Here is a 45,177-nt window from a genome sequence, read left to right as displayed (position 1 = left end):
TGCGAAATCCTTGAGACGGGTAATGACTCTTTCCGCTTCAAACAACGGAAAAAGGCCGTGAAAAAAGCTTGAGCAACTGGAAACTTTTGGACGCTGTTACCTGGAAACTTTTCAACGCTGTTTGACACAAAAGGAGCATGCCTTGAAACAACGGTCGAAGGTTTTTTGTGTGGCCGCGTGTTGTGTTCTGGTGTTAACCCCGTGGGGAAAAATTCCAGAAATGATTTCTTCAGATGTGAGTGGGTACTACATCAGCGATGGCGGATTGAGTACCGGTTATAAAGTGCTTAAGGTCGACAGCTCCGGTTACGGAAAAATGTACTCGTACGATGCGATGCGCCACGGAATCCTTAACACCTACCCTTTCAAATATTCGTCCACTTTTCTGAGTGTCACCCTCGACTTTAGGGATGGAAGCCAGACAGTGCTTTCCGAAGGTTGGTTGGGGCTGGAAGGTCGTCTCCATTGCTCGAGAGGGAGCTGCGGGGGGTTAGGAACTGTCAGCCGCGTCGGCGAAAGCGAGACGGATCTTCCTGAAGAATTTCAACACGCGCTATCAAAACACAATTATTGATACGTCAATAATTGTGCATTGATAATCTGTAGCGCGCTGATATCATCAAGACCGCGGCGCTTCAGGGTAGTAGAAGGGTAAAATCCATAACTCTGCTGCTGGTGATGGGGGGGAAGACCTGCGGGCTGCCCTCCTGCTCCATTTCTGATGCGTGGTCTATGTCCTTAATTTTCGAAGCTGATCTACGACGATATCTAGCTGCTGGCCTGGTGCATGACATCTCGGTCCTTAACACCCGCGACGGGTGGTCGCTGCGTATTCAATTGGGTTCCGAATGTGTGTCATTGCGCCGGCAGCGCGGCGGCGAGCGGACCTTCAAGAGTCTCGACAAGCTGGTGGTCTTTCTTACCGAGCTGGGGCTTGAGCAATTAGTTGTCCAGCTGAGGAATCCAAACGTTCAGCCTGAAAGGCTTCTGTCACGCAATGAGACCGTAGAGGATGACCGCTAAGGTCAATTTCCCAGGAGATAGTCAGATGTTGAAAAAAGTTGGTTGCCTCATCGGGCTGTGTGTCGGTCTGAGTGGTTGTGGCAATCCATTTGAGGGTAGCTATCGAGCCATGCAAGGCATCATAGGACCACTGGTAGCGATCGATATTAAAGGCAGTAAAGCCGTAGTAGTGAAGGTCGATCCTTTTCGGAAAAAGATCTTGAGTGAACAAACCTGGGAGGCAAAAAGCAAAGGCGAAAAGCTGCTTTTGACTGACCTCAAAGGCAAGACATTTGCTTTCAATCGATCAGTTGATGAGAAAGGGCTGGATTGTCTGAATTGTGGCTTCGGCACAGGCATGCCTGATTCTTGGCAGCAATTCGATCCAAACAAGTAAAATTCAAATCCAAGGATAGGTCATGGCGTTGAGAACCTTTTTTTTAGCTTTTGCATTCTTCCCTGCTATCACTTTTGCTGGAAGCATGCCCTTCGAAGCGGCTGATCGATTGGAGCGAAAGGGCTGATCTTGCTCCAATGACCCATTGGCGGGGTGTGAGCATATTTTCTATAGCTGCACCTCGACATGTGGAGGAAGTCGCTCAGGCACGATTGTGGAAGGTTGCTTTGATGATGTAGCAGCTTGTATCAACTGCAACGGATACGACATAGCTGAGGTGCATCTGTACCCGAGACAGGTCCGCGAAAGCGGCTTTTATTCCGGAATGACTTCTGGCTCGGATTTATTTGCCTGGTATGGTAAAACGCCATCCTGAGCTAGGAGCGGGCATAGCAAGTGGGTATAGACGTAGAAAACAAGGTTGTTTCGTACACTGATGAGCATCAGTTTTTGGTGGACACATCCACAGAAAAAAACCCATTTGTGCAGTCCATTAAGGGCACGGAGGTCATTTCTGTATTCCGTCGGCGTAAGAGCGACAGTCATCAAGGTGATGGTAACCCGCTGATTTTCGCGCTGAAAAGAATGCGTAAATATCAGATATCGACTGAAACTATCACTGAATTCATGCCGAATTTACGCATTATTTTGAACCTTATGACGGCTCATCGAACCTATGACCTTATCATCGCGTTGCCCTCAAGCCATCCGATCGCGAGCGGCTTGGCTAGGCGGGTGGGGCGCGCTTTACCGACAGTCCCGATCTCCTACGAATTCTTCGTGAAGTGCAGCAACGCTGAGGTTGCACAAGCGCTGCGAGATAAGAAATCAAATGGGGAGATCCGCAAACAACATTTGCGCGACATAACCTCATTGATACACACGCTGAGTGTGTCTGAAGGCGAACCATTTAAGCTCAAAGAGGTGGATAATCACCTTCGAGGCTATACGTTCCCGTTCAAAATAAACGAAAATCTCGACGTTAAAGGGATGTCGGTGTTGGTGGTGGACGATTTGCTATCGTCTGGAACCTCAATTCTGACTGCCAAGCGCTTGCTGGTCGCATCGGGAGCAGATAAGGTTTCCGCCCTGTGTCTCCTGAGCTCTTTGGATAGCGGTCGGCCGTGGGATACTGTAATTGGCGAGCAGAAATAGCATGATTCATACCCCATTACTTGACATAGCCGTAAGGAAATGATCAAATTTGAGGCGTAGGAAAGACCACTTGTATGCCCGGTGGTCGATAAATATGAAGCAGGTTTACCTGCGGGCCCGAGCGAGCACCCTCAAGCGAGGTCCGGTTTTAAGAACCATAAATCGCTACGTTAGGCATCGGCTAACAATGCACCATGAAAGGGGACCCTGGAAACAGGGGCCCCTTTCGTCTTTTTGCGCCACCAGAATGCTCGTTTTGTCGGCGTGCATCAGGTAAAACTATCCCGTCATAGCTGGTCTAGCTTCGTTGTATAGCCTTGGCTCAGCAGTTCACGTCGGCGCTCTCTAGACTCCCGTTTTAGGCGTTGCCCACGTTACGAGCCGGGCTTGTACGGCACATCGAGCCGGGTCAAAAAAGCCGACCCGTCTCGCCCCTTCGGGCTTCAATTCCTAACGTCTGCGGCCTTCGGCCTGCGCGCGGTCCTAGTGATGACGGTCTCAGGTGGCCATTCGCGGCCATAGTTACCTGTGACGGGAATAAATTTTCCCCTCACAAGAGGAACACCGTCTGATCACCGGCACTGCAGAATAATGAGCGGTAGGCCGAGGCGTGGGCTCAGTCATTGCATCCACTGGACAATCAACTTGGCCAGCACGTCTTGCATGTCCACTTTGCGACGCACACAAAGCGCCTTGAAATCATCGTGCAACGCCTCAGGAATATTTGCATTCACGCGTTTGACCGGTCCCTTTCCCAGCTGCGGTTCGTTGAGCTGGAGCCAGAGCGCACATTCCGTGCGATTGTTAAATGCCGCCACCGGCGTTCGATAGCGCTCGGTCACCTCAACCAGCTGGACGGTTTCGCCGATCTGGTCGAGCACATAGCGCTTGCCCTGCCGATAGCCCAGCAACTGCGCCTGTTGGGTCAGTTCGTCAATGTCGTACAGCTCAGTATCCACGGCCTGGTCGTGGATAAACTCATCCAAGGCCTCCTGGATGGCATTCAAGGTTTCGTGGTCAAGATCCAGGCTGGAGCGGTCGAGCAATCCACCGTCAGCCAGTCTATGCCCATAGAGTTCACCGTCCACGGTGAACTCTGCGACGACAAAGCGCAGGCCGTCCTCGGAATCGTGTTTAACGCTGTGGATGATGATGATGTTCATGGGGATCTCCTGTTATTTTAATGATCATGTAATCATATGATTCCATGATCATGAAAACAAGAAAGGTTTCGAGTAACGAGCGTTGACGTCAAATCGCGCTCACAAAAAAGCCCGCCAATCGGCGGGCTTTTTTGTGCATCAGGCAGATGCATTAGCTTTTCTTTGTTTTCTGAAAACCCGGCCGAATTCAAAAAACCGGACAGTCAAACAGGGGCCGCCCGTCGACTTTCAACGCGAAATCCGCCCCGGACCGCGTGTCGTGACAGCACCGTTCAAGCATCATCCCTACCCCCAGCGAGACCTCCATGACTCATCAACAACGCGACTATGACTGCCCACTCTCCGGTGCCCGCGTCATCCTCAGCAAGCAAGTGTTCCGCCTCTCCGGCCTGGGCAGCCCCCAGGGTGATCTTCAGCGCGAGTTCAGCTGTTCCGCCGAGAATGGCTGTGCGCAGCGCAACGACCCCAACTGCCGCCTGCGCCGACTGCAAGCCAAGGCCGACCGGCTGAGCCACTGCGAATAACGGGGCATTCGTTCAATCGCCCCCTACAAACAGGCCCACCTCGGTGAGCTTTTTTGTGGCTGCTGGATACCAGTCGGTGGGGGGGCTGGCCTACCATTCCCTTAGTGAGGGGTTTTAGGCGTACCCACCCAGCTCTCGCGGGATGCGACGGCGATCTTCCTCACTGGCTTCACCTCTATCCTGGTACTCGTAGTTTGTCCGCGGCTGGGTCGCCGCTCCCCAGGGAGTGAAAAATTTGATCTGCATGACGCGTTCGATCACCTCGATGAGGTTCCCATTGTCAGTAATAAAAAACGTATTCATCTGCATTTCTCTCGTTTTGGATTTCCCCTATTGTCCCACCGGTTTTGAGGGTGATTTTCATGGGGTTTGCATGGTTGAGACGGACGAACAGGACGACGAAAAATGCGCGCTGGGATTCATGAAGACGCTCTGCAGGTGATGATCGAGGGCGGCGCGGTGCGCGAAGCGCTGCGCACCTGGGCGAGTCTGATAGCGGTGGGCCGCTTTGCCGAAGCCCAGGGCATCAAAGGGTTTGCCGTCGAGCTGTGACGCGTCACGCCAGCAAATTTCGGGCAAAAAAAAGCCGCCTTAGGAGGGCGGCTTTTTCGTCGAAAGCCCAGTTAGTGGCCGAGCTTTCGTACTCACAGGGAGCATTCACGTACCGACAGGGTACAAGGTGGCACTTGCAGTGGCAATAATTAACGATTGGCGGTTTTTGGGGCGCACGATAAACACAAGATGTAGGGATTGGTGCGACCCTTTTGGTAAAAAAGTTCTTTTTTGATGGTTTTTTTGTGCAGTCGAGCAAATAGGCCCATTTTTCGAAAAAAATCTTTCCCCCGCCAAAGCCCCGTAGTGCCTCGCTCTGGCCGAAAAAGTGCTCTTTTATACACAGCCAATGAGCCGATACGCCGCACCACGTTGGAAATAAATTCGTTACCATGCAGGCACTCGTACGGTGTTAGCAAATGCCGTGCGGCGGCCTTACTGACACGGGCTAGTTGTAGCGGCCTGCATTTAAAAACGTCCCGACCTGCAATCAATACGATTTTCGACCGGAATTAACTGCGACTGACCGGCCCGGCAAACCAGCATTAACTGCGAATGAGCCTGCATTGATCCGCGCCGACCTGCATTCCATCGTCGCCAGCCTGCATTATTTGCAAATGACAGGACTCAGATAGGCAAGCCCGCTGCCAGCATCTTGTCACGTAACTCAACCGCCCGCGCCGGGTCTAGCGCATTACTGAACAGAGCCTTGATTTCGGTGGGTTTGGCATCGAATTGCTCCACTAGATCCTTGATGCGGTAGCCGTGACGAGTGAGGGTTGGCTCCAGATCATCCAGTTGGCGCGACAGCACCGATTGCACGAGTTCCGCCGAAACGGGTTTCTCGCCGGTCAGGTAGCCGGCTTCCAGTGCCAGGCTGAGGTGCAGTTGGATTTGCAGTGGCGTGCGCAGTTTAGTGGCGAGTAGGTCGATCGCGTCTTCGGTCAGAATCGACTCGGGTTCGACCTTCCCCGCAGTGCAGGTTTCCAGCAGCCACTGAATGTATTCCCGCTGACTGCCAGCAATGCCATCGAGCGAGAAGATGTCGGTGCGGTAGCCGATTTCCTCCATCGTCGGTCGGCGCAGGTCGTTACGCAGCTTGGGATGCCCGGCCAACACGATCGACAGCCGCCCGTCACCGTCCTCCACCAGCTCCATCAGACGCTTAAGACCGGTCAGGGTATGGCCGTTGAGGTCATGGGCCTCATCGACGAACAGGGCGACCGGGCGCTTGTTCTTCCTCACCAACTCGCGTAGGTCACGCTCACGCTTTTCGCCCTGGGTGGGGATGCGTACCTGCTTCTCGGTGGAGAGGTCATAGAAGAGCGCTGCGATGAAAGTGGCCAGCTTGATGCTGTGCTTTTCAATGGCGAGAGACTTGGAGACCGTGATCTTCTTTTCCTCTTCCATCGCTTGTTGAAGCCGGCGCAGCATTACGGTCTTGCCGCTGCCGATGACGCCGCACAGTGCAATCAGCCGTCCTTCGAAGATCGCCCCCTTGATGTCCTTGATCAACTGCTGATGGTGGGCGGTTTCAAAATAGCCGGCCTGGTTCAGTGGCAACGCCAGTCCGTAGTGCTGCATTACTTCAGCCCGCATGTTCTTCTCCTGTTTTCTTATGGCGGAAGTAGCCCCGCACGCGCTCCAAGACAATGCGGCGTGTCAGGGTTTCGCTCAGCACCTGATGGATGAAGGCTTGATCGTCGGGAGAGAGCTTAGCCAACGGCTGCGCTAGGTCATCGGCAATGGCGAGCTTGGCGGCGATGGCATTGGGAAACCGGTATTCGTGCGCCTCGGCATCGAAGGGTTGGCGTGGCAGTGCCGTCGGAATAATAGAGGGTGTGAGTCGCACATCGTCGCCAGCCAATGCGGCGATAGGCAGGCCAAGCTGGCCGGCTAGCAAGCGGATGCGATCAGAGCGCTCATCCGCCTTGCCGCGTTTGAAGGCGCGGTAACGATGTAGGGGAATTGGCCCGGAGACGGGGTAGTAAGGTCCGAAGCGCTCCCCCTCGAACTCGGCATAGAGTTCGTCATCGAACAAGCCCCAGAGCAACACCACGGTTTCGCCCGCCATGTCGGGCTCCACCTCGTAGGCCGTGCCGTCGATGGTGACGCGGGCATCGACGCCGACCTTGCGTCGTTCCGGCTCGCGGGCAAAGCGGCAAAACTGTTCCCAGGTGCACATTTCGCGCAGGCCCTCGACGGGCAGGTTGGCCAGCCAGTCCTCAATCCGCGAATGCGGTTCGGAGCGATGATCCTGCACGTTGTAGGTGCGCACCAGATAACGCAGCAGCCACTCATTGGCCTGCGCTTCGGTTTCCGGTTTGTGGAAGTGATACAGCGTCTCGTGGGCTTCCTTCACCGTGCGGAAGGGGCGCTCCACTTTGCCTTTCGAGCGAGCCGTGGTGCGGGTGCCATCCTTGCCGGCCGGGATGTGTGTCTGCCATTCGATGTCCAGCGCCTGCATGACGTTCTGGAATACTCGGCGTTTGGCCACCGGGCCGTTGTCCAGGTAGATCATCTTCGGGCGGCCTTGGAAGGGAAAAGTCGGGTCCGCCTTCAGCGTCATGGCGTTGAACAGGAAGCGCAGCGCTGACTCCGCGTCCTCGCCATATACACAGTGGTACTCCTGATAGGCCACTCCGCTGCGGTCATCCACCACGCTGAACAGCATCAGCGTCGGCATGCCCCTAGCCGGATCGATCCAGTCCGGCTTATCGATGTGCTTGAGGTCGGAGGGCGACAGGTCGAACTGCCAGCAGTCATTGCTGTGCGCAGCCTGAAAGCGGGTGGCCGGTGGTTGCCGCAACAGCCGCGACTGGTCCAGGTGCCAGCGGCTTAGGTACTCGTTCACCGTGCTGCGGGTCAGAACCCCTTTGGGCGCCTTGACCAAGCCTTGCTCGGTTTCCACCCCATAGCCCTCCAGCAGCTCGATGGCACGGCGGGTAGATAGGTGCCGCCCTTGTTTGTTGGTGGTGCGCAGTTTCAGCGCGGCAATTAGCTCGCAGTAGCGCTCCAGCTCGGCCTGCTGCAATACCCGCGGCTTACCATGGTCGGCGCGGTGAGCCGCGTGGGGTTTATGGATGAGGTTCAGCGCCCGGTATACGGTGCTTGGGGACACGCCGTACAACTCGGCTATCGCGGCCACCTGAGTAATCCGTTCCGGGCTTTTCTTGGGCAGACGGTCGAGCCGCTGCCGCAACTGCATCAGCGAATCGGTCGGGATGGCTTTACGCCGCCCGCTGGGCATCACGCTCGGCCTCGGTGAGATAGTTGTAGAGCGTCGAGCGGCCGATGCCCATCATCCGACAGATTTCCGCCACGGTATGTTTCCGCTCATGGTAGAGGCGCAGGGCAAGCTCCTGCTTGGCCGGGTCGAGCCGTTTCTTGCGTCCGCCCTTGCGGCCTCGCGCCCGTGCAGCGGATAAGCCGGCTTGGGTGCGCTCGCGGATTAGGTTGCGTTCGAACTCGGCCAAGGCACCGAACAGGTGAAACACCAGGCGGCCACCAATCGAGGCGGTGTCGATGTTTTCCTGCAAGCTGCGCAAGCCGACGCCGGCGGCGTCCAATTGCTCAACCAGCCGGATCAGATCCTTCAGCGAGCGGCCGAGGCGATCCAGGCGCCAAATCACCACGGTGTCGTCACGGCGTAGCGTGGCCAGCAAAGCGGTCAAGCCAACCCGCTCAGCCTTGGCACCGCTGGCGGTATCCTCGAACACCCGCTCGCAGCCGATCTTCGCCAGAGCATCGCGTTGCAGATCGAGGAGTTGGTCGTCGGTCGAGACGCGGGCATATCCAATCAACATGGCGTTGTCCAACTATTCAGCGATAGTTCAGTGTAGTCGGATACTGAAAGATGGAGACTGTAGTTGGATGCCAACGATGCGGGTTTGCGTGGGAATTGCTGTCACTTTCAGAAGGCGACAGCACGAAATATCAAAAGTCGACCGCACGGTCTTTTCTGACGTTGGAGTCGCCTCAGAAAACGGAAAATAAAGCACGCTAAGGCGTAGTTCCCTCGGGCTACACCGCGTCCGCACTGCGCGGTTCTTTCTTCCCTTGCAGTGACGCAATCAGCGGGCAGGAAACGTTCCCCTTCCGCGCATGGCAGGCGCACACCAAATCAGACAGCACGGCCTCCATGCGCGCCAGGTCAGCCATCCTCTCGCGCACGTCCTTGAGCTTGTGCTCGGCCAGGCTGCTGGCTTCCTCACAATGGGTGCCATCCTCCAGCCGCAGCAGCTCGGCGATCTCATCCAGGCTGAAGCCCAACCGCTGGGCTGATTTCACGAAGCGCACCCGCGTTACATCCGTCTCGCCATAGCGGCGAATGCTGCCGTAAGGCTTGTCCGGTTCCGGGAGCAAGCCCTTGCGCTGATAGAACCGGATGGTCTCCACATTGACCCCGGCCGTCCTGGCGAAAACGCCAATGGTCAGGTTCTCCAAATTGTTTTCCATATCGCTTGACTCCGTACATAACTACGGAAGTAAGCTTAAGCTATCCAATTCAGATTCGAAAGGACAAACGTATGTCTGAACCTCAAAACGGGCGCGGCGCGCTCTTCACTGGCGGGCTGGCCGCCATCCTCGCCTCGGCTTGCTGCCTCGGGCCGCTGGTTCTGATCGCCTTGGGGTTCAGCGGCGCTTGGATCGGCAACTTGACGGTGTTGGAACCCTATCGCCCCATCTTTATCGGCGTGGCGCTGGTGGCGTTGTTCTTCGCCTGGCGGCGCATCTACCGGCCGTCAGCCGCCTGCAAACCGGGTGAGGTTTGCGCGATTCCCCAAGTGCGAGCTACTTACAAGCTCATTTTCTGGGGCGTGGCCGTGCTGGTTTTGGTCGCGCTCGGATTTCCCTACGTCGTGCCATTTTTCTATTGATCACAGGAGTTCACCATGAAAAAGCTGCTTTCCGCCCTTGCCCTCGCTGCCGTTGTTGCCCCCGTGTGGGCCGCCACCCAGACCGTTACGCTGTCCGTACCGGGCATGACCTGCTCGGCCTGTCCGATCACTGTCAAGAAGGCGATTTCCAAGGTCGATGGCGTCAGTAAAGTTGACGTGACCTTCGAGACGCGCGAAGCGGTGGTCACCTTCGATGATGCCAAGACCAGCGTGCAGAAACTGACCAAGGCTACCGAGGATGCGGGCTACCCATCATCAGTCAAGAACTGATCATGAAAGACCCGAAGACACTGCTGCGGGTCAGCATCATTGGCACAACCCTCGTGGCGCTGTGTTGCTTCACCCCTGTTCTGGTCATTTTGCTCGGTGTGGTCGGCTTGTCCGCGCTGACCGGCTATCTGGACTATGTGCTGCTGCCTGCGCTGGCGATTTTCATCGGCTTGACCATCTACGCCATCCAACGAAAACGCCAAGCCGATGCCTGCTGCACCCCGAAATTCAATGGAGTAAAAAAATGACCGAAATCACCGTGAATGGCATGACCTGCACATCCTGCGCCACCCATGTCAAAGATGCTTTGGAAAAGATTCCCGGCGTGAATGCCGCTGTGGTGTCCTATCCAGAAAGCCGCGCGCAAGTCATGGCAGACACCGCCGTGAGCCACAACCAACTGCTGGCCGCCATCGCCGCATTGGGTTATCAAGGCTCGATCCGGGTTGGTGATTTCAAAGATGAACCAAAAATCCGTGATGCACTTGAGGGCGCCGGTTTGCATATCGCCATCATTGGCAGCGGCGGGGCCGCGATGGCGGCGGCGCTGAAGGCCGTCGAGCAAGGCGCGACGGTCACGCTGATCGAACGCGGCACCATCGGCGGCACCTGCGTCAATATCGGCTGTGTGCCGTCCAAGATCATGATCCGCGCTGCCCATATTGCCCATCTGCGCCGGGAAAGTCCGTTCGACGGCGGTATTGCGGCAACTGTGCCTGCGATTGACCGCAGCAAACTGCTGGCCCAGCAGCAGGCCCGTGTCGATGAACTGCGGCACGCCAAATACGAAGGCATCCTGGACGGCAATCCAGCCATCACCGTTTTGCACGGTGAAGCGCGTTTCAAGGACGACCAGAGCCTGGTCGTCCGTTTGAACGAGGGTGGCGAGCGCGAGGTAACGTTCGACCGCTGCCTGGTCGCCACCGGTGCCAGTCCGGCCGTGCCGCCGATTCCGGGCCTGAAAGAGTCACCCTACTGGACTTCCACCGAAGCGCTTGTCAGCGACACCATTCCCGCACGCCTGGCCGTGATCGGTTCGTCGGTGGTGGCGTTGGAACTGGCGCAAGCCTTTGCCCGGCTCGGCAGCCAGGTCACGATCCTGGCACGCAGCACCTTGTTCTTCCGGGAAGACCCGGCCATCGGCGAGGCCGTGACAGCCGCTTTCCGCGCCGAGGGCATCGAGGTGCTGGAGCACACGCAAGCCAGCCAGGTCGCCCATGTGAACGGCGAATTCGTGCTGACCACCGGACACGGTGAATTGCGCGCTGACAAGTTGCTGGTTGCCACCGGTCGGGCACCGAATACGCGCAGCCTCGCGCTGGACGCGGCGGGGGTCACTGTCAATGCGCAAGGGGCCATCGTTATCGACCAAGGCATGCGCACGAGCAACCCGAACATCTACGCGGCCGGCGACTGCACCGACCAGCCGCAGTTCGTCTACGTGGCAGCGGCCGCCGGCACCCGTGCCGCGATCAACATGACCGGCGGCGACGCAGCCCTCAATCTGACCGCGATGCCGGCAGTGGTGTTCACCGACCCGCAAGTCGCCACCGTGGGCTACAGCGAGGCGGAAGCGCACCACGATGGCATCGAGACCGACAGTCGCACGCTGACACTCGACAACGTTCCGCGAGCGCTTGCCAACTTCGACACACGCGGCTTCATCAAGCTGGTCATCGAGGAAGGTAGCGGACGGCTCATCGGCGTGCAGGCGGTGGCCCCGGAAGCGGGCGAACTGATCCAGACGGCGGTGCTCGCCATCCGCAACCGCATGACGGTGCAGGAACTGGCCGACCAGTTGTTCCCCTACCTGACAATGGTCGAGGGGTTGAAGCTTGCGGCGCAGACCTTCAACAAGGACGTGAAGCAGCTTTCCTGCTGCGCTGGATAAAAAAAGGAGGTTTTCAATGAGCGCCTACACCGTGTCCCGGCTGGCCCTTGATGCCGGGGTGAGCGTGCATATCGTGCGCGACTACCTGCTGCGCGGATTGCTGCGTCCGGTGGCGTGCACCCCGGGCGGCTATGGCCTGTTCGATGATGCCGCCTTGCAACGGCTGTGCTTCGTGCGGGCGGCCTTCGAGGCGGGCATCGGCCTGGACGCGCTGGCGCGGCTGTGCCGGGCGCTGGATGCTGCGGACGGCGATGAAGCGGCCGCGCAGCTTGCCGTTCTGCGCCAGTTCGTCGAGCGTCGGCGCGAAGCGTTGGCCGATCTGGAGGTGCAGTTGGCCACCATGCCGACCGAGCCGGCACAGCACGCGGAGAGTCTGCCATGAACAGCCCCGAGCGCTTGCCGTCCGAGACGCACAAACCGATCACCGGCTACCTGTGGGGCGCGCTGGCCGTGCTCACCTGTCCCTGCCATTTGCCGATTCTCGCCATTGTGCTGGCCGGCACGACGGCCGGCGCGTTCATCGGAGAGTACTGGGGTATCGCAGCCCTCACGCTGACCGGTTTGTTCGTCCTGTCTGTGACACGACTGCTGCGGGCCTTCAAAGATCGATCATGAGCGCTTCCCATTGAGACAAACCACGCTGTCGCTACGTTGCCTCATGCCGGCATCAAATTCGGCTGAGTAGCTTCTCGCCATCTGGACGTAGCTCACCCTTGGGTGAAACATGCCGATACAGGGTCTGCCGCGTGACGCCAAGTTCCTGGCACAGGTCGCCGACCTTGGTCTCTGGCTGACCCATTGCCGCCATCGCCAGCCGCAGCTTGGCGGCGGTCATCTTGAACGGCCGGCCGCCTTTCCGCCCGCGCGCGCGGGCCGAGGCTAGGCCGGCAATCGTGCGCTCCGCGATCAACTCGCGCTCGAACTCGGCCAGGGCGGCGAAGATGCCAAAGACCAGCTTGCCGGCGGCGGTCGTGGTGTCGATGGCCGCGCCGTGCCCGGTTAATACCTTCAAGCCGATGCCGCGCCCAGTCAGGTCGTGCACGGTGTTGATGAGATGTCGCAGGTCGCGTCCGAGCCGATCCAGTTTCCACACGACCAGTGTGTCGCCAGTTCGCAACGCCTTCAGGCAGCTCGTCAAGCCGGGCCGATCCTCGCGCATGCCGGATGCCTGGTCCTCGTAAAGATGTACTGGATCGACCCCGGCGGCAATCAGCGCGTCGCGCTGCAAATCGGTAGCCTGGGAGCCGTCCGCCTTCGATACCCGCATGTAGCCTATCAGCATGTCGTACCTGTCACATATACGTTCGATTATGTGACAGTGTGAGCCAGAAAGTTCTCGCCGTCAAAAACTGTCACTTAACCCGTCATTTAGTCTAAGACCTGCAAACGGCCATTCAGGCTCGTAATGTGACAAAAACTCCGGCGGGATGCCCTCCTTGGTGAACGTGGCGCGCAAACGTTCCAGGGATTCGGGGTCGCGTCGCCCGTAGGACGCCAGTGTGAACAGCAAGCGGGCCGTCTCCGGGTTGTGTCGCGCTTCAATGATGGCCTCATCGATGGCCTGGGCTGCTCGTTGCCAGTGGTTGATGGGTTCCGGCTTCGGCACCTTCGCCGGCAGGCCGTTGGTGAAACCAGTGTGCGGCTCCGTCTGAAACAGCGCGGCCTGTTCCCCGCGCGGGATCAGCGCCTTTGACTCGATCAGCGTGATGGCGGTGGCCGCCGCCTCCAGCATCTGCCACTGCACCGCCGGGGCCAGAATCTCGTAGGGACGCCACAGACTCTGCCCGGCGCGCAGCGGATGGCCGCAGCGCTCCCAGACATGGCGGATGCTCGCCGAGCAACTGCCGCAGTGCGAGAGCAGCGTGTTCAGCTCATCAAGCAGGGTGCGCAGCAGCCGGAACCACAAGCCGGCGTGGACACGCCGACGCGGCAGCTCCACAAAACCCGTCGTCAGCGCCTGCCAGGTGCGCCGGTCCATGCAGGCGATTGCGTCATCGGCAGGGCGCGGCGCAGCATCGGCGATTTCCCACTGAAGATACCGGCCGGGCATGCCCCAGTAGGACTCCAGCCAGCAGCCATGCTGCGGGCAGCTCAGCATCAAGGGGAGCTGCCAGACGAGTAGCACAGCTTGATTCGTTGGATCGTTCAGACACTGCGGACACGCCCGGCGAATCGTCTGGCTCGGTAGCCAGGCACGCCAGCGAGTGATGGACCGCACCTTGCGGGTGCGCTTGGGCAGGAGCACCGCGCATTGGAATGTATAGGTTTCCAAGGCTGCTGGTACCGAATCGTCGAGACTGTCGAGCAGCCACGGCACCCAGCCTGCAAGACTCATGCTGCGCAACCGCTCCAGCTCGACGCCACTGCGCTGGCAGAGCGCCGTCAGCAACGACAAGGATGGTGCGGTATCCAGGTCATCAAGTTGGCTGTGACCAAGATCGTGGGCCAGCAGCTCGTGCACGTCCATCTGGTAGCAGGCGGCGACCCGGTTGAGCCATGAGGACAGGGCTTCGCCTTCCTTGGGTGCCGGATGCAGCGGCCAGCGCGGCGCGGACTTCACATCAGTTCCCGCTCGAACTGTCGCCGCCGCTCACTGGGGCCGATGTAGTCGGCCATGCTGAGCGTGCGGTGGTTGATCGCTTCCTCGCCACTCTCCACGGCGGCGACGGCCGCCGCCACCAGCAGATGTGCAAGCTCGCCGATGGTGCCTTCGCTCCGGGTGAGCAGGTAGCGGGCCATGTCCAGCGTGGCAATCGGGGATGGCCGCCGTAGCGGGAGTGACGCCGCGAAGCTGGCCAGCAGCGAGCAGCAGTCCTCATTGGCCTCCCACGGCGGCAGCAGCATCGGCTCGAAGCGGTTTTCCAACTGATCGTCCGAACGGATGGCCAGGTACGCCTCGCGCGTGCCGACCCCGACCAGGGGGATACGCAGCTCGTTGCCGAGGAAGCGCAGCAGGTTGAGGAACTCGCGCCGGTTAACGCTGTTGCCAGCCAGTACATTGTGCAGTTCGTCGATCACCAGCATGCGCACGCCGACCTTGCGCAGCAGGGCCAGCGCCAGTTGCTCCATTTCCGGCAGCCGTGGGCGCGGGCGCAGCGGCGCGCCCATCGCAGCCAGCAGCGCGACATAGAAGCGGATCACCGATGGCTCTGACGGCATCTGCACGACCAGCACCGGGATATGTTCTTGGTCAGCGTCGGTGCCGACCGGGTGCGCCCGCCGGAATTTCTCGACGATCATCGACTTGCCGTTGTTGGTGGGGCCGACCAGCAGCAGGTTTGGCATGCGTTGCTTGTTCGGCCACGCATACAGAGTTTCCAGCCGGTTCAGCGCCTCGACCGCGCGCGGGTAGCCGATCCAGCGGTCGGCGCGAATGCGCTGGATGCGCTCGTCTGCCGGCAGCCTGGCCAAACCCTGTGCCGCTGGCAGCAGGTGGGACAGGTCAATGACGGGATATTCGTCCACGGCTACCACTCCTCGATCTGATCGAACGGTTTGGCCGGCGGCAGGTTGTCTGCCTGCGGGTCAGCCATGTCCACATCCGGCGGTATGGGCTTGGCCGGTGGCTCCGACGTCTTGAGGTGCTGGCGGCGATCAGCGTCGCGCCGCGCCTTGCGCGTGGCCTTCTGGGCGGTGGTCACGATCTCGCGCATCTGCCCGATCATGCGGAACAGCGCCGACTCGTCCACCTGCTCGCGCCCGAGCTGACGCAATTTGGCCAGCGCCTGGCGTTGTTCCCAGAGGGTGACGGCCGGATGGGACAAGGTGCGGTAGTGGATCTCCAGATAGTGCTGACCTTCCGGTTCCAGTACCCAGATGCGGCTGATGTCGCGCGGATCGCGCCGGATCAGGAAGGCGGGCAAGCGCTCGCGCCGGGCAATCCACGGCTTGAGGGCGTCGGCGTAGTAGTGGATGTGGTCGATGACAAAGCCGGTGCGGGTCAGGGTGCGGCGGATCACCGGCAGGAAATCGACCAAAAACGCGGTGGGGCGGGTAACGACGGCCGGGACGCCAACGCGCTCCACGGCCTCGGCCCAGCGCGCGGCCGGCGGCTGGAGCAGGCCGTTGTGCACGGAGCCGTGATAGGTGCCTACCGCCAACGCGAGCCAGCGCTCCAGCTCGCGCAGCGTCAGGGTGGCCATCTTCTCGGAATCGTACTCGCCGCGCTGGCCGGGATTGGAGAAGGTCGTCCCCGGTAATTCGTCGTGGATCATCTGCATCGCCGTGCCGATGATCCGTTCCACGATGCCGCCGTAGTGCGGCTGGCCTGGTGGGCGATAGTCCAGCCGGATGCCATGCTGTTCGCAGCCACGGCGCAGCGCTTCGCTTTTGAACTCGGCCGCGTTGTCCAGATAGAGCAGCCTGGGCTTGCCGCTCATCGGCCAGTCCATTTCCACATTCAGCCCTTCCAGCCAGGGCCGCTTGTCGCAGGCGGCATGCGCGAGGCATAGGCCGACCGAGACGGCGGACGGCGCTTCCAGCGTGACCACCATGCCGAGTACGCAGCGCGTGAACACGTCGATGGCGAGGGTCAAATATGGGCGGCCAATCGGTTGCCGGTCGCGCTCGTCGACCACGATCAGGTCGATGACGGTGTGGTCGATCTGCACCTGTTCCAGCGGCATGGTGACTTCGGGCGGAATGCCACCCGCGCCTTGCAAGGGACGGGCAGCGTCCTGCCCGCCCCGGCTGCGGGCTATTTTCGCCGGGTGTAGTCCGGCAATCCGCTGGGCCACGGTGTTGCGCGCCGGCACCGGCAGCTTCTGGGTTTTGCACGCCTGCGCGACTTCGCGGTGGAACGCCGCCAGGCTGCGTTTCTGCTTGGTCAGGAAGCGCTTTTGCAGCAGCTCGCGGATGATGCGCTCGACCGGTTCCGGCAAGCGCCCCTTGCCTTTGCCGCCGCCGGATCGGCCGGGCGTCAGGTCTGTTACCAGGCCAGTACCCTGCCGGGCGCGACGGATCAGGACATATACCTGTCGCCGGGACAGGCCCAGCGCTTGGGCTGCCTCATCGGCGGCTTCATGCCCGACCACCTCAAGCGCTGCCAGTGGCCCGATGATTTCCGTCCGGTGCCGGGCTTGCGCCCATGCCTCGTCGGGCAGGGTGGCCACGCCTTGCGCGGCAATCGGTGGAGTGTCTGATGTCATGCCCAAACCTCGCTTTGGTGCACACGAGTATTGAGCATAGTCGAGATTGGTGCAGACGACTCCTGATATTGGGCTGTCAGGAGCCGTATGCACACCAGGCGTTACATCCAGTCAGATGGTGCGGTCGTCTTCTGAAAACGACAGTTGCCTGCCGAGAGGCTGGCGTCCACCAAACCCTGGTTTGTTGGACGGATTGTGGTGGTGATGTTCAGTTGCAGAAAGCGTGAGCCCATCGCGATGGAATGCAAGCCGGCGCGGGTGAATGCAAGTTCACTCGCAGCGAATGTGAGCCCGAGCGCATCGTCAGTCGCAGTTAATCTGAGCTGGAAATGGAGATGATTGCGAGTCCGGCCGTTTTCAAATGCAAGCCGTTACACGTAGGCTTCGACCGGGTTAACCTGGTGCTGGCCGCAAGCCGAGAAAAACGGATTGCGAATGACCTGGCCCGCGTGTTTGAACGTCAACTCTTTCATACCACCTCCAGCAAAAGCGGCGGGATATGGCCCCGCCGCTTGATCAGGTCACAGGGTGAACGGTGCGGCGGCGTAGCCGTCGAGCTGGGCGATTGCTTGTGCGCGCATTGCGCGAATTTCATATGCGGCGGTGTTGTAGTAGTAACCGCCAAATTCGCTTGTGTGGGACTCGTAAAACTCGATCAGCTTGAGTGCCTGCAAGGGTGTCGGAAGAACTTGGCCAGCCACCAAAATGCAAGGCGGCTCATCGATGCCGGGTTCGTCCATGTTTACCTCGTTGTACGCGTCCACATTCATGGATTTGAGGCAATCCGCGATGCGCTGTGCCTCTACCCGCTGTTCGGGCGCGTGCCAGTTCTCGCCTAATGCGAATGCGACTAGGGCGGTGATGTGCGTGTCGCTGACGATGGTTACGCTCATGATGTATTTCCTTCGCAGAACCCCGGCGCGGTTGCCGCCGCTGATGCCGGGGTTATTGGGTTTATCGCGGGTTACATTCGAAACAAGTGCAGGCCATGCCTTCTTGCTTGAGCTGGGCACCCCGGGCATATGCCTCGGAGTAGGCCGTGTAACTGACGCGATTTTCGGTATAGATCCGCAAGGCGGTCTTTGTGTCGCCGTGGTATCCGGCGAGCTTGATTAGTGCAATTGCATCTTTGCGGGTCATGTTCATGGCCTTTGCAGGTGGGAGCGGCGAACCGCTCCCGGTCTGGTTAGGCGGTCGCTACTTGCGCCGCGAGGAGATTCGGCGCAGCTGCGCGAACGATGGCAACAGCATCGGCGTGAGACATGGTGTATTCAGCCGAGAAACGGAAATAGTGGCGACCGAGGCGAACATAGATCCGGGTGACTCGCCCGTTAGTGCGCTCGCTCATTTTGAATGATGAGGCGTCGCAGTCATGAACCCAGCCCATGGGAGGGAGCATGTTGAGCGCGTCGTCGTAGGCTTCTGCATCAATCAGGATGGGTGCCTCTTTGCTGAGCGCTTCGATCTTGGCGACAGCTTCATCACTGGTGATGATTTCCATGCCCGGATAACGGCCGGCGAGCTTTTCAAGGTTGGCCCCGCATTGGTCAACCCATTCGCCCGAGGCGGATTTTTCGGCGTAGGCCCAGACCCAGTGTTGGCCCGGTTGGTAGAAAACGTGCTCGGTGGTAGTAGTCATGATGTTGCCTCTTTCGCAGATGGCCCCGGAGCGGTTGCCGCCGCGTATTCCGGGGTGTCGAGGCAGTATTGCTTCGACATGGTTATTATCTCAAACCACGTCTTTACCGTCAACTGTTTGTAAAATCTAATTTTACAATATACTAATATCCATTAGGCAACTTTGGGTAGGCTTTCCATATCCTGACCATGAAGGGACGATCCCAGTGATTGCATCCTGAATGCTGCATGGCTTCGGGTTCTGCTACCCCTTTAGCGATTAAGTCCTGGGCAACCTGTATGTGCCTGGTGAGGCGTTTGCCGTCCAGACTTACAAGCAGCCCTATTAGCACTGTGATAATTGGGATAGCAAACCAGATGATCTTCAACGACATAATGCCTACTCCATTCCCCTACTTTCTCGCATGCGAGAAACCAAATTTAGAACATCCCTTAGCGTAAAGCCCCGCTTTAGCGGGGCCTTACCGTTTACTCCTGATCCCTTCTTACTTCGTCCATGCATTCACTTTCAGCCTGCTCAGCCTCTGCGATTGTCTCATCATCGATCTTGATCCGGCGAACCCACAGCGCTTGCTGAAACGCGAATTTGTCAGCGCCTTCGAGCTTATCCAGTTCATTGCGAAGGCCGCGAAGCAAGATGGCCTCGTACAACTCAAAGTAACAGCCACAGCAACGGCTAGCCTGCTTCTGGTGAGCGTCGATGACTGCTGCGGGATCGTAGTCGGATGCTGGAGCATCACCGTTAGGGCGACCGTTCCAAAAGGCGAAAAGGTCATGATGGGAAAGGAAGTTTTCAACGCTGGTGATCTGAGCTGCATTAGACATGGTGTATCTCCTTCGCAGATTTACTGGAGCGGTTGCCGCCGCTTTGCCCAGTGTCGAGGCTGACTGCTTCGACGGGGTTAGTGTCTCATTTGCCTAGCCGCGTATCAACTATTTGTAAAATCCAATTATACAAATAGTTTTTGCCAAGGTGTGATTTATACGCTACAATGCACCTATGAAAACGATCAAACAAACCGCGACGTTTCGCACTTGGGAAAGCAAGCTCAAAGACCGGACCGCAAAGGCCGCGATTGCCGCTCGGATCATCCGGGTAGCAAACGGACTGATGGGGGATGTTTCCCCAGTTGGTCAAGGCGTTAGCGAGTTGCGTATTCACTATGGGCCGGGGTATCGGGTGTATTTTCAGCAGCGCGGCGATGAGCTGGTAATTTTGCTGTGCGGAGGCGATAAGGCCACGCAATCCCGCGATATTGAGACGGCTAAAATCCTTGCAAAAGATTGGAGCGACAATGAATGAAAGAGCCACTTTATGACTACGACCCAGCGGCGGCGCTGGTTGATCCTGAAACCATTGCCGTGTTCATGGCTGACGCCTTTGAAACTGGTGACGCGGGCCACATCGCTAAAGCGCTCGGCATAGTTGCCAGAGCCAAGGGCATGACCGAAATTGCCAAGGAATCCGGCCTGTCCCGCGAGATGCTTTATCGGTCATTCAGCGAGAAAGGGAACCCCACGCTGAAAACCATGTTGGCCGTGATGCGCGCCGTTGGTGTGGATATGACAGCCCGTCAGCACGCCCCTTCCTGATCAGGTTTTGAGCCGGTGTGCTTGACGCCGCTGGCTTTCTGATCTGCTCCGAGTGCTGAGCGTTAGAGCGGGAAATAAACGCCCCTGACAGCGCTCGCGCAGCGAGCCTCAAAACCCTTCGCCCTGGAGCGCGCTGCCGGTGGTGGATCTGCTCGTCGGCTTCGGTTGGTCGCGGTAAGCCCGTTCTATCCAGAGACGGGCCGCGTGCAAGGTGACGTGGAATACCGCAGGGCAGTTTCACCGCCCGAGGATATGCCGCGAAAGCACCTTGCACGCAAGGCACGGCGGCGGATAGAACATCGGGGCGTGCGCGACCAAACGATGACGGCGGGCCACCTGGTAACTCGCGGATGGGTGGGGGCAAACCGTCCTGCAGGACGGTGCGCAGGTCGCTTGCGACCGGAGGCAAGCGGAGCGCGCAGCCCGTTTACGGGCGAAGGCGTGAGGATGGAAGCCCGAAGGGCCAAGCCCCGGCGCGCTCTTGGCCGGGGCTTGGTTCACGACAGCCGCTGAGGCGCAGCCGAGCACGCCAAGGGATCATTAAAGGGGCAGCCATTTAGTGAGCCATGCGTGATTCAACGGGCTGCAAGACCGCACTGCAACACAGCCTGATTTCCCTTCCAAAGCAACAACCGCCGTATGACCTTCAAGAATGTAGGCAGGACCGCTGACGCTATGGCGTTCCGGATCTGCATCAGGAAAGGGAACGTAAATGACCAGATCACCTGGTTTGACGTGACCGTTCCAAAGCCTGATTTCCCGTTGGGCCAAACGGTTTTGGCTTAAGCCCCATTTCCTATAATCCGCAGTTTCTTGGCAGGCCGGGCATTTCCATATGTAGGTGATCGACTCATCATCATCCGGTGTTTCCAGTAGATTTAAATCAGCCTCATTCGACGCAGCAAAGCAAACCGGGCAAATGGCTGTGCCCGACTGGGGGAAGATCCCAGCTTGTAGGCGCAACTCTTCATCGACAGCGGCACTCAGGTTTTTTGAAAACTCTTTAAGGCGCTTTAGCTCAGGCGTGCTGATGTAACTGAGATTCATCCAGATGCCAACCGGTGGTCGCTCAAGATCGTCAAGTAGATCTTCTAAGATTTCCTCGGCGTTTATTTCCGGATCCGGGGTATTGATCAGCGGTTCCATTGCGAGCCCTGCCCATGTGTAGTTAGTCGGAAGTAATCTTACTTCGATTTTGGCTGGTCATAAGGTGCAGCCATCTGGCGCACCTTCTCTGCCAGCTCGGGCGGGAGCCAGACCATAACCGGTACAAGTTCCTCCGCGTCGTGTTGTTGCAAGATTCCGCGGACGCGCTTCACTGCTGCATAAACGAGCTGTCGTGAATCGCCAGTCTTCTTGGCCAAGTCCGAGGGGCGAACCCCGTCGACCAAAACCGCACGGGCCAGCTCGACGGTTCCGATGTTCAAGCCGCGAAAGGCGTCCTTGAACTCGTCCCACTGTTCGGCGGTGTATTTTGGTTGCTGCATTCAAGCTCTCCTAGATGGGGGTGGGTGCGCGTCTTGTAGTCGCTTTCCTTTCTTGATGTCGTCCCACTCGTACGTTTCAGAACGGGGGTTATTCACTTGATTATTGGGCATTGCCCCACTCCCGGCATGATCAAATCGTAGTAGCGCCTGTGCGGCTCTGTGAGAGCCTTTCTACGATGACCTGGTGCGGAAGGTTGGCCAAACCAAGGAACGTCCAATACCGACCATCCCAGTGCGCAAAAATACGGGTCACGTTCCCGACTTCGCAGCACTCAAGTTTGAATGAATCACACTGCTCGTCGGCTGCGAAGTCGGACACCGCAAGGTGACTGAATGCGTAATCGTATCGGGTAGCGGTTGTTTCAGTTGGCCGGGTTCCGTGGGTGGCCTCTTGATCGAGCAAAAATGCTTCCTCGTTGCCAAGTACCGCGCCGGGGTGGCTGATCTGTAGTTCAGGCAGCATCAGCAACCGGCAGCGGGTGGCCCATTTGCCGGGGGCAATTTCCCGGGCGTAGTCAATGATCGAGGTTTGGCCGGGTACATAGAAAACTTTAGACATGGCTGAATCTCCTACCGCAACAGGTTCCGGGCGCTATAAGCGCCCGGTGTTGGTGGTTACGCTGCTTGCTGGCCAGCGCGCAGCGCCTCGGCCATGGCCCACAGGGCGCGATTGAGTTTCACGTCCTGATCAATGCCGTTCACTTGACGGGTAGTGGTGCGGCGGCCTTGTTTGTTACGGCCACGCAATCCGCCTCGTATGGTGTTTTCCTGAATGCGGTTGAAGGTCGTCCAGAGGTCGTCGGAACGATCCTCGGAACGGCGAGCTGAAAGCAGTTGGCTGGCTGTGACCGGGGCGGGGCCTTCGCGTACATCGTAGCGATAGGCAAGCGCGCCTTGAGCTAAGGCCAGTTGCTCGAACTCGCGCAGCTTCGTTTGCTTCATGATGTCGCGCTGTTCTTCGATGGCGTCAAACTGGTTCAGCACTTCATAAGCGCCTTCGATGACTTCGCCTACGATGTCAGCGCTGCCCATGTGGCGCACTTTCTGATCCATGGTCGCATCGCCCAGGACAAGACCATTGGCGCACACAAAGCGAAAGCAACCGGCCATCATTTGATAACTGCTAGTGCCATCATGGCTGTTCAGCAGAATGATTTCGTTAGCCTCTTTGCTCATGATCTGGTCAGCATGGCGCAGGCGAATCATGTGCTTTGTGTGGTCGCGCTTTTCTTCATTGCGTACGCGGGTTTGGCAAGCCATGAAAGGCAGGAAACCTTCGCGGCGCAGGCTTTCCAGCACGTCAACGGTAGGGATGTACAGATAACGATCGGAGCGGCTTTGGTGGGCTTCGTTAGCGAAGATCGACGGCGCAACGCGGGCGATTTCGTCGTTAGTCAGAGGTACGTCGCTGCGGATCATTTGCGGGTTACGGAAATTGCTGGATAGACGCATTTTGAAACTCCTTCGCAGATTTCCCCGAGGCGGTTGCCGCCGCCTGTTTCGGGGTGTCTTAGCGGTATTGCTTCGACGTGGTTAGTATCTCAAATCCCGCCCAAGTCGTCAATCTTTTGTAAAATCTAATTTGTCTAAATGGCTAATTAATAATGCTTTCTCGCACGCGAGAATTCCGCTTTTTCCTTGACACCGAGTCCGTGCTGATCTGCTCCGAGTGCTGAGCGTTAGAGCGGGAAATAAACGCCTTTGACAGCGCTCGCGCAGCGAGCCTCAAAACCCTTCGCCCTGGAGCGCGCTGCCGGTGGTGGATCTGCTCGTCGGCTTCGGTTGGTCGCGGTAAGCCCGTTCTATCCAGAGACGGGCCGCGTGCATGGTGTCGTGGAATACCGCAGGGCAGTTTCACCGCCCGAGGATATGCCGCGAAAGCACCTTGCAGGCAAGGCAGGGCGGCGGATAGAACATCGGGGCGTGCGCTACCAAACGATGACGGCGGGCCACCTGGTAACTCGCGGATGGGCGGGCAAACCGTCCTGCAGGACGGTGCGCAGGTCGCTCGCGACCGGAGGCAAGCGGAGCGCGCAGCCCGTTTACGGGCGAAGGCGTGAGGATGGAAGCCCGAAGGGCCAAGACCCGTCGCGCTCTTGGCCGGGGCTTGGTTCACGACAGCCGCTGAGGCGTAGCCGAGCACGCCCGGTCATTGGCCAGCCAGAACACTACATCTTGTGTTGAAAGAGTGCGCCGGCAGCTGAGTTCCGCACTACATCTTGTGTTCGAGCGTTTATGTCAAAACCGTGCACCTAAGATCCCCTCTGGTAGTGCCAATCATCCTCCGAACATCGATCACAAAGCGCACCCCCTTCGAGTACAGCAATATCAGGCAAGGGATTTTTGCACCTGGCACATTTTGGCCAAACTGTTTGACGACCGCACCAGTAGCACAAGCCATCGGCCATCAAGTACATCCTCACGTTACATATCTGGCATTCGCAAACCGGCTCTCCATGCTCATCAAAGGGGTCTTCGTGGATTAACGAGAAATCGTATTCCAACAGGTCCAACAGGGAACCCCGCTGATAGCAGGCAAAACACTCGTACTGAAAGTCACTCGAATCAATCGGAACGCCGTTTTCTACGTCGTCACGTGCGGGCTGTAAGAGAGGTGATGCGCAGGCCGGGCACTTGCAGGTATGAAGAAATTCCAATGCTTGGACCGGATACCCAATCCGTTCCCATTCGGCTTTGATCGCATTTTCAGCGTCGCGAAAAAGCTCATGGGTGTCGAGCATTGTTGTCCAGGTGTCGCCTAGAAGGGCCGCTGGATGCTCACCCAGCTCCTGAGGTATGAACCTGCTCAGCATCGGAAAAAGTGCGGCTATTGAGGATTGGATAGCGCTCGTGGAGTCAGTCGGGTGCAAATGCTCAAGTGCATTACGGCAATTGCTTAGCGCCTGAATGACAGTCCAGTCATGGTAGATATTGAGACTTTTTAGGCGCGCCTCAATTTGAGCAGTATTAATCGTGTTGTTGGTGCTCGGTGGTGAAGGCACCCAAGCTATTGAGCCGCTGTCTGTAATTTCTGGAAGAATAGGCCCTGGGACGTAGATCAATTCTCTTGCTTGCTCCGGAGTGGTCGCAAGCGAAGCGATTTTGTACTTAAAAAGCAGCAGCACTCCGGAATATAGGTTCCGAACCGCTGAAATAGCTCGGGCCTCCTTGCCCGGCACATCACGGCTCATGATGAAGTCTTCAACACCAAGCTGAATTGAGCTGACAGCATTTTTGCGAATCTCCTCAATTACAAGGACCGGCTTGGCTTTCTTCACTTGGATTCGCTTTACCATTTTTTGCCTTCCTGCTTATTGGGGAGCCCGCAGAATTCGGAAAAAATCGTACGCTAAGGTTTTCCGGGCATTCGCAACGGTCGGAACTTCCCGTCCTCCAGCCTGCGGCTCTGCCGCCAGACGTAATCGCCGGTCAGGTTAATGTGCTCCCAGCCCAGCGGCGACAGGTATTGCAGCAGTTCGCCGTCCACCGGCTTGCCCGTGTCGCACATCGCATGGGTGGCGCGCTCTAGGTACACCGTGTTCCACAGCACGATGGCCGCCGTCACCAGGTTGAGGCCGCTGGCCCGGTAGCGCTGCTGCTCGAAGCTGCGATCCCTGATTTCCCCAAGGCGGTTGAAGAACACCGCCCTGGCCAGCGAGTTGCGCGCCTCGCCCTTGTTCAGCCCGGCATGCACCCGGCGGCGCAGCTCAACACTTTGCAGCCAGTCCAGAATGAACAGCGTGCGTTCGATCCGGCCCAGCTCGCGCAGGGCCACGGCCAGGCCGTTCTGGCGCGGGTAGCTGCCGAGCTTGCGCAGCATCAACGAGGCGGTGACCGTGCCCTGCTTGATCGAGCTGGCCAGGCGAAGGATGTCGTCCCAATGGGCGCGGACGTGCTTGATGTTCAGGCTGCCGCCGATCAGCGGGCGCAGCGTCGGGTAGGTCTGCGCGCCCTGCGGCACATACAGCTTGGTTTCGCCGAGGTCGCGGATGCGCGGCGCGAAGCGGAAGCCCAGCAGGTGCATCAGCGCGAAGACGTGATCGGTGAAGCCGGCCGTGTCAGTGTAGTGCTCCTCGATCCGCAGGTCGGACTCGTGGTACAGCAGACCGTCGAGCACATAGGTGGAATCTCGCACGCCGACATTCACCACGCGGGTGCTGAACGGCGCGTACTGGTCGGAGATATGAGTGTAGAACAGCCGTCCCGGCTCGCTGCCGTACTTCGGGTTGACGTGCCCGGAGCTCTCGCCACGGCCGCCAGCGCGGAAGCGCTGGCCATCGGAGGATGAGGTGGTGCCGTCGCCCCAGTGGGCGGCGAAGGCATGGCGGTACTGGTGGTTGACCAACTCGGCCAGGGCTGCCGAATAGGTTTCGTCGCGGATATGCCAGGCTTGTAGCCAGGACAGCTTGGCGTAGGTCAGGCCGGGGCTCGACTCGGCCATCTTGGTCAGCCCGAGGTTGATCGCATCGCCGAGGATCGCGGACAGCAGCAACGTCCGGTCTTTGGCCTCGGCACCGTCCTTCAGGTGGGTGAAGTGGCGGCTGAATCCCGTCCAGTCGTCCACGTCCATCAGCAGTTCGGTGATCTTGATGCGCGGCAGCAGCTGGCTGGTCTGGTCGATCAGCGCCTGCGCCCGATCCGGCACCGCCGCATCCAGTGGGGTGATCTTGAGCCCGGACTCGGTGAGGATGGCGTCGGGCAGCTCGTTGTCCTTGGCCAGCTGGGTGACGGTGGCCAACTGTTCGTCCAGCAGCTGCAAGCGCTCTTCCAGGTACTGGTCGCTGTTCGGGTTGATCGCCAGGGGCAGGGCCTGCGCACGCTTGAGCGCGGCGAACTTATCTGCTGGCAGCAGGTAGTCGTCGAAGTCGCGGAACTGCCGAGAACCTTTGACCCAGATGTCGCCAGAACGCAGGGCGTTCTTCAGCTCGGACAGGGCGCAGATTTCGTAGAAGCGCCGGTCGAGGCCTTCCGGGGTGATCACCAGTGGCTTCCAGCGCGGCTTGATGAAGGCGGTGGGGGCATCGGCCGGGACCTTGCGCAGGTTGTCGGCGTTCATCTCGCGCAGCGTCTGCACGGCTGCTAGCACGCCCTGCGCGGCCGGGGCGGCGCGCAGCTCCAGTACCTCCAGCAGGGCCGGTGTGTAGCGGCGCAGGGTGGCGAAGTTCTCGCCGACCAGGTGCAGGTGGTCGAAACCCTCGGGCCGGGCCAGCAGCTCGGCCTCGCTGACGCTCTCGGTGAACTCGTCCCAGGGAATCACCTCCTCGATGGCAGCATAGGGATCGCTGCCGCTTTCCTTGGCCTCCAGCAGAGCCTGGCCGATCTTGGAGTACAGGCGCACCTTGTCGTTGATCGCCTTTCCCTGCTTCTGGAACTGCTGCTGATGCTTGTGCTTCGCGCTGCTGAACAGCTTGACCAGGATGCGGTCGTGCAGATCCACCAGCTCATCAATCACGGTTGCAGTGCTCTCCAGTACCACGGCGGCCAGGGTCGCGTAGCGCCGCTGCGGCTCGAACTTGCCGAGGTCTTTGGGCGTCATCTGCCCACCCTCGCGGGCCAGCTTGAGCAGGCGGTTCTGGTGGATGTGCCGGCCCAGGCCTTCGGGCAAGTCCACCAGCTGAAATGTCTTCAGCCGCTCGATGTGTTCGAGCATGTGCCGGGAGTTGGGTTTCAGCGGTGCCTGCCTCAGCCAGGTCAACCAGGTGATGTTGCTCCCGGCCTTCAGCTTCAACAGCTCGTCCAGCTTGGCCCGATGCGAGTCCGTGAGTGGATCGACCAGAGCGCGGTAGACCCGCCGATTGGCCCGCGCCATGGCTTCCGAGCAGGCCCGGTCGATCACACTCAGCGCCGGCAGGATACGCCGCTTCTGCCGCAGGCTCTCCAGCGCCTGACCGGCCAGCAGCAAGCCCTTGTCGGTCTGCTGGGCCAACTCGGTCAGCTCGCGCACCAGGGCGCGGAAGTCGGACAGGCCGAACGGGGCCAGTTGCAGGTAAGTGCGCAGTTCCTGGGCGTGCTCGCGGCGGGTCACGTCGCGCTCGCCATATTTCGCCCAGCTTGCCGGGTCGGCCTGGACTTGCTTGGCCACCCATAGGATGACCGGCTCGGGCGGCGCGCTGTCGGTGCCCAGCGCGTAGCCGGGGTAGCGCAGCAGGCAGAGCTGTACCGCGAAGCCCAGACGGTTGGCGTCGCCGCGCCGCTGGCGGATCAGCGACAGGTCGGAGTCGTTGAAGGTGTAGTAGCGGATCAGGTCATCCTGGCTTGCCGGCAGCGCGAGCAGGGTGTCCCGCTCCGTGGCCGAGAGGATCAAGCGACGCGGCATGTATCAGTCGTCCGTGCGGAGGTACTGGTAGAGGGTTTCCCGGCTGATGTTGAACTCGCGGGCGAGCTGCGCCTTTGGTTCCCCCGTAGCCGCTCGCTGCCGCAGGGTAGCAGCCTGCTCGTCGGACAGGGCCTTCTTGCGGCCCCGGTACGCACCGCGCTGTTTGGCCAGGGCGATACCCTCGCGCTGCCGCTCACGGATCAGGGCGCGCTCGAACTCGGCGAAGGCCCCCATCACCGACAGCATCAGGTTGGCCATGGGCGAATCCTCGCCCGTGAAGACCAGCCCCTCCTTCAGGAACTCGATGCGCACGCCGCGTTGGGTCAGGTTTTGCACCAGCCGGCGCAGGTCATCGAGGTTTCGGGCCAGGCGATCCATGCTGTGCACCACCACGGTGTCACCCTCACGGACGAAGCTCAGCAGCGCTTCGAGCTGGGGGCGCTGAGTGTCCTTGCCGGAGGCCTTGTCGGTGAACACCTTGCTCACCTCGGTCTGTTCCAGTTGGCGTTCAGGGTTCTGCTCGAAGCTGCTGACCCGAACGTAGCCGATGCGGTGCCCCTGCACGATGTCTCCTTGGTTGAAGGCGGCTTAAGTGCACTTTCTGTTCCGTTGCGCCTCAAAGCCAGTTTCTGTCAGGCTGAAATCTATAACCTTCGCGGGCATGTGTCACAAAATGCGGAAACGGACTCTATTCTGACTAAGCGGCGCGACCCTGCCTGACATCCGGTTAGGGTGTACCTCAAATTGACACTGCGTATTCCAGAGAACGTGATGACGGAAGGTTGAACCTTCCGTCATAGCGCATCTGGTTTGGCCTCCCGTCAGCCAACCACGGGAAACACTGACTCGATCATTGGAGAATGGTCAGCTTGGCCTTGAGATCAATGGCTCTCGCGAAGTTGTGGTAATTCGGCGATGTTCGCTGCACCTGCGCGTGCAATGCTTTCAGCGCCGCCGAATCCGCCGACGACTCCATTTCGACCTCATACTCGACCTGGTCGTACCCTGGATTGATCCCAGGATCGATTCCAAGAAAACCTCTCAGATCGAGGCTTCCCTTCGTGCGGATAGTCAGCGATTGCAACTCGATGTTCATTGCCGCCGCATTTGCCGCGTAGGTTGCAGTCATGCATGCGTTCAACGCAGCCAGGATCAATTCTTGTGGATTAGCGGCCGTGTCGGTACCGAGCAATTCTGCCGGTTCGTCCGCGTCGATGACAAAGCCGCGCGCCAAGGCCGTGTCACCTAGTACGAGCGGCATGGTTCGCGCACGCGTCCGGGTGCCACCCTCCCAGGTTGTCACGACGCCGAACGTCGCGATGCCTGCGGCGGGCTTTGCTGCGACCTGATCTGCAAACTCACGCAATGCGCCGACGTTGATCCCGTTGCCGGGAGTTCCTTTAATGTTTGTGTTCATTTCTCGTTCCCCCATTATGTGTTACGCCCGGCCATCACGCCGCCGTCAACGTCCCAGATTGCGCCCGTCACCCATGCTGCCTTGTCCGACAACAGGAAGAGGATGACCTCGGCGACGTCTTGTGGCGTCCCAACCCTGCCGATTGGGTGGAAGCTGTTGAATCCCTGTAAGGCGCCATGAACCTCGGCCTTGGGTATGAATCCCTCGTAAATCGGCGTTTCGACAACCGCCGGAGAAACGGCATTGACCCTGATTTGTTTGGATGCCAGCTCCATCGCAAGGTGCTGGGTCAGCGAATGCAAACCTGCTTTTGCCATCGAATACGCGGACGACGGCGTAGCCGCAATCGCCTGCTTGCCCCACATCGAGCCGATGTTCACAATGGCGCCGGGACGCTCGCTGGCCACGAGATTGGCCACGACTTTTTGTGTGATGAAGAAGAACGCTTTATTCAACGTCAAATATTGTTCGTAATCACTTTCCGTGTGCTCAAGAAACGCCTTCGGGAAGAACACCCCAGCCGCGTTGACCAGAAGATTGATGTCCTTGTGGTGTTCATCGATGGTATGCAGGAGTCGCTTCACATCTTCGGCTCGCGAGAGATCGGCAGTCAGGGCGGTCACGGTGCCCAACGACGACAGCGCCTTGCGGGCCTCTTCGGCCTTGTCTTCACGGTGACCGACGATGACGACGCTTCCGCCTTGCTCAAGAACCATGCGGGCAGTTTGCAGTCCCATCCCGCTAGTGCCGCCGATGACCAACAACTTCTTGCCATTAAATTCAGTACTCATAATAATCTCCTTAACTACCAACTAAATGGTAGGGTTGTGTTGCAAAAAAAGTGCCGACCTCAGGTCAACACGGTGGAAAGAAAAGTGTTTCCAACTTCGGCCGGTCCGCGTGACGACCGCATGCCACGGCCCACCATCATCGAGCCTTCCAACGCGCACAAGAATGCCTCTGCGAGAGCCTCTGGGGTGGAATTCGAGGTGATCAGCGCGGCACGCTGACCATCGGCAACGACAAGAGTCAACCAGTCGAGATTGACTTTAAAGAATCGCTCGACCTCGCTCACAACGGCGTCCGGCAGCGAGTCCGACTCGGCACCCAACATGCCGCAGACACAAAGGCGCCGGTCCTTGGCGAAGGTGCGTTCGAAAAGTGCCGCATACGCAGTTAGCCTGTCAGGCGCTTTCGCATGCTGCCCTTCGATGCTCAGCAACTCCTCACGAAACCGGTGCGTGTAGCGCTGTGCGACCACGGCCACGAGTTCACCCTTCTTGGGAAAGTGGTGGTGGATACTTGGTTTTTTGATGCCTACCAACTGGGCCACGTCGTCGTATGAGAAGCCGTTGTAGCCGTGCTGCTGTACCAACCCTTCAGCGGCATCGACCACCCGCTCGGCGGTCGGCGAGATTTCGGAGAAATGCTTCATGCAAGCGCCTCATTTGATTCGGCGACTGGCAGGTGGCCTGTCTTGACCAGGATGGTGCAGCCTGTATTGCTGAAGGGACGGTGAGCACTCAAATGCGGACTGCGCATCCATGTGCCGGTAGGGTAGCTTCCGAACTCATCCTCAAAGACGCCTTCCAACACATAGATTTCTTCACCGCCGTAGTGACGATGCGAATTGAATCGTGTCCCCGGGGCCCAGCGCACCAAAGCCGTATGTTGTGTGTCGAACTCAGAAAGTGGCATCACCGACAGACCCGGCACGAGGCCTGGAAACCAGGGGCCGTTACGGGTGTCGACCACGGTGCGTTGGCTGTCGGCTAGATCAAGATGGCGCAGCTTGACGAACAACGTGCAACCCGTCGCGGAGCTCGGTGCATGCGAAGAACCTGGTGGATTCTTGATGTAAGTCCCAGGCCCGAAGGTCCCGGATTCGTCGCTGAATTCGCCGTCCAGGACCAGAATCTCCTCGCCCAAGTCGTGCTTATGATTTTCAAAAGCGGAGCCCGGCGCGTATCGCACGATCGAGGTGGCACGCGCCACTTCGTCGCCATCACGCTCCAGTAACTGGCGTTGAATCCCGGTCGCTGGCGAATCGACCCACTGTAAGCTTGAAGGCTCGACGACAACACGCTGCGAAAGATCTGAATTGAGTTTCATGGCTTTATTTCATCTACCGACTACTTGGTAGGTAAGTTATAAGATCCCGATTTGTTTGTCAAATAGCTTTCGCCATTTTCTTTCATCCATTGAAAAAACAATGAATTGGTTACAAGAACTCGCGAAGCTTAGCGTACGATTTTTTCCGAATTCTCTATCGTCCCCAAAAAGAAAGTGGTAAAGCGCAGTGGCTGCAAACTGCAGCCGAGACAAATCCACCAGTTGTTCTGAAATCACTTGCTTGCCCCTTGAGTCGAGGTGGGTACACCGAACCTGGCGCCGATGGTGTTCGGGTCGACGCTGACGTGCGAATCCCGGATGAACAGCCACCACAGCACTGTCAGCACCAGTAGCTTGATCACTACTGCTGAGAGCAGATGGCGTCGCAGTCGTTTGTCGGAAATGGTCATGACTATGCAGTTTGCACACGGCATGCCAAGGGGGGAGTTTTTATTTTTATCGTTTAATAACAGTTACTTAATGATAAAACTGCCAAGGCAGTGGATGTCTTGGCAGGTTAATACGCTGCCAATCTGCCAGAGTGGCAGTCATTGGCAGTCGTGCGGCGTGAGCACTAGCTACTAGGCCAAACCTTGCTCTTTCAGTCGTCTGTACAAAGTACGTTCGCTAATACCCATGTGCTTGGCCAGCTCACTGCGGGTACCTTTAAAAGTAGCGAGTGCCTGTACCAGCGTGCCGCCGTCGAAAGGGGTGGAAGTCGAGGACTGAGACATCACGACGGAGGCCTGGGGTAAATGTATGGAGCGGATCACTCCATCGTCAGCGAACAGACTGGCTCTTTCCAGAACATTGCGTAATTCACGGATATTGCCGGGCCAGGAAAACCGCTGCAATTGTGTCAGTGCATCCGCATCTATTGTCAGCCGGCGCTTGCCTGTACCGGCACGTTGTAGAAATGAATTCACAAGCAAACCAATGTCTTCAACTCGGTTACGCAAGGGTGGTAACTGAATTGGAAAGGCGCTGATGCGGTAGTACAGGTCCTGTCTGAACTCTCCTTTCTCCATCATTTTTTCCAATGGTTTGTGGGTCGCAGCAATTAACCTGAAGTTGGCGTGAAGGGTCTCGACACTGCCGACACGGCGATAGGTGCCCGATTCGATCAGGCGCAACAGTTTTACCTGCATTGCCAGCGGAACATCGCCAATCTCATCAAGAAACAACGTGCCGCCCTGGGCTGTTTCGACCAAACCAGGCTTGCGCGTGGTGGCACCGGTGAATGCTCCTTTTTCATGGCCGAACAGCTCGCTCTCAAACAACGTTTCGGTCAATCCTGAGCAATCTACGACTACAAAGGGTCCAGTGGCCCGCTCGCTGGTTTCATGTACCGCGCGGGCGAACAACTCTTTGCCCGTGCCGGACTCGCCTAACAGCAGTACCGGGAGCATTGATGGTGCGACCCGCTGCAGCTCAGACAGGGCGAGGTTAAAGGCGGGTGAACAGCCAACCAGCCCTTCGTTGCTGGGTCGCGCTGACGCGCTGCGGACCAGTGTGAGACGCTCCACATAGGCGGTAATAACACCGTGCTCATCTAGAATCGGGCGCAATTCGACGTCGACATGCTCAGGTCCCCGTGGCGTGTGGTGAATGTGCAAAACACGATCAGGCCCGCGCATTTCCTGCGCCTTTTTCATCGGACAATTCTCACCCGCCTGATCACAAGGGACATCGTAATGGTGTGAGATTTGATAACACTTATGACCGATAAAGGGTTTTTCAGCGCTGCCGAACTGCCGCTGATAGGCAGTGTTGGCAGCCAGGATGTTGTACTCCGGATCGAGCACGATCATCGGCTGGGGTTCGTGTTCAAGAAACGAAACAAGTGACTGCACTTGATCCGGGTGTGGGAGTGAGTTGTCAGAGGTGGGCAGGATGGTCTTCATGGTGGCTCCCGAGAATTCCTCCATCCTGTTGTGGCACTGCCACCTCTGTCAACAGGCACTGCCAATGGCAGTGGATTTGGGTCGACGTAGAAAAAAGCCAACCTCAAACAAATAATTAAACTTAATGAAATCAAGTAGATAAGATTATATTTCTGTACGATTTTGGCCTGGCAAACTTATTGCTATGTCAGTCCTTAGTGTGAGCGGCTCGCTAAAAGCCCCCTAAGGAGACAGGTCATGAGCGTAAAACTTCACGTCGAAGGATTCTTCGATTCTGCTACCAATACTGTCAGCTACCTCGTGCTGGATGAAGCGACCAACCACTGCGCCTTAGTGGACAGCGTACTTGACTACGACCCCAAATCCGGCCACACCGCCACAACGTCTGCCGACAAGTTGATTGCGAGGGTGAACGAACTCAATGCGAGGGTCGACTGGATTCTTGAGACCCACGTCCACGCAGACCACCTGACGGCCGCGCCCTACCTGAAGGAAAAGCTCGGTGGAAAAATAGGGATCGGCAGTCAGATTTCGACGGTGCAGGAGGTGTTTGGCACTCTGTTCAATACAGCTGGCGATATGGCCCGCGATGGAAGCCAGTTCGATCACCTGTTCGTTAATGACGAGCCGTTTGCCATTGGCACGCTGCAATGCCACGCGCTCCATACACCGGGCCATACACCAGCCTGTATGACTTATGTGATCAGCGATGGGACCGAAACGGCTGCGTTCGTCGGCGATACCTTGTTTATGCCGGACTACGGTACTGCACGCTGTGACTTTCCCGGAGGCAATGCGCGTACGTTGTTCCAGTCAATCAACAAGGTGCTAAGTCTGCCGGCCAATACCTTGCTGTACATGTGCCACGACTACCAGCCTGGTGGCCGCGAGGTGCAGTTCGTCAGTACCGTTGCAGACCAACGCGCGCACAACGTTCATGTGCGTAATGGCATCAGCGAGGAGGAGTTCGTGGCGATGCGCACCAAGCGTGATGCATCGATGGACATGCCGACACTGATCCTGCCATCCGTTCAGGTCAACATGCGGGCAGGGCACTTACCTGAGCCCGAATCGAACGGGACGCGCTACCTGAAAATCCCGCTCAACGTCGCCTGACGTTGCCTCCCCCAAAAAACCTATAAGAAAAATACCCATAACGGAGACCCTTATGGACATTCGCTGCCTTGCGCCTGGACTGTCGGTATCAGAACAGATTTTTCCCAACCAATTGGCTGAACTAAAAGAAAACGGTTTTCGCGCCATTGTGTGTAACCGTCCTGATGGCGAAGGCGGCGATCAACCCTTGTTTGCCGAAATCAAACGTACGGCCCAAGCGAACGGTATTGAGGCGCACTACCTTCCCGCTGAATCAGGCAAAGTGACCGACGAGCAAGGTATTGCCTTCGGCAAGCTCCTTGAAACTCTTCCAAAACCGGTGTTGGCCTATTGCCGTTCCGGCATGCGCTCGACAACGATGTGGGCACTGTCACAAGCGGGCCAACAACCCCTGCCATACATCGTCGAGACGGCCAAAAAAGCCGGGTTCGATATGAAAGGCGTCATTCGCCGGATTGCGAATCAGGGGCGCACGCCGGTCGAAGTGGCTGAGGCGCAGCATACCGTGGTCATCATCGGGGGCGGTGCGGCAGGTATTGCGACTGCATCCAGTTTACTGGCGCGAGATCCTGGACTCGACGTTGCCATCATCGACCCGGCAGATGTGCACTACTACCAGCCAGGCTGGACACTTGTCGGCTGTGGTGTCTTCGATGCGCCCCAAACTGCCCACACGATGGGCACGACCATCCCCCGCGGTGTGCACTGGATCAAGTCGGCGGTCGCCGCTTTCGAACCCGAGAGAAATGCCGTCATTCTTGATGGATGCAGAGTCGTCAAATACGAGCAACTGATCGTGTGCCCTGGCCTGAAGCTCAATTGGCATGCAATCGAGGGTTTGTCGGACACCCTGGGTCGCAACGGCGTGACTTCAAATTACCTGTATCACCTTGCCCCTTATACGTGGGAACTGGTGCAGCAACTGCGTGGTGGGCGAGCCATTTTCACGCAACCACCCATGCCGATCAAATGTGCCGGGGCGCCGCAAAAAGCAATGTACCTTTCTGCCGATCATTGGAAACGTACCGGTGTATTGGACAACGTCAAGATCGAGTTTTGCAGCGCCGGCGCGGTGCTGTTCGGAGTTCCCGACTATGTGCCCGCACTGATGGAATACATCAAGGCCTATGGTATCGACCTGAACTTCGGCAACACACTCACCAGCGTGAATGGACCCGCACGGACTGCAACATTCAACTGCGTTAGTCCGGATGGCAGCGCCCATCTTGTTACTCGAGACTTCGATCTACTTCATGTTGTACCACCGCAGATTGCGCCGGATTTTGTCCGAGTCAGCCCTCTCGTCGATGCGGCCGGCTGGATCGATGTCGACCCTGCCACTCTGCGCCATAAAACCTGGGTAAATATTCACGCGCTGGGAGACGCCGCCAACTCCAGCAACGCCAAAACCGCGGCGGCTGCACGCAAGCAGGCTCCCGTTGTTGCCCATAATGTGTTGGCTGCCATGGGTAAAGCAAAAGGCAGTGCCCATTACGACGGTTACGGCTCCTGCCCGCTGACGGTTGAACGCGGCAAGATCGTACTGGCGGAGTTCACCTATGGTGGCAAGGTCGCCCCCAGCTTCCCATCCTGGCTGATTGAGGGTACCCGGCCATCGAGGCTGGCATGGCTGCTCAAGGAGCGAATTCTTCCACCGCTGTACTGGAAGGGAATGCTCAAGGGCCGTGAGTGGATGGCGAAACCCGAGTTGGCTGACCTATGAAATCAGACCTGAAAGCAAGGAGACTGAGATGATCATCGTCTTACTGCTCGGGCTTACTGTTGGAGTCATTCTGGCTCTGACCGGCGCCGGCGGAGGAATACTGGCTGTTCCCTTGCTGGTGTTTGGAGTGGGATTGAGCATGGCCGAGGCTGGGCCAATCGGTTTACTGGCTGTCGGTTTAGCCTCGACCCTGGGTGCCGTGATAGGACTCAAAAACGGCACCGTCCGCTATAAAGCGGCGCTTTTAATTGCTGGAGCGGGGATCGTCTGTTCTCCCCTTGGCCTTTGGCTGGCGCAACGCACGCCTAACCGTCCGTTGACGATCATGTTTGCCTTCGTGCTGATGTACGTTGCGTTCCGGGTCTATCAACGATCGCTCACTCCCTCCACGGAGTCGAAGACACCAGTTATATCCAAACCACCGCCTTGCCTATTGGACGCCAATCGAGGAAAGCTAAACTGGACTGCTCCGTGTGCATGGGCGCTCACTGCTTCTGGCATTGTCGCGGGTGGGCTTTCTGGCTTGCTCGGCGTGGGCGGTGGCTTTGTGATGGTGCCGGCGCTCCAGCGATACACCAATTTGACAGCACAGTCAGTGCTTGCCACGTCTCTAGCCGTTATTGCGCTGGTTTCAATTTCCGGCGTTGCTGCGAGCTCGGCAGCTGGGCACTTACAGTGGGCAGTTGCCATTCCATTTTCCATTGGGGCATTAGCCGGCATGATCTGCGGGCGCTTTGTCGCTGCCAAGCTGTCGGGGCCAAACTTACAAAAAGGGTTTGCCATTGTATCTGCAGTGGTTGCAGTGGCCTTGCTGGTAAAAGCTATTCAGTAGATCAAGTGGGCGGAGGACTTACCCGCCTGTTGACGGCTGTCCTGAAAGCCTTCAGCTAATCCATGACTGCCAGATCCGGCTGCAATGGTTCTTCTGCTGGTATTTATCTCGGCCGCCCCACAGATCCACTTCCTGGTCCGCTCCTGCGGAGCTGGATTGAACCTACCGTCAAATGAACGAAGGATTGGACTCATGAACGACAGCACTCGTGTGAATTTGCGTTTGGAGCAACAACATGACTATCGCTGCACGCTGCATTTCGAAGAAGGTGCGCCGACTCTGACCGTGGATGAGCCACCACCACTGGGTGAGGCTGTTGGCCCCAGCCCGGTAGAGCTGCTGCTCGGTGCGGTAGCCAACTGCTTGACTAATAGTCTGCTGTTCGCGCTGCGTAAGTACAAGCAGGACGCCGAACCGCTTTCTTGCAAGGCCAGTGCTGAGGTCGGACGCAATGCTGAAAATCGCCTACGGGTACTCCATATAGACATCGAACTGCAGTTAGGCAAATCAGCTGCCAAGCTGGAGCACTTACCGCGCATCCTTAGCCAATTCGAAAGCTTTTGCACCGTTACACAGAGCGTGGCCCAAGGCATCCCAGTCCAATTACGAGTCATAGACTCCGAAGCGCTGGTACTAAAAGGCGATCTGCATGCTTCCACTGAACCCGCTTCGACAGGGGCTTGAAAACTTGCAGCGGACAGGTAAAGCATTGTGGATTAGGGCGTCCGATTGGCATTGGAGTCGGTGACGTTCTAGCGCGTACGAGCATATGGATGCACGGTACAAGGGTGCTGCAATCATGGTGCGGGGACTGTCGTGTCAACATCAGCTCTTCTCTTCAATGTTTCCCCGACAGCCAATCAATGAAAGGACAAATAATGAACATCCAAGCTCTTCCATTACAAGATCGGGCCGCCCCGGACGGCATCTGTTTCGGGTGCGGAAGCGCGCATCCAAGCGGTCTCCAGATAAAAAGTCACTGGGATGCCGACGGTATTCATATTGTGTGCAAACACACTCCATCCCCCGAGTTTACCGGATGGCCAGAGTTGGTTTACGGTGGTTTCATTGCAATGTTGGTGGACTGCCACTCGAACTGGACCGCGATGGCCTATCACTATCGTGCAGAAGGGAGAGAACCTGGAACAGCGCCCCGCATCGATTGCGTTACTGGGCAATTGAACCTCAGCTTTCATAAGCCCACGCCAATGGGGGGTGAACTCATCTTAAAAGCATGGGTTGAAGGAGAGGTCGGACGCAAGTCACGGGTTATTTGCGAGGTTTGGGCAGGTGATGTTTTGACCGTAACCGGCGACTCTATCTTTGTCAGAGTCAGCACTGAGAAATTAAGGGCTCAAGCACAAGCAATAAACTGAGCTGCTGTATAGGTATCCGGAAATACTCTGGTGTGTTAGGGCGGCGGTAATGCAACGGGCATCCGCATTAAAAAATGAGGCCGCAAGGCCCGGCTAGTACGTCACGTGATCCGGCTTTGAATCAGTGCAGTCGATCAATTAATAATAGTATATAATGTATATTAATATATTGAGAGGCTAGTGAGCGCTCATATGCCCGAATTAGACATCCAGCAGCTTCGCGCAAATGCCGATGCTGCCAGCCAGTTCCTAAAGGCTTTGGCCAACCCGGATCGCTTGATGCTGCTGTGCCAATTATCCCAAGGTGAGCGCAATGTCAGCGATCTGGAGTCACTGCTGGGGATACAGCAACCGACTCTCTCTCAACAGCTGGCGGTGCTTCGCCGCGAAGGACTGGTGGAGACCCGCCGTGACGGAAAGCAGGTGTTCTATCGCATCAGCAGTCCCCCAGCATTGGCAGTCATCCAAACCCTGTACCAACAATTTTGCGCCGGAGAAGCTTCATGAATGTCGACTGGCTCAACTTCACTCCCTGGTCATCCCTTGCAGGCGGCGCATTGATTGGCCTGGCTGCCAGTCTATTCGTTGTCGCCAACGGGCGTATCGCAGGCATCAGCGGTTTGATGGGCAGTCTTTTACAGCGTGGCAGCGAGGGGGTGAGTGAGAAAGCTCTTTTTCTCTTGGGTTTGCTCATCGCACCACTTCTATGGGGCTTGTTCGCCACACTGCCGCAGATTGAGTTCCAAAGTGGCTGGTTCGGACTGATCGTCGCCGGTGTATTGGTGGGCATCGGCACACGATACGGTTCAGGTTGCACCAGTGGCCATGGGGTGTGTGGCATCTCGCGCCTTTCGCCGAGATCGATGGTCGCCACTGCGTGTTTCATGTTCAGCGGTTTCGCCACAGTGTTTGTCCTGCGTCATCTTCTGGGGGGTTGGACATGATCAAACTGACCGCATTCATTGCTGGTCTGCTGTTCGGCTTGGGTCTGCTTCTGGCAGGCATGGCCAACCCAAGCAAAGTGCTCGCTTTCCTGGATTTAACCGGTGCTTGGGACCCTTCCTTGGCGTTGGTCATGGTCGGGGCCATTGGCATAGCCGTTGGCCCGCTAACCTGGGCGCGCCAACAATCCAGTTCGCTGCTGGGAAGGCCAATGCAGCTACCGATCAAACGTGAGTTGGACCCGCGCTTGATTGGCGGGAGCCTGTTGTTTGGCATCGGCTGGGGAATAGCGGGCATCTGTCCTGGCCCCGCAGTGGCAATTCTGCTGACAGGACGCTGGCAAGTGATCGTATTCATGTTGGCCATGCTGGCCGGCATGTTGTTGTTTACTGCGCTGGAGACCCGGCGCAGCCATTGATCGGGAGATCGCCATGAAAGCGAACATTGGAACCATTGACCGTAGCCTGCGCATTGTCGCCGGTCTGCTTCTCATTGGCCTCAGTCTGTCCGGTGTGATCGGCGTGTGGGGTTGGATAGGTTTAGTGCCGCTGGCCACTGGCATTTTCCGTTTCTGCCCTGTCTATACGTTGCTAGGCATCAAAACCTGTAACCGTTGCTGAGCGACAGCCGTTTGCACACTAGCGGGTGCCTGAAGGTGCCCGTGGTGGTTTAGGTACGCAGCTCTGATCACGGTTCCTTACCAAAGCCCGTTGGTAGATCAGCACTCCACTTCGTATATCGAAAAGAGAACTCCATCATGAAACCACATGTAGAAGCTTTTTTTGATTCCGCTACGTATACCTACAGCTATGTTGTCAGTGACCCGACTACAGGGCACTGCGCCATTATCGACTCGGTGCTCGATTACGATCCTGCATCAGGTCACACCTCTTGCAAAAGCGCGGAACGTTTAATTGCCTACGTGCGTGAGCAAACCCTTACGGTGGAGTGGTTATTAGAAACCCATGTACATGCCGACCATCTTTCCGCAGCTCAGTATCTAAAGCGCCAGTTGGGCGGCCAACTGGTCATCGGCGATCAGATCACGTCGGTTCAGTACACTTTTGGGAAGTTGTTCAACGTTGGCAGCGAGTTTGCCACTGATGGTCGTCAATTCGACCGGCTGCTGAAAGACGGTGAGTGCTTTTTGATCGGAGGAATCGAAGCTCACGCCATCCACACACCGGGACACACGCCGGCCTGCATGACCTATCTAATCGGTGATGCTGGTTTTGTCGGTGATACGCTGTTCATGCCTGATTACGGCACTGCCCGATGCGACTTTCCCGGTGGCGATGCGCGAAAACTCTTCCAGTCCATTCAAAAGTTGTTCGAGTTGCCCGACGATACCCGTTTGTTTATGTGCCACGACTACAAGGCCCCGGGTCGAGATGTCTACCGCAATGAAACAACCATTGCTGAGCAACGGGCTCATAACGTCCATGTGCATCAGGGCACCAGCGAAGCAGATTTCGTTGCTATGCGCCAGGCGCGGGATGCCACCTTAGGTATGCCGACACTTATCCTGCCATCCGTGCAAGTGAACATGCGGGCCGGTCAATTGCCTCCAGCTGAAGGAAATGGCACTTGCTACCTGAAAATCCCTCTTAACGTGCTCTGAACTGCTGTCGTTAATTGACTCACTTAAACAATTGGCATGCACCAATGCCGTCGCCACCTGACAAGGGCAGATGCACGTTTTAGATCGTGGTTCAACACCCCGCCAAGGCCATGTTTGTTAACCCCAACAGTTCGATCGACAAAAGTACGAGGAGATTGATATGCGGATGGTAATGATTTTTCTGAGCGGAGCATTGAGTGTTGCAGCCTATGCTGACGACCTCGAAAAGATGACTGCTGAAGGGGCCACTCTTATTCCCCCCTTCCAGCAGCATCTTATGGACACCGTGAAATCAGCCATGCAAACAGGTGGACCAGTTAACGCCGTTGAGGCTTGCCAGTTGCTCGCACCGCAAATTGCTGATCAGCACAGTCAAACACCGTGGGTTGTGGGCCGGACAGCATTAAAGGTTCGAAATCCGGATAACGTACCAGATGCTTGGGAAAAGCAGATTCTTGAGCAATTTGTTAAGCGCGCTGCGGCAGGTGAAGCATTATCTGGTTTAACGTATTCGGAAATCGTAAAGGGTGAATTCCGAATGATGAAGGCTATCTCTACAGGTGAAGCGTGTTTAGGATGCCATGGTAAGGAGATAAAACCAGAACTGACTGCGGTAATAGATCAACGGTACCCGCAGGATAAAGCCCGCGGCTTTGCTCTAGGAGAACTGCGCGGTGCGTTTACTCTACGTCGAATCATAGAGACAGCAAATGATTAACTCAGGAACGCAAAAAAACTAGAATATGCCAATCCTGTGTGAGCGGTATTTCTGTTAAACCTACAACATCCGATCCTTGAATCGGGTACTAGAGCAGTTCAATTTTTATTAGACCACTACATCGGGCACCTAAGTAAGAAAAAACATCTACCGTCTACGTATCTTACTTAATCAAGTTAACAATCGCAGAGTAGGTTTGCTACCTGACTGGAGCCGAATCAACAATCGTTTAAACAAGGATAATTTAATGTCTGACCTGAACGATCCACGAGTGTTTTTTGCCGCTGAGAGAACCTTGCTGGCCTGGAACCGAACCAGTCTTTCGCTTATGGCATTTGGCTTCGTGATTGAGCGATCCGGATTACTTTTTCAGTTGATAAAACCAGGCGCGTTGGGCAGCCCAGAAAGACATTTTTCCTTCTGGATCGGACTGGCTTTTCTCATGCTGGGCTCATGGGTTGCATGCTGGTCATCCTGGCAGTACAAACGCGTGGTCAAATCTCTGAAGCCAGTAGAAATCCCAGAGGGGTACAGCATCAACTCTGGCCCTACAGCAAATGTGCTCACCGCCGTCCTAGGAGCCTTGCTCATGGTCTACCTTGCCATCATATGAGCAAAGCTCAGCCTCAACGTTGTATTGGGAGACCTGTGCCAGTCAGGCGTATTCCGGCTCGAAATCACCCGATCTGACTCAGGCCTTCACCTCTCCCAAGTCGCCCTTCACATCAAAAAAGTACAAATGATTCACCGGCGACCTTTTCGCCCCATCACAGCCAGAGGCAAGCGGGCGAGTGATGAATGTTTTGGATGAGATGAATGCCAAAGGGGGGCGAGTACGTTGCGGACTGCCAGCGTCCCTGTATCACCTGAATGGGGAATGAGGAGATAGCTTAACAGCCCCAGTTATACAACCAGGTTGGATGAGCCTCGGACTGTTGGATCGGGCTCATCTTGATCACGCTAGCTTTCGTCGCCGCAAAATTCGCGTATTTGCCATGGACACCACGTGATCCATTTTTGTGAAAAATGCGTGTGTCTATGGACATCGGATACCTAATTTAAACCCTCACAAATATTCATCAAAATCGATGTCCATGGGTTGACATCTTTCCTTTACATCGATGAAAGTTTCGTGCAGCTCGACGGGCTTCCTGAACCGCTGATCGACGTGGGCCGAGCCATTCAGGCGCGCGTCCTCCAATGGGCGGCTCTTCCTGTCGGTGTTGGCATCGGTCACACAAAGACCCTGGCAAAAGCAGCACAACACGCGTCAAAGGTCTGGAAAGAGAAAACGGGCGGGGTTGTGGATCTACGCAAGCCGGAGGCCGTTGAATGGCTTCTTCGGCGCATGCCGGTCGAAGAAGTTTGGGGGATTGGTCGCCGGATGAAAGCCAACCTTGAACTGGATGGCATTTCTACTGCGTGGGATCTCTCATTAGCAGAACCTAAATCCATGGGCCGCAAATACTCTGTCGTGCTCGAACGGACGATTCGCGAGCTGCGCGGCGAGTCCTGTATGGATCTGGAACAAGTCGTTCCGTCGAAGCAATCCATATGCTCAAGCAAGATGTTCGGCCAGCGGGTTTACTCGTTGGAAGGTCTGCGGCAGGCATTAGCCAGCTACATGCATCGAGCATCCGAAAAGCTTCGGGCGCAGCGATCACTCTGCGGTTCGTTTCGTATTGGCATACAAACGTCATTCCATGGTGACGGGCCAAAGTACGCTAACGGCGTGACATGTACCCCTGAATACCCAACCGATGATGTGCGCTTACTGACCAAACACGCCTTGCGCGGGTTGGAATCCATTTACAGACCGGGCTATGCCTATAGCAAAGCGGAGGTGATGTTGATGGATCTTCGTCAACGTGGTGAGTTCACAGCGGATCTGTTCACTGAAAGCCAGCCTGTTAAATCTGACGCACTCATGCGTGTGATGGATAAGGTTAACCGACGGTGGGGCAGGGAGTGTTTGCGCACAGCGGCGGTGCCCATGGCCCCTGACTGGGGGATGCGCCGGGAGCTGCTAAGCCCGAGCTATATGACCGACTGGGATCAGCTTTGGAAAGTGAAGACATAAGAGCGGTCGCAAATCGGTATCTGCTCCGAGTGCTGAGCGTTAGAGCGGGAAATAAACGCTTTTGACAGCGCTCGCGCAGCGAGCCTCGAAACCCCTTCGCCCTGGAGCGCGCTGTCGGTGGTGGATCTGCTCGTCGGCTTCGGATGGTCGCGGTAAGCCCGTTCTATCCAGAGACGGGCCGCGTGCATGGTGTCGTGGAATACCACAGGGCAGTTTCACCGCCCGAGGATATGCCGCGAAAGCACCTTGCAGGCAAGGCACGGCGGCGGATAGAACATCGGGGCGTGCGCTACCAAACGATGACGGCGGGCCACCTGGTAACTCGCGGATGGGCGGGCAAACCGTCCTGCAGGACGGTGCGCAGGTCGCCCGCGACCGGAGGCAAGCGGAGCGCGCAGCCCGTTTACGGGCGAAGGCGTGAGGAGGGAAGCCCGAAGGGCCAAGACCCGGCGCGCTCTTGGCCGGGGCTTGGTTCAAGACAGCCGCTGAGGCGCAGCCTAACACGTACGGTCAGTGGTCAATCAGAACACAACATATTGCACTGATGCTCAGTAGCGGACTCCACAGCAACCGGCCATCCGCCATCACTTTAAGCCATCAATCCTGATACGATCCCATGAGCAGCCTTTTTAGGTAATAGGCAGAAGCATTCATCTGCCACAATCACCCCGCCGTTTCGGCTAGGGCAATGTATTAAGCAGCAGATAAATCAGAACTCTTGAGGCAATAAATTGAACATTTCACAGGTAGAAGAAAAAATCAAAGCCCTCGGGGACACTATCGACAAGGTTGAATTTATCTTCAGTCTTTTGGAATGCTACGGAAAACCTAAAGCCTCGATCACACGACTCAAGATGGTCGGAAGAGGAAGCTACAATCTCGCTAAAAAAGAAGGTGAAGTACTATGGAAAAAGCAGGTTTATTATAAGTCGACAGTTAGCGATAAACTGCTTTCAACTATTGACGAAATGAAACATTCGGAATCAGCGAAAAAACACCAGCCGCGTTTTATAATTGCTGTAAACGATACTCAGCTAGTCGCTATAGATACTAGAACAGCAGATACTCTAGATATACAGATAACCCAGCTTAAAAATAGATTTGATTTCTTTTTACCATGGGCGAATATGGAAAAGGCTCAATTTCAGCCTGAAAGCCCAGCGGATGTCAAAGCGGCTCTTCGCATTTAAGGGTGTAGAAAAAATCTGACCGGCTGGAAAAGGAGTCGAGGATCTTAGAAAATGTAAGCTCTCACACCAACAAAAACTAAGCCCCCGACGTGAACAATCTTACCTTTTCT

Annotated in this window: 55 protein-coding genes; 28 read left to right on the top strand and 27 right to left on the bottom strand. The window is 57.2% G+C overall.

Going from position 1 to position 45,177, the window contains the following annotated elements; translation table 11 throughout:
* Window positions 1-142: 142 nt before the first annotated feature.
* The 4 genes from BLL38_RS30755 to BLL38_RS24220 all read left to right on the top strand — a co-directional run bounded on the left by BLL38_RS30755 (window position 143) and on the right by BLL38_RS24220 (window position 2,554).
* Window positions 143-574 carry a hypothetical protein gene (locus BLL38_RS30755; protein ID WP_130898263.1) on the top strand — a complete coding sequence of 144 codons (432 nt, stop codon included), beginning with the start codon at window positions 143-145 and terminating at the stop codon, window positions 572-574.
* A gap of 158 nt (window positions 575-732) precedes the next feature.
* Complete coding sequence (locus BLL38_RS24230; RefSeq protein WP_076964602.1) at window positions 733-1,023, top strand: hypothetical protein; 291 nt, start codon at window positions 733-735, stop codon at window positions 1,021-1,023.
* Between the two features lie 25 nt (window positions 1,024-1,048).
* Window positions 1,049-1,399 (top strand): hypothetical protein, encoded by a 351-nt coding sequence (locus BLL38_RS24225; protein ID WP_076964604.1) that lies wholly within the window; start codon window positions 1,049-1,051, stop codon window positions 1,397-1,399.
* A 396-nt stretch (window positions 1,400-1,795) separates the two neighbouring features.
* Window positions 1,796-2,554, top strand: a complete 759-nt coding sequence (locus tag BLL38_RS24220; protein ID WP_038445809.1) for a phosphoribosyltransferase — start codon at window positions 1,796-1,798, stop codon at window positions 2,552-2,554.
* Window positions 2,555-3,174: 620 nt separating this feature from the next.
* Here the strand turns inward: BLL38_RS24220 and BLL38_RS24215 are convergent.
* Window positions 3,175-3,717, bottom strand: coding sequence for a plasmid partition protein ParG (locus BLL38_RS24215; RefSeq protein ID WP_038445811.1), 543 nt, complete (start codon window positions 3,715-3,717; stop codon window positions 3,175-3,177).
* 305 nt (window positions 3,718-4,022) lie between these two features.
* Here BLL38_RS24215 and BLL38_RS24210 point away from each other — a divergent pair, with 305 nt between their 5' ends.
* On the top strand, window positions 4,023-4,241 hold the full coding sequence (locus tag BLL38_RS24210) for a hypothetical protein (protein WP_038445813.1): 219 nt from the start codon (window positions 4,023-4,025) through the stop codon (window positions 4,239-4,241).
* 114 nt (window positions 4,242-4,355) lie between these two features.
* Here the strand turns inward: BLL38_RS24210 and BLL38_RS24205 are convergent, their stop codons facing one another.
* The gene (locus BLL38_RS24205; protein ID WP_130898264.1) at window positions 4,356-4,544 is read right to left on the bottom strand and encodes a hypothetical protein; all 189 of its coding nucleotides are present in this window, start codon (window positions 4,542-4,544) and stop codon (window positions 4,356-4,358) included.
* A gap of 102 nt (window positions 4,545-4,646) precedes the next feature.
* On the opposite strand from BLL38_RS24205, the gene BLL38_RS31165 reads away from it, so the two are divergent.
* Complete coding sequence (locus BLL38_RS31165) at window positions 4,647-4,793, top strand: hypothetical protein (protein WP_162843700.1); 147 nt, start codon at window positions 4,647-4,649, stop codon at window positions 4,791-4,793.
* 627 nt (window positions 4,794-5,420) lie between these two features.
* On the opposite strand, the gene BLL38_RS24200 is transcribed toward BLL38_RS31165, so the two are convergent.
* The 4 genes from BLL38_RS24200 to merR all read right to left on the bottom strand — a co-directional run bounded on the left by BLL38_RS24200 (window position 5,421) and on the right by merR (window position 9,251).
* Entirely contained in the window at window positions 5,421-6,392 is a 972-nt protein-coding gene (locus tag BLL38_RS24200) for an ExeA family protein (protein WP_024015038.1), read from the bottom strand.
* Window positions 6,382-8,019 carry a DDE-type integrase/transposase/recombinase gene (locus BLL38_RS24195; RefSeq protein ID WP_200876640.1) on the bottom strand — a complete coding sequence of 546 codons (1,638 nt, stop codon included), beginning with the start codon at window positions 8,017-8,019 and terminating at the stop codon, window positions 6,382-6,384. Before BLL38_RS24195 ends, BLL38_RS24200 begins: the two co-directional genes overlap by 11 nt.
* A 4-nt stretch (window positions 8,020-8,023) precedes the next feature.
* A complete protein-coding gene (locus BLL38_RS24190) occupies window positions 8,024-8,599 on the bottom strand; it encodes a recombinase family protein (protein WP_033902375.1) in 576 nt (191 codons plus the stop codon).
* Between the two features lie 217 nt (window positions 8,600-8,816).
* Window positions 8,817-9,251, bottom strand: coding sequence for a mercury resistance transcriptional regulator MerR (gene merR, locus BLL38_RS24185; protein WP_000429838.1), 435 nt, complete (start codon window positions 9,249-9,251; stop codon window positions 8,817-8,819).
* A gap of 71 nt (window positions 9,252-9,322) precedes the next feature.
* Between merR and merT the strand changes: the two genes are divergently transcribed.
* From merT to merE, 6 genes are read left to right on the top strand one after another with little or no spacing between them, the layout of a single operon-like run.
* On the top strand, window positions 9,323-9,673 hold the full coding sequence (gene merT / locus BLL38_RS24180; protein WP_001294667.1) for a mercuric ion transporter MerT: 351 nt from the start codon (window positions 9,323-9,325) through the stop codon (window positions 9,671-9,673).
* A gap of 15 nt (window positions 9,674-9,688) precedes the next feature.
* Complete coding sequence (gene merP / locus BLL38_RS24175; RefSeq protein WP_000735441.1) at window positions 9,689-9,964, top strand: mercury resistance system periplasmic binding protein MerP; 276 nt, start codon at window positions 9,689-9,691, stop codon at window positions 9,962-9,964.
* Between the two features lie 2 nt (window positions 9,965-9,966).
* Window positions 9,967-10,212 carry a mercury resistance system transport protein MerF gene (merF, locus tag BLL38_RS24170; RefSeq protein ID WP_000654684.1) on the top strand — a complete coding sequence of 82 codons (246 nt, stop codon included), beginning with the start codon at window positions 9,967-9,969 and terminating at the stop codon, window positions 10,210-10,212.
* Window positions 10,209-11,855: a mercury(II) reductase gene (merA, locus tag BLL38_RS24165; RefSeq protein WP_000136268.1), complete on the top strand. Its 1,647-nt coding sequence runs from the start codon at window positions 10,209-10,211 to the stop codon at window positions 11,853-11,855. Before merF ends, merA begins: the two co-directional genes overlap by 4 nt.
* A 16-nt stretch (window positions 11,856-11,871) precedes the next feature.
* The gene (gene merD, locus BLL38_RS24160; protein ID WP_003465059.1) at window positions 11,872-12,237 is read left to right on the top strand and encodes a mercury resistance co-regulator MerD; all 366 of its coding nucleotides are present in this window, start codon (window positions 11,872-11,874) and stop codon (window positions 12,235-12,237) included.
* Window positions 12,234-12,470 (top strand): broad-spectrum mercury transporter MerE, encoded by a 237-nt coding sequence (gene merE / locus BLL38_RS24155; protein ID WP_001087809.1) that lies wholly within the window; start codon window positions 12,234-12,236, stop codon window positions 12,468-12,470. The genes merD and merE overlap by 4 nt, the downstream gene beginning before the upstream one ends.
* Window positions 12,471-12,522: 52 nt before the next feature.
* Here the strand turns inward: merE and BLL38_RS24150 are convergent, their stop codons facing one another.
* The 8 genes from BLL38_RS24150 to BLL38_RS24105 form a co-directional block, all read right to left on the bottom strand.
* A complete protein-coding gene (locus tag BLL38_RS24150; protein WP_000904941.1) occupies window positions 12,523-13,137 on the bottom strand; it encodes a recombinase family protein in 615 nt (204 codons plus the stop codon).
* Between the two features lie 60 nt (window positions 13,138-13,197).
* On the bottom strand, window positions 13,198-14,415 hold the full coding sequence (locus BLL38_RS24145; RefSeq protein WP_038445834.1) for a TniQ family protein: 1,218 nt from the start codon (window positions 14,413-14,415) through the stop codon (window positions 13,198-13,200).
* Entirely contained in the window at window positions 14,412-15,320 is a 909-nt protein-coding gene (locus BLL38_RS24140) for a TniB family NTP-binding protein (RefSeq protein ID WP_003465065.1), read from the bottom strand. The genes BLL38_RS24145 and BLL38_RS24140 overlap by 4 nt, the downstream gene beginning before the upstream one ends.
* Before the next feature lie 2 nt (window positions 15,321-15,322).
* Entirely contained in the window at window positions 15,323-17,002 is a 1,680-nt protein-coding gene (locus BLL38_RS24135; RefSeq protein WP_003465068.1) for a Mu transposase C-terminal domain-containing protein, read from the bottom strand.
* A 521-nt stretch (window positions 17,003-17,523) separates the two neighbouring features.
* Window positions 17,524-17,895 carry a hypothetical protein gene (locus tag BLL38_RS24125; protein ID WP_038445836.1) on the bottom strand — a complete coding sequence of 124 codons (372 nt, stop codon included), beginning with the start codon at window positions 17,893-17,895 and terminating at the stop codon, window positions 17,524-17,526.
* Window positions 17,896-17,956: 61 nt separating this feature from the next.
* Window positions 17,957-18,142 (bottom strand): hypothetical protein, encoded by a 186-nt coding sequence (locus BLL38_RS24120; protein ID WP_090412651.1) that lies wholly within the window; start codon window positions 18,140-18,142, stop codon window positions 17,957-17,959.
* Window positions 18,143-18,188: 46 nt separating this feature from the next.
* A complete protein-coding gene (locus BLL38_RS24115) occupies window positions 18,189-18,641 on the bottom strand; it encodes a hypothetical protein (protein WP_038445839.1) in 453 nt (150 codons plus the stop codon).
* Between the two features lie 467 nt (window positions 18,642-19,108).
* Window positions 19,109-19,465 carry a hypothetical protein gene (locus BLL38_RS24105; RefSeq protein ID WP_038445844.1) on the bottom strand — a complete coding sequence of 119 codons (357 nt, stop codon included), beginning with the start codon at window positions 19,463-19,465 and terminating at the stop codon, window positions 19,109-19,111.
* Window positions 19,466-19,640: 175 nt separating this feature from the next.
* On the opposite strand from BLL38_RS24105, the gene BLL38_RS24100 reads away from it, so the two are divergent.
* Both BLL38_RS24100 and BLL38_RS24095 read left to right on the top strand, forming a co-directional pair.
* Window positions 19,641-19,943, top strand: coding sequence for a type II toxin-antitoxin system RelE/ParE family toxin (locus BLL38_RS24100; protein WP_038445845.1), 303 nt, complete (start codon window positions 19,641-19,643; stop codon window positions 19,941-19,943).
* Entirely contained in the window at window positions 19,940-20,233 is a 294-nt protein-coding gene (locus BLL38_RS24095; RefSeq protein ID WP_038445848.1) for an addiction module antidote protein, read from the top strand. Before BLL38_RS24100 ends, BLL38_RS24095 begins: the two co-directional genes overlap by 4 nt.
* A gap of 540 nt (window positions 20,234-20,773) precedes the next feature.
* Here BLL38_RS24095 and BLL38_RS30180 read toward each other — a convergent pair.
* The 13 genes from BLL38_RS30180 to BLL38_RS24035 all read right to left on the bottom strand — a co-directional run bounded on the left by BLL38_RS30180 (window position 20,774) and on the right by BLL38_RS24035 (window position 33,469).
* The gene (locus BLL38_RS30180; protein WP_051903205.1) at window positions 20,774-21,379 is read right to left on the bottom strand and encodes a hypothetical protein; all 606 of its coding nucleotides are present in this window, start codon (window positions 21,377-21,379) and stop codon (window positions 20,774-20,776) included.
* Between the two features lie 38 nt (window positions 21,380-21,417).
* Window positions 21,418-21,720: a TrfB-related DNA-binding protein gene (locus BLL38_RS24085; protein ID WP_038445850.1), complete on the bottom strand. Its 303-nt coding sequence runs from the start codon at window positions 21,718-21,720 to the stop codon at window positions 21,418-21,420.
* A 130-nt stretch (window positions 21,721-21,850) separates the two neighbouring features.
* A complete protein-coding gene (locus tag BLL38_RS24080) occupies window positions 21,851-22,279 on the bottom strand; it encodes a hypothetical protein (RefSeq protein WP_038445851.1) in 429 nt (142 codons plus the stop codon).
* Window positions 22,280-22,335: 56 nt separating this feature from the next.
* The gene (locus BLL38_RS24075; RefSeq protein ID WP_038445853.1) at window positions 22,336-23,172 is read right to left on the bottom strand and encodes a DUF932 domain-containing protein; all 837 of its coding nucleotides are present in this window, start codon (window positions 23,170-23,172) and stop codon (window positions 22,336-22,338) included.
* An 800-nt stretch (window positions 23,173-23,972) separates the two neighbouring features.
* Window positions 23,973-25,016, bottom strand: a complete 1,044-nt coding sequence (locus tag BLL38_RS24070) for a hypothetical protein (RefSeq protein ID WP_051903207.1) — start codon at window positions 25,014-25,016, stop codon at window positions 23,973-23,975.
* Between the two features lie 53 nt (window positions 25,017-25,069).
* Window positions 25,070-28,036 carry a Tn3 family transposase gene (locus BLL38_RS24065; protein WP_023103787.1) on the bottom strand — a complete coding sequence of 989 codons (2,967 nt, stop codon included), beginning with the start codon at window positions 28,034-28,036 and terminating at the stop codon, window positions 25,070-25,072.
* Between the two features lie 3 nt (window positions 28,037-28,039).
* Window positions 28,040-28,600 (bottom strand): recombinase family protein, encoded by a 561-nt coding sequence (locus tag BLL38_RS24060; protein ID WP_003282175.1) that lies wholly within the window; start codon window positions 28,598-28,600, stop codon window positions 28,040-28,042.
* A gap of 286 nt (window positions 28,601-28,886) precedes the next feature.
* Window positions 28,887-29,453, bottom strand: coding sequence for an OsmC family protein (locus BLL38_RS24055; RefSeq protein WP_004574805.1), 567 nt, complete (start codon window positions 29,451-29,453; stop codon window positions 28,887-28,889).
* Between the two features lie 14 nt (window positions 29,454-29,467).
* The gene (locus tag BLL38_RS24050; protein ID WP_004574804.1) at window positions 29,468-30,244 is read right to left on the bottom strand and encodes an SDR family NAD(P)-dependent oxidoreductase; all 777 of its coding nucleotides are present in this window, start codon (window positions 30,242-30,244) and stop codon (window positions 29,468-29,470) included.
* A 59-nt stretch (window positions 30,245-30,303) separates the two neighbouring features.
* A complete protein-coding gene (locus BLL38_RS24045) occupies window positions 30,304-30,888 on the bottom strand; it encodes a TetR/AcrR family transcriptional regulator (RefSeq protein ID WP_004574803.1) in 585 nt (194 codons plus the stop codon).
* Complete coding sequence (locus tag BLL38_RS24040) at window positions 30,885-31,565, bottom strand: cupin domain-containing protein (RefSeq protein ID WP_004574802.1); 681 nt, start codon at window positions 31,563-31,565, stop codon at window positions 30,885-30,887. The genes BLL38_RS24045 and BLL38_RS24040 overlap by 4 nt, the downstream gene beginning before the upstream one ends.
* Before the next feature lie 233 nt (window positions 31,566-31,798).
* Window positions 31,799-31,975 (bottom strand): cytochrome oxidase putative small subunit CydP, encoded by a 177-nt coding sequence (cydP, locus tag BLL38_RS31155; RefSeq protein ID WP_047229596.1) that lies wholly within the window; start codon window positions 31,973-31,975, stop codon window positions 31,799-31,801.
* A 171-nt stretch (window positions 31,976-32,146) separates the two neighbouring features.
* Window positions 32,147-33,469: a sigma-54 interaction domain-containing protein gene (locus tag BLL38_RS24035; RefSeq protein WP_038445861.1), complete on the bottom strand. Its 1,323-nt coding sequence runs from the start codon at window positions 33,467-33,469 to the stop codon at window positions 32,147-32,149.
* A 237-nt stretch (window positions 33,470-33,706) separates the two neighbouring features.
* Between BLL38_RS24035 and BLL38_RS24030 the strand changes: the two genes are divergently transcribed.
* From BLL38_RS24030 to BLL38_RS23960, 14 genes are all read left to right on the top strand, one after another.
* Window positions 33,707-34,585: an MBL fold metallo-hydrolase gene (locus BLL38_RS24030; RefSeq protein ID WP_038445862.1), complete on the top strand. Its 879-nt coding sequence runs from the start codon at window positions 33,707-33,709 to the stop codon at window positions 34,583-34,585.
* Between the two features lie 52 nt (window positions 34,586-34,637).
* Window positions 34,638-36,308 (top strand): bifunctional protein tyrosine phosphatase family protein/NAD(P)/FAD-dependent oxidoreductase, encoded by a 1,671-nt coding sequence (locus tag BLL38_RS24025; RefSeq protein WP_038445863.1) that lies wholly within the window; start codon window positions 34,638-34,640, stop codon window positions 36,306-36,308.
* A 28-nt stretch (window positions 36,309-36,336) separates the two neighbouring features.
* A complete protein-coding gene (locus tag BLL38_RS24020; RefSeq protein ID WP_038445865.1) occupies window positions 36,337-37,140 on the top strand; it encodes a sulfite exporter TauE/SafE family protein in 804 nt (267 codons plus the stop codon).
* Window positions 37,141-37,332: 192 nt separating this feature from the next.
* Window positions 37,333-37,824 carry an OsmC family protein gene (locus tag BLL38_RS24015; RefSeq protein ID WP_038445868.1) on the top strand — a complete coding sequence of 164 codons (492 nt, stop codon included), beginning with the start codon at window positions 37,333-37,335 and terminating at the stop codon, window positions 37,822-37,824.
* 194 nt (window positions 37,825-38,018) lie between these two features.
* Window positions 38,019-38,516, top strand: a complete 498-nt coding sequence (locus BLL38_RS24010) for a PaaI family thioesterase (protein ID WP_076964601.1) — start codon at window positions 38,019-38,021, stop codon at window positions 38,514-38,516.
* Window positions 38,517-38,708: 192 nt separating this feature from the next.
* Window positions 38,709-39,023 (top strand): ArsR/SmtB family transcription factor, encoded by a 315-nt coding sequence (locus BLL38_RS24005; RefSeq protein ID WP_038445870.1) that lies wholly within the window; start codon window positions 38,709-38,711, stop codon window positions 39,021-39,023.
* Window positions 39,020-39,460, top strand: a complete 441-nt coding sequence (locus BLL38_RS24000; RefSeq protein WP_038445873.1) for a YeeE/YedE family protein — start codon at window positions 39,020-39,022, stop codon at window positions 39,458-39,460. Before BLL38_RS24005 ends, BLL38_RS24000 begins: the two co-directional genes overlap by 4 nt.
* Window positions 39,457-39,876, top strand: a complete 420-nt coding sequence (locus BLL38_RS23995; RefSeq protein WP_038445874.1) for a DUF6691 family protein — start codon at window positions 39,457-39,459, stop codon at window positions 39,874-39,876. The genes BLL38_RS24000 and BLL38_RS23995 overlap by 4 nt, the downstream gene beginning before the upstream one ends.
* Window positions 39,877-39,889: 13 nt before the next feature.
* On the top strand, window positions 39,890-40,078 hold the full coding sequence (locus tag BLL38_RS23990; protein WP_047229595.1) for a YgaP family membrane protein: 189 nt from the start codon (window positions 39,890-39,892) through the stop codon (window positions 40,076-40,078).
* 137 nt (window positions 40,079-40,215) lie between these two features.
* On the top strand, window positions 40,216-41,079 hold the full coding sequence (locus BLL38_RS23985; RefSeq protein ID WP_038445876.1) for an MBL fold metallo-hydrolase: 864 nt from the start codon (window positions 40,216-40,218) through the stop codon (window positions 41,077-41,079).
* A 160-nt stretch (window positions 41,080-41,239) separates the two neighbouring features.
* Complete coding sequence (locus BLL38_RS23980) at window positions 41,240-41,797, top strand: Tll0287-like domain-containing protein (RefSeq protein WP_038445878.1); 558 nt, start codon at window positions 41,240-41,242, stop codon at window positions 41,795-41,797.
* A gap of 247 nt (window positions 41,798-42,044) precedes the next feature.
* Window positions 42,045-42,410, top strand: coding sequence for a YidH family protein (locus BLL38_RS23975; protein WP_038445880.1), 366 nt, complete (start codon window positions 42,045-42,047; stop codon window positions 42,408-42,410).
* Between the two features lie 519 nt (window positions 42,411-42,929).
* The gene (locus BLL38_RS23965; RefSeq protein ID WP_051903209.1) at window positions 42,930-43,877 is read left to right on the top strand and encodes a Y-family DNA polymerase; all 948 of its coding nucleotides are present in this window, start codon (window positions 42,930-42,932) and stop codon (window positions 43,875-43,877) included.
* 731 nt (window positions 43,878-44,608) lie between these two features.
* The gene (locus BLL38_RS23960; RefSeq protein WP_076964600.1) at window positions 44,609-45,067 is read left to right on the top strand and encodes a type IIL restriction-modification enzyme MmeI; all 459 of its coding nucleotides are present in this window, start codon (window positions 44,609-44,611) and stop codon (window positions 45,065-45,067) included.
* Window positions 45,068-45,177 lie beyond the last annotated feature (110 nt).

Source organism: Pseudomonas gessardii (genome assembly GCF_001983165.1).
GTDB lineage: Bacteria > Pseudomonadota > Gammaproteobacteria > Pseudomonadales > Pseudomonadaceae > Aquipseudomonas > Aquipseudomonas gessardii.
The sequence above is the reverse complement of the archived record's forward strand: the minus strand, read 5'-3'. Positions and strand labels throughout refer to the sequence as shown.

Excerpts from the sequence above, each read along its gene's own strand:
- BLL38_RS24230 (WP_076964602.1), top strand. The coding sequence starts at position 733 with ATGTCCTTAATTTTCGAAGCTGATCTACGACGATATCTAGCTGCTGGC.
- BLL38_RS24225 (WP_076964604.1), top strand. The coding sequence starts at position 1,049 with ATGTTGAAAAAAGTTGGTTGCCTCATCGGGCTGTGTGTCGGTCTGAGT.
- BLL38_RS24215 (WP_038445811.1), bottom strand. The coding sequence starts at position 3,717 with ATGAACATCATCATCATCCACAGCGTTAAACACGATTCCGAGGACGGC.
- BLL38_RS24210 (WP_038445813.1), top strand. The coding sequence starts at position 4,023 with ATGACTCATCAACAACGCGACTATGACTGCCCACTCTCCGGTGCCCGC.
- BLL38_RS24205 (WP_130898264.1), bottom strand. The coding sequence starts at position 4,544 with ATGAATACGTTTTTTATTACTGACAATGGGAACCTCATCGAGGTGATC.
- BLL38_RS31165 (WP_162843700.1), top strand. The coding sequence starts at position 4,647 with ATGCGCGCTGGGATTCATGAAGACGCTCTGCAGGTGATGATCGAGGGC.
- BLL38_RS24200 (WP_024015038.1), bottom strand. The coding sequence starts at position 6,392 with ATGCGGGCTGAAGTAATGCAGCACTACGGACTGGCGTTGCCACTGAAC.
- BLL38_RS24190 (WP_033902375.1), bottom strand. The coding sequence starts at position 8,599 with ATGTTGATTGGATATGCCCGCGTCTCGACCGACGACCAACTCCTCGAT.
- merR (WP_000429838.1), bottom strand. The coding sequence starts at position 9,251 with ATGGAAAACAATTTGGAGAACCTGACCATTGGCGTTTTCGCCAGGACG.
- merT (WP_001294667.1), top strand. The coding sequence starts at position 9,323 with ATGTCTGAACCTCAAAACGGGCGCGGCGCGCTCTTCACTGGCGGGCTG.
- merP (WP_000735441.1), top strand. The coding sequence starts at position 9,689 with ATGAAAAAGCTGCTTTCCGCCCTTGCCCTCGCTGCCGTTGTTGCCCCC.
- merF (WP_000654684.1), top strand. The coding sequence starts at position 9,967 with ATGAAAGACCCGAAGACACTGCTGCGGGTCAGCATCATTGGCACAACC.
- merA (WP_000136268.1), top strand. The coding sequence starts at position 10,209 with ATGACCGAAATCACCGTGAATGGCATGACCTGCACATCCTGCGCCACC.
- merD (WP_003465059.1), top strand. The coding sequence starts at position 11,872 with ATGAGCGCCTACACCGTGTCCCGGCTGGCCCTTGATGCCGGGGTGAGC.
- merE (WP_001087809.1), top strand. The coding sequence starts at position 12,234 with ATGAACAGCCCCGAGCGCTTGCCGTCCGAGACGCACAAACCGATCACC.
- BLL38_RS24150 (WP_000904941.1), bottom strand. The coding sequence starts at position 13,137 with ATGCTGATAGGCTACATGCGGGTATCGAAGGCGGACGGCTCCCAGGCT.
- BLL38_RS24135 (WP_003465068.1), bottom strand. The coding sequence starts at position 17,002 with ATGACATCAGACACTCCACCGATTGCCGCGCAAGGCGTGGCCACCCTG.
- BLL38_RS24125 (WP_038445836.1), bottom strand. The coding sequence starts at position 17,895 with ATGAGCGTAACCATCGTCAGCGACACGCACATCACCGCCCTAGTCGCA.
- BLL38_RS24120 (WP_090412651.1), bottom strand. The coding sequence starts at position 18,142 with ATGACCCGCAAAGATGCAATTGCACTAATCAAGCTCGCCGGATACCAC.
- BLL38_RS24115 (WP_038445839.1), bottom strand. The coding sequence starts at position 18,641 with ATGACTACTACCACCGAGCACGTTTTCTACCAACCGGGCCAACACTGG.
- BLL38_RS24105 (WP_038445844.1), bottom strand. The coding sequence starts at position 19,465 with ATGTCTAATGCAGCTCAGATCACCAGCGTTGAAAACTTCCTTTCCCAT.
- BLL38_RS24100 (WP_038445845.1), top strand. The coding sequence starts at position 19,641 with ATGAAAACGATCAAACAAACCGCGACGTTTCGCACTTGGGAAAGCAAG.
- BLL38_RS24095 (WP_038445848.1), top strand. The coding sequence starts at position 19,940 with ATGAAAGAGCCACTTTATGACTACGACCCAGCGGCGGCGCTGGTTGAT.
- BLL38_RS30180 (WP_051903205.1), bottom strand. The coding sequence starts at position 21,379 with ATGGAACCGCTGATCAATACCCCGGATCCGGAAATAAACGCCGAGGAA.
- BLL38_RS24085 (WP_038445850.1), bottom strand. The coding sequence starts at position 21,720 with ATGCAGCAACCAAAATACACCGCCGAACAGTGGGACGAGTTCAAGGAC.
- BLL38_RS24080 (WP_038445851.1), bottom strand. The coding sequence starts at position 22,279 with ATGTCTAAAGTTTTCTATGTACCCGGCCAAACCTCGATCATTGACTAC.
- BLL38_RS24075 (WP_038445853.1), bottom strand. The coding sequence starts at position 23,172 with ATGCGTCTATCCAGCAATTTCCGTAACCCGCAAATGATCCGCAGCGAC.
- BLL38_RS24070 (WP_051903207.1), bottom strand. The coding sequence starts at position 25,016 with ATGGTAAAGCGAATCCAAGTGAAGAAAGCCAAGCCGGTCCTTGTAATT.
- BLL38_RS24065 (WP_023103787.1), bottom strand. The coding sequence starts at position 28,036 with ATGCCGCGTCGCTTGATCCTCTCGGCCACGGAGCGGGACACCCTGCTC.
- BLL38_RS24055 (WP_004574805.1), bottom strand. The coding sequence starts at position 29,453 with ATGAACACAAACATTAAAGGAACTCCCGGCAACGGGATCAACGTCGGC.
- BLL38_RS24050 (WP_004574804.1), bottom strand. The coding sequence starts at position 30,244 with ATGAGTACTGAATTTAATGGCAAGAAGTTGTTGGTCATCGGCGGCACT.
- BLL38_RS24045 (WP_004574803.1), bottom strand. The coding sequence starts at position 30,888 with ATGAAGCATTTCTCCGAAATCTCGCCGACCGCCGAGCGGGTGGTCGAT.
- BLL38_RS24040 (WP_004574802.1), bottom strand. The coding sequence starts at position 31,565 with ATGAAACTCAATTCAGATCTTTCGCAGCGTGTTGTCGTCGAGCCTTCA.
- cydP (WP_047229596.1), bottom strand. The coding sequence starts at position 31,975 with ATGACCATTTCCGACAAACGACTGCGACGCCATCTGCTCTCAGCAGTA.
- BLL38_RS24035 (WP_038445861.1), bottom strand. The coding sequence starts at position 33,469 with ATGAAGACCATCCTGCCCACCTCTGACAACTCACTCCCACACCCGGAT.
- BLL38_RS24030 (WP_038445862.1), top strand. The coding sequence starts at position 33,707 with ATGAGCGTAAAACTTCACGTCGAAGGATTCTTCGATTCTGCTACCAAT.
- BLL38_RS24025 (WP_038445863.1), top strand. The coding sequence starts at position 34,638 with ATGGACATTCGCTGCCTTGCGCCTGGACTGTCGGTATCAGAACAGATT.
- BLL38_RS24020 (WP_038445865.1), top strand. The coding sequence starts at position 36,337 with ATGATCATCGTCTTACTGCTCGGGCTTACTGTTGGAGTCATTCTGGCT.
- BLL38_RS24015 (WP_038445868.1), top strand. The coding sequence starts at position 37,333 with ATGAACGACAGCACTCGTGTGAATTTGCGTTTGGAGCAACAACATGAC.
- BLL38_RS24010 (WP_076964601.1), top strand. The coding sequence starts at position 38,019 with ATGAACATCCAAGCTCTTCCATTACAAGATCGGGCCGCCCCGGACGGC.
- BLL38_RS24005 (WP_038445870.1), top strand. The coding sequence starts at position 38,709 with ATGCCCGAATTAGACATCCAGCAGCTTCGCGCAAATGCCGATGCTGCC.
- BLL38_RS24000 (WP_038445873.1), top strand. The coding sequence starts at position 39,020 with ATGAATGTCGACTGGCTCAACTTCACTCCCTGGTCATCCCTTGCAGGC.
- BLL38_RS23995 (WP_038445874.1), top strand. The coding sequence starts at position 39,457 with ATGATCAAACTGACCGCATTCATTGCTGGTCTGCTGTTCGGCTTGGGT.
- BLL38_RS23990 (WP_047229595.1), top strand. The coding sequence starts at position 39,890 with ATGAAAGCGAACATTGGAACCATTGACCGTAGCCTGCGCATTGTCGCC.
- BLL38_RS23985 (WP_038445876.1), top strand. The coding sequence starts at position 40,216 with ATGAAACCACATGTAGAAGCTTTTTTTGATTCCGCTACGTATACCTAC.
- BLL38_RS23980 (WP_038445878.1), top strand. The coding sequence starts at position 41,240 with ATGCGGATGGTAATGATTTTTCTGAGCGGAGCATTGAGTGTTGCAGCC.
- BLL38_RS23975 (WP_038445880.1), top strand. The coding sequence starts at position 42,045 with ATGTCTGACCTGAACGATCCACGAGTGTTTTTTGCCGCTGAGAGAACC.